This window comes from Bacteroides oleiciplenus YIT 12058 (assembly GCF_000315485.1).
In the GTDB taxonomy this organism is placed as follows: Bacteria; Bacteroidota; Bacteroidia; order Bacteroidales; family Bacteroidaceae; genus Bacteroides; species Bacteroides oleiciplenus.
In genome coordinates, this window is the sequence record NZ_JH992944.1 from 265123 (window position 1) to 322793 (window position 57671).

Consider the following 57671-nt stretch of genomic DNA (forward strand, 5'->3'; position numbering starts at 1 on the left):
TTAGTTCAAGTCCCTGCAAAGGCACACCGCTGAATGAGCTTGCCTTACCTTTCACCTGTACACTGTCCCCTACCTGATAGGATGCCTTTTGAGGATCAAATACAATGTCAAAAGTCGGACGTTTATATTCTTCCACGCGTATATTTGCCCAAGCCTGACTCTCGCCACGGGAAGCTTCTATAGTGTAGTTTCCATTCAGACAGGCTGTCGGAAGCATAAACTCTGTTGTAAATGAACCGAATTCATTAGTACGCAATTCTTTTCGGGAAATCTCTCTGCGGTTTACATCGCGCAGAATTATTTCATAAACAGCATTCGGGATAACGTCAGCCGTATCGTTCTTTTGAGTATAAGCTATACCTTTTACATAAACGGTTTGTCCGGGACGATACAAAGAACGGTCAGTCAGTAACTTCAAGTTATTAACCGATTTTTCAGTACCATCTCCCCAGTTCACAAAAGAACCGGAAGATACACGTTGAAGAGGCATTGACCGATCTGATCCTTTTCTGGCAACCAAAGAACGAATTTTCGAATCTGACTTATATGTCACTTTACCAGATGCATTCGTTGTCTTCCGCTCCACTTCTTTATTATCCTTTCCTATGTAATATGTAGAATAGAAAATGACTTCGGCATCAGCAACAGGATTGCCGGTTTCGGCATCCAGCACCACTACTTCATTATTATTTCCGGGCAGGGCCATCGTCAGCACCTTAAACCGGGTAAGATAAATAAGATTTTCCGAACTCTTCCCCTCTTTAGCATCAGGAACAATCTGCAATACATAGATACCCGGCTCGTCAGGCAACAAAATGCGGCACGTGCCGGTAGTCAACTGATAATCTTTCGAACGAGACAGAGGCAAATGCTCCGTCTTTACTTTATGGGTATATTTTTTATAGAAATCAGAATTAATCTCCGGAATGTCAGATACTGATTCCATAAGAGTAGTACGATACAGATTGACCGTAAAACCATCCAGATTCTTATGAGTAACCCGCAATGACAAGGAATCACCGGGATACATAATTTTATTTGTATTCAAGGTCAACTGAGGTTGCAAGATATTTTCCTTCAAATCACGCAACGCCGAAATGCGCTTGTAATCGGGATACAGGCTGATAGCCTCATCACAAAGCTGCAAAGCTTTCTGATTTTCTTGTTCATTGCGATAGTAATGCGCCTTAGCCAGATAAGCTTCCGCACAAACACCACGCTTGGCATAATCTTTTATAATGCGATCCAGCGCACGCAAGTATTGGTTCGGAGCATCGCTTTCTCCCTTTTTTAATGCACGGGGACGAAACAGTACATCTTCTCTCTGATTGCGCCACTTCATGTAATCCAACATGGTCAGTACGGTTGCGTCTTCCCGATCCGGCATCTTCCGGTAGGTATTAATCATCTGCCCGTAAATGTCCATGATTTTACTTTTCACAAGCGTATCCGCATCAAAGTCCGACACGTTTTGCAAAGCTTCAATGGATCGCGATGCCAGCAAATGATACATATCATGGTGATAATACTCACTTGCATCTCCTAAAATAACAAAAGGAACATAACTGCGTGAGGACGTTTTCAGCAGTTCAACCGAGTCTTTCAGAGTTTCATCGGTATATTTCATAACTTGTTGCATAAACAAGTTGCCGCTCCACTCGCGGATATCCTTTGGCAAGGCATCCCCTTCCAAATCGAGCGAAGTACGTTTTCGTAATTCCCAACGGTTACCAGCCGCATAATCAGCATAGATATTGGCTACCAACGAATGAAGCACAGCACGGCTAACCGTATTCTGTTCTGACTTAGCCCATTGTTCCAATCCTTGCAGATTAACATAGAAACTATCAGGGGTCAACATATCCTGATTAGCTCTCCGGCACATGTAGGCTTTTAACATCTGCGGGGTATTTTTTTCTTTCTCCCCCTTTCGGAATATCTCATCCGTCAGTTTAATTACGGTTTGTGGCAGGCTCTTCTTTTGTGCCTGCTCCACTTGTTTCCACAACTTATCAAACGACTGCGCATGCAGCATGGGCATACAACCCAGGAATGCCGCCAGCAGCACTAAACTACAAATTCTTCGAATTCTTTCCATGGATACTATTCTGTTAGTCTTTGTACTAACAACAAAGGAAAGGAATAAAGTTTAAACAAATGCTGTTTTTTTAATAAAAAACCTTTCAGGAGGGTATAAAAAGAGCGAGGAGTACGTTTCGGGACGTACTCCTCGCTTCATAAAGTTTAGTTAAAATGCTTTCTTACTTTTTCAGGGTATACCCCATCATCAACATCTCGTTCCGACCTACTTCGGCGAGAATGTTTCTCCATGTTTTAAAAATCTTTTTTTTCATAACCTTAAAAATTAAACTAATACCTAAAACTAAAATCTAAATACACACAATAAAAAAGGGTTTAATAAATCGTTGAGTAACCCCATACATGTTTATCAGCCTCGCTGATGTGCTTAAAAATTTTCTTTAACATCTTCATTTTGTTATCCTCCTTTAAAAAACTTGTTATCCTATTGATTATATGTTTTACAACACAAAAATAAGACCTTTGTTCAAGATAACAAGTGATATCAGATGGAAAAACATGTTTTATAACACATTTCTTGATCTACATCAAAAATAAGAAGATCAGACAAGGGGGTAAGAGAAGAAAGAATGGCAGGAAACGGTAAGAATGGCAAGGTAAGAGACAAGGTGGCAGAAAAAGAGTGAGGCTATCCTCCGGGGACAGCCTCACACAACAACATTTTACTTTTCACAATGGTGAAAAAAGGACTATTCTTCACAGAGTAGTTGTTATATTAATAAGAAATGTGCCCCGAAAGGCACATTCCATTTAGATTATCGATCTAATATCCATGTAAACTACAGTCTTTTTACGGACTGTAGTTTAAGGAAATCAAGTTTCAATTAGTTAACCGGGTCAACTGCAATCTTAACATATCCAGTTACTGTACCCCACTTATAGCTTACGGTTACAGGAATCCACATGTAGTAAGTTTCTTGCAAAGTAGACATGTTAGTCTTATAGTTCAATACCCAATCACTATCTGTTGAAGAAGCAGCAGTAGTAGTACCCTTAACAGTCAACTTGGTGTAATCAGGTAATGTAACGTCGTTTGCCTTAGCTTGAGCCAAAGTTGTGATTGTATTATCCGGTGCATATTTATCAGTACCAGCAACCTTCTTCAAGTTAGTGAAGATCTTACTGTTATCCAGCAAACCAGCAGTATTGACAAACATTGCAGGTGAGAAGTATTCAACAGCATAGAATTCTTCCAAACCTGTAGTTTTCTTACCATCAATTACAACGGCCTTATTTCTCCAGTCAGTCAATGCAATGATATCAGTTAACTTCAGATTATCACCCAAATCCTCAGCATCCTTGAAACTCTTAGTAGCAGCTTCAGCCAATGTCAATGGTCTTGAGAAGTTTATATCAAACAGTTTAACTGTTATTTGCTCAGACAAGCCTGTAGCAATCAGCTTGAGATTAGTAATCTTCAATGCACCTGTGCTCAACAGTTCTTTCACCTTAGCATTTTCAACCAATTCAATTGTCTGACCTGTAGTTGTCGGAGCACTAATCTTAGCAATCTCTACTGCACCTATCTTAATAGTCTGCACTTTGTCTGCAGCAGTCTCAATGGTTACAGCAGCACTTGTTCCACTAGCATTCTCAACCTTAGTGTCCTTAGTGAATATGTACTCAGTCTGTACACAGTCATAGTTACCTGCGGTCGGCTTATTCGGGTTGAATGTCAAATCAAGAACTTTGTTTGTAGTCTTGAACAATGAGTTCAATTCAGACTTGAAGATACATTCAGTAGGAGTATAGCCTGTTTCAGGAGCATTTACATTCAATTCAGCTGTTCTATCATCAGACCAATATAAATAGCGTGATGCAGTGATAGTCGGCAATGCAATAACAACCTTAGCAGTTACATAAACATCCTTATAAGCAACAGTTTCGCTATTAGTGGTCATATGCAATTCTATTTCATATGTGCCAGGAAGCAATGTGTTGTCTAATGCGTAATATACATAATTATTCTGAGATGTCGCAGAACCGTCAATCCATAAAGTATTAACACCAATATTTGTTCCAGTATAAGCAGCTCCGTCTTTTGTGAACTTCGGAATATATGCCGCAGTATACGTATTAACAAATTGGCTCTTGCTCATACCCAATTTATTAAATACTGGATCAAAATCAAAAGCAAGTTTATTATCAACTACTTCATTAACCGGAGAATAAGTCTGGTTATTGTATGAATGATAGGTTTGATTTGCTATACCTACTAATGGTTGACAACCTAAAGTCTTAGTACCCAAGTCATATGTCGGATAATTCAATGTACCCTGAACCATATTAATAACTTTCATCTTCAACAACTTAGTCATCACTAAAGTTGAACCTATATACATTTGAACTTTAACAACCGGTTCGCGATTGATAGCTGCAGTTATTTCCTGATCGAATGAAACTACACCATCTTCCAGTTTCAAGTATCTGGTAGTCTGGTCAACTTCTGCTTGTTTGAAGCTTTCTAAAGTAAATTTGAAAGTAGGAGCATCAAAGTTCAAATCCTCCAACAAATACTGACTATTCTTAGATGTGAAGCCAGTAGATGTCATAAATTCACGAGCGATACCCTCTACATATTCATTCAAGTCAGTAGTACCAGCAAAAGGAACATCCAAAAGAACAGGTATATTTGCTAAATAAGATTGTACATTAGCTTCTGCTTTAGTATACATCTGAGACAATTCTTTCAAATTAGGAGTGTCCAATGTTTTTTGACCAGCAGCAGCTCTATCAGCTTCCGGAGTTACGATATATGACTTAGTAACATTCAAAGCAATAGCCGTTTCTTCTTGAGGAACAACCATTCTGGCAACAGCTACGTAGGGAGCATCAACAGAACTACCATTGATGTTAGCTTCATCTTCATTCTTGTTAGAAACACGAAGAGATGCAGTGTTTGCAGCCAGAATATCATCACTATAAGGAGATTCCTCAACTACACCTGCAGGGTTATTGAAGTCATGTTTGCTAGTGCCAGCAGGAACGTTAGCATATACACTTGGATTATTCCATGCAGATTCAACGTTTGTAGAATACAAAGCAAAGTCTTTTGCATTAGCTTTTACTGTCAAAGCACCAGTCTTGCTCGGAGTAATCTTACCCAAGTTCAATGTCGTAGCAGCAGCTCTTGTCATTGCCTTGTACCAAGTACTCTGCATTGTAAATCCTACAACTTCATAGTTGCTCGGATCTACAGAACCCGGATTTACTTGATAATCGAAGTTTGCCCAACCGTCAACCAAAGTCGTTGCGAATTTCGTGTTGGCCAAGTTGTATTCATAAACAGCAGCGCTTTTTGTAGAGTTGTAATCAGTACCGATAACAGGCAAGAATACGATATCTCCCAATTCATCACTCTTAACAGAAGGAATATAAGTTAATGAAGATACAAACAAAGCAGAATATTTATTTAAAGCTAAATCGCCATATTCTTTACCGCTAGCATCTTTCAGTCCTTTAATGATGTATTGGCTATCCGTTTCAGCTACAGTGATTGTGTTTTTAGTTACCCAAGAAGAATTTGTGTTTTCTCTTGTTGTTTTTCCATCAGCAATAGTCACCTTAATCCAGAAACCATCCTCACTGCCAGTTGTACCCGGTTCATAGTAAATAGTAGGTGCATTCGTTCCAGAGGTAGCGTCACCTTTAGATGGTTTTCCAGTATCTTTACCGTCAATCCACCAATTGCCATTCTCACCAATTTCCACAACAGAACCAGCAGTACCATTCTCTCCATTGGTTCCATTCGTCCCATTGGTCAGTTCGAAAGAATTGCCATTACTTAATGTTACAGTGACGCCCTTATCCGTCTTAGTAACGCCAGTAATAACAGAACCGCCGTCAACCAAGGCATTGATTTTGTCAATAGCCGATTTATTGGCATCAATCTGCCCCTGCAAGTTACTAATGTCATCATCGTAGTCCTTGCAAGACGTAAACGTTCCTGTAAAGCCTACCATTAAAGCTCCAAACAGGATTGCACTTAGAAATTTTTTGTTCATAATAAAAAACTTTAAATTTATAAATTTAAAAAATAAAGAATAATAAAAGTTCATATGTTAATCTTCGCCGTTTTTGAACCGTTACTTTATAGGTAATAAAATACTGTTAATTTCGTTGACAATCAAGCTGTAATAGCGGTATGGAGCCTGTTTTGTTGGAGATGAGAAAATGTATCAGTATGGATATGCGAAAAGAGGAACTCGTTCCTAAAAAGAGACATACGAAAAAGAAAAAAGAAGATTTCAGAAAGAATGAGAAGCTTAAGAATAGGTGTAATACTCTGATTTTCGCACTATTAAGAAAGCAGAAGCGTTTTCAGTAAAGACAACACCTTTCCTCTCCTCAAAGCGCACTTTGAAGAATCTGAATATTATGCGACAATACTAAACTGTATTATAAAGATGGACTACATCTCTTATACCAAATATCCGCCACTTTTTACAAAAGAAATTACTATCCGATTGGCTTCATCTATTTTTTTATTACTAAAGGGCTTCAGATAAGTTTCCGTAACTGCAATAGACGAGTGTCCCATTGCTTCTGAGATGATACCGGGGTGAATTTCACAGTAATAAGCCATTGTAGCCCAAGTATGGCGAGCTGCATAAGTGCTGAGAGCTGATTTCATGCCTATAGACTGCTTTAGGGCAGACAAACGTCTATTAAAACTTCTCAAGGCAGATTGGTATTCCCGATATGCAGCCTCTGAACCTTCTTCACTCTGCAGAATAGGGAACAGGTAAGGCGAATCCTGATTTCTGTCGGCCACCATACGTATCAACTGCATAACTTCAGGAGTAAGCATCACTGTCAAAGCTCGTCCTGTCTTGCGACGACGGTAAGACAGCACATTACCCTGCAAATCTCTCTTATGCAAATAAGCCAGATCAACAAATGGAATACCGCGCAACATGAACATAAGGACAAAAAAAATTCTTGTTTTCTGATTTTCAGAAAGATAGTTCGTCTCTCGTATACCTATTTCCGCTTCACGAACCAAGTAGCTGATATCCGATGTCTCCAGTGCTTTCTTTCTATCCGCACGCGTACCTGTGTATACGTGTTCAAACAGTCTTGGTACATACCGGGCATATTTCATATCAACAGCACAGTTGTAGGTGGAACGTATTGCTTTTATATAGGTAGAAACTGTATTCCAACTACAATTCCGCTGTCTCAGATGATTTTCGAACCTTTTTAGCAGTGCTGAATTTAATTTACGTAAAGGTAGTGGCTGATTGTTTACAAATGCAGAAAAAGCATTCGAAGTAGCCTGATAGATATGCGCTGTCCCCCATCGGCTGTTTTCGCGAAGTTCCTCAATAATTATCGAGAACATCTTCTGTAAAGTAATTTCATTTCTATTCATTCCTAAATAATTTATATGATTTCATTGCGCAATATATATAAAATGAACATGAATATGAAATTCCGCACATGTTGTTTTTATGATACAAAGAACCTCTTCCAATTTAATAACAAGCAAGAGGAGGGTTCCTATCATTCTATCCCATTTTATCCTGTAATTCTCTAATTACATCGTTCACGATATATAGGTCACCCATTAGATATAGTCCCGTTTCGGGATCGTGCAACCGTTCACAAGTGTCGGACTCGTAGAAGATACCGAGGGCACGTTCAGAAGAGATATTGAGGTGCTCGCTCAATAACACGATGATACGTCCTATTTTATTCCAGAGGAGAAGGTCGCTTATCATAACTTACCTCCTTTCTGTGAAATACTTAGGGGCAGACATTCTTTGAAGTGCAGACATTCGTCGATGAGACGCTGGTTGAGCAAGCACATCTGGTTATTGGGCTGATGTTGTGCCAGCTGTCCGAGAGCTATTTCGGCGGGCATAGTTCCTGCTATATAGCTTTCCACAGTATCTACTACACGGTCGTTTGCTATGCCTCCTTCCACGAAGTCGTATTCCTGCCAGGGCTTTAATCCTTTGCGGCTGTGTACGATAAAGTCGAGCCAGTCACGATTATAGGTTTCGAAATGCAGGCAACGATAGACTTGGCGGATACGTTCCATATCTATCTCATAGATGTTAAGGTAGGGAGTACCTCGCAACAAGCGCAAATTGACAATTTGTGCCCAGCGTTCGGCCTGGCTGCGGAGGGTGGTAACGTAGAAGCCTTGTCCAAAGTCAAGGTCAGGACGCCCATAGGATGCTAGTGGCTTTCTTACGATATCAGCTGCACCATGATAGACTAGAGTGCTCATAGTTTGTCTCCTTTCATTGTTTTTCCCGCAACTTCCCAGTTGTGCAGGGTTTCGAGAGTGGTATCGGTTATATACTCACGGCTTTGAGTGTGCAGTAAATCATAGTAGGGGAGAATGTACTCCTCTATCATGCCGATGCGTGCCATGCGGCGGTACATCTCAGTGGGGGATATACCTTTGCGACGGGCTGCGGCTTCAATGCACGAGGCGGCGAAGATCATTCGCAGTTGTTCGTCGGTCATTCGTTGCATACTTGTCATACTTCTTGTCTCCTTTCTTAGATTGCAAATATAATGCTTACTAACCAGACTTACCCCAATTCTGCTGAACAAAAAGTAGTTTCCTCCAGCAATCCCCTTAAAATACTCTTAAAAATCATGATCTTAGCAACAGAAAGCCAAGTAGCAAACTAATTGAGAAATATAATCTAATTTACTTAGAGAAGTTTTATAGGCAAGTAAAGCTAAAAAACACGCTCTGTTTCAGATAACTCATATAAAAAGAGTGAGGCTATCCCCCACTGGGGACAGCCTCACACAACAACATTTTACTTTTCACGATGGTGAAAAAAAGGACTATTCTTCACAGAGTAGTTGTGTTATTAAAAAAAGTGTGCCCTACAGGGGCACACTTCATTTAAATCAATTATAAATCAAAGGTTTAATTACCTTCAGTCTTTTGAACATCCATATAAACAGCAGTCTTCACAGTACCCCACTTATAAGTTACGACTACAGGAATCTTAACCTTAAATGCTTGTACGTTGCTACCATTGTTTTTATATGTAATAGTACCATAGTCACCAACTACAGAAGAATTAGCCTGTTTGATATCAATCTGGTTAGTTACCTCAGACAATTTCTTCGTTTCGATATCGTTACCATTCATATTTGTAGTAATATTCGCAATATCAGCTACAATAGACTGAACTTTATAATAGTCATAATAAGCAGAACCATCATAAGCTACACCACTTGCACTTGTTCCCTTAGCAAACTTATAATCTCTCCAGTCAGTCAGGTAAACAAGATCAAGCATCTTCACTGTGTAACCTTCATCTGTAGCATCTACAAAATATTTACCTTCATTGGCAAATACGTTGATCGGACGCAAGAATTCAGCATTAAACTGACCGTCAGTCATCGGCAAGCGCATATTACACTTATTAGTCAATACCATGTCAAGTTTAGCAGTGAACGGAGCAACATCGTGTGCAGAGATGTTCAAGATAGCTTTAGCTTCCGGAGTCTCCTGATATTCAACGTTTGTACCAACAATCTTGGCAACCAAAGCAGTATTACCACGCAATTCTTTACCATTAGCAGTCACAGTTAACGTATATTCCTTGCCATCATTACCCATAACCTTAACATTATTGTTTTCGGCAGAGAAGATGTATTGGTAACTGATATTAGCCAACTTGAAATCATCGCTTACAGTATTATTCAACTTGAATGAAGGTTTGTTTCCTTCAAATACATTGTCAACGTTTACAGAGAATGAGCAATCGTTCGGAGTAACACCAGGAACCACAGTGTTCATTCTGATGTTATTCATATTGTTATACCAGTATTCAGTATTCTTACTGCCAGTATCGAAGCTTGCAGACGGAGACTTAACAGAAGCAGTGAATGTAATAGTTACATCCGCACGAGACTTGTCATTCTTTGGCTGATAAGTAGCTGTAGCAATCATCTGGCCATCCTTAGCAATAGCATTCAACTGATCTACATCAGTTACGGTCCAAGCCAAACAAACTGTTTCAACATTAGGATCAGCATCGTTCAGTTCTACAACTTCACCATATTCACCAGCTTTCAAAGTTGCAACCTTCTGACCAGAAGGATTAGTAGAAGTTGACTTCAATTCATAAATTGCATGGAAGTCTTCTTTGGTCAAACCTAACTTCTGATAGATATGTACATTCATTTCGTCGAATGTCAAATTCCAAGTCTTAGGTGTACACTGCAAGTTGAGGTCACCACAAGCCTTAGGATAGTCAGTACCAGCAACATCACCTCTTGTGATCATAACCTTAATCCAGCCAACATTGACAACTTCACCATTAGAAGCATTCTGCAACTCTACACGAACCAAAGGCATACGACCTACAGCAGCGATAGGATCCTCAGTAATACTACCAACCTTAGCAGTCAGTACGCTACCATTCAAGTTAGCAAAGAAACTACTCTGAAGAGTTTTGTTGTCACCCTTATAGTAGTCAGACAGACTGTAAACCAACTTCAAACCATAATCAGCCAACTTATCATTAGCGATAGTCTTATCACCTGTGCCAATCTGCTTCATTGGATTAGCGTCAGTCCATTCTGTATAGTGAGTCTCTACCCATTTAGACAAGTCGATACCTTCTTTATTATTGTAAGCAACTTCACAAAGAGGATCTTTAGCTATTGCATCTTCTGCTTTACCTACCAAGCCAGCTTTAGTGTTTGTAGCATCAGCACCATACAAGTGAGCTTTGTGTACGCCTGCATCTTGAGCATTAGCTAAAACGAAATCTTTCAAGATTGATTTGTAGATAGCAGCATAGTCAGAAGCGACAGTTTTACTACCACCGTTTACTTCTACAGTTGCTTTCAAGTTCATTACAGTAATCTTAGAAGCATCAATCTTCTGAATAGCTTCACTATTACCATTAAATACAACTTTCAAAATACCGTCAGTAATAGAACATTTTTCCAAATCAATGTTAGCGATATTGAAATCAGTAGCACGAGTACCAACGAATTCCTTATCATCTGCTGACAATACCAATTTAGAAATTTGCTTCATTGTAACACCAATCGGATTTACATGATAATAAGCTACCATATCCGGAGTTATATTGCTATTAGAAGCAGGATTAGCAGGAGCATTCCAAATTTCACCCTTTTCTGTTACAGCTTGAGTATTAACTGTCCATTTGTCATAGGTCAAATTAGTAGCTCTCATAGCTTCAACACCGCTCAAATATGCTTCTGGTACAAACACCAAACTTGTCAAAGGCAGTGCATCTTCAATATAGAAGTTAGAAGGAACGCCATTCTCAGTTACAGTATAACCAATAATCACACCATCTTTCTTAATAGAAGCGATGCTACTAGTTGCCTTCGGAATCTTAACGCCGGTTTTAGCTCCATCATACAATACTTCACCTTCAGCATTGATTGTCAGTTTAGTCGGATCAAAACTGTCTGCAACTTCAGCAGAAGGAAGAGTAGCTGATGAAACATCAGAACCATCTTTCTTCAAAATAACTTTGCCGTCCTTTATCTCAAGAGAGTACTCCGGGAGGTTTTGGGCGATCTTGCAAGAAACACTCTTATCGTTGCTATCAACGATAGTCAATGTTCCGGTTGCTGCATCGTAAGATACGCTCTTAACCCCATTGTTTCCAATAGCGGTTTTCAAGTCTGTAAGGCTTTGGTTGATTTGACCAATTTCGTTGTCAATACGCTTGATATCATCATCGTAATCCTTACAGCTGATGAAAGACGTCGTGGCAGCGAATGTCAATGCTCCAAAAAGCACCACTTTAACAAATCTTTTTCTCATAATTGCTTTTAATTTACATTAATAATATATTATTAAACACTCAGTTCCGACTAAAACATTCCCGTTACTAAAACGTTAACAGAGATAAGATACATTTGCATGTATTCATCTATCTTCCGTTACTTTATAGGTAACAGAATATATCATAACTGAAAAAACTGCCATAATCGCCTTGATAAGTAGCAATTGTTAATTTTATTTCTTAAAATGGTTAAATAGAATCTGGCTCTCGGATACTTTAATAATTTTGACGGTAGTAAAAGAAGAGCGGATATGAAGGAATTTTGTTGTAGATATCAGTATTTATGAATGTAATACATTGACATTGTGCAATGTAAGCAAAAAGAAGTAGGATAAGTAAAGGCAAAAGAATATCTCCCGAGAAATATTTACTTCTCGGTTGAATGAAAAATTCGATCATTTACCGAATAGATTTTTAGAAAATACTTGCGTATCCTTTCACGAATGAGATCACTTCTTGATTAGCATGGTCTATCTTTTGGTTTTGGAAAGGTTTTAAGTACGTTTCTGTAACCTTAATAGACGAGTGTCCCATTGCTTCCGAGATGATGCCCGGATGTATTTCACAATAATACGCCATTGTTGCCCAAGTATGCCTAATAGTGTAGGAGCTTAGGTGAGCATTACTTTTCATATACCTATTTAATAAAGATAGCCGATGATTAAAGAGCCGTAATGCTGATTGATACTCATGATAGGCCGCCTCTGTACCTTCCGGACTAGACAAGAAAGGCAATAGATAGGGAGACTGTACCTCTGTATTAGCCACTATACGTATCAATCTCATGGCTTCAGGAGTCAATCTAACAGTCAATGAACGCCCGGTTTTCCGTCTACGGTATTTTAGAACGTTACCCTGAATATCGGTTTTGCGCAAATATACTAAATCGACAAATGGAATTCCACGTAATAAAAACATGAGTGCAAATATAATTTTCGTCCGCTGCAGTTCCAGAGGTAAAGCGGTGTGGGTAGGCATCTGCTCTGCTTCTTGAAGCAAATTCCCAATGTCAGTGGCTTCAAGGGCTCTTCGTTGGTCGGCACATACACTTGTGTGTACATGCTTGAAAAGGCGTGGGATATATAAAGCATACCCTTCGTCTACTGCACGGTTATAAACAGCCCTTAATACTTTCATATAGGTAGAAACCGTATTCCAACTACATTTTCGTTGACGTAAATATATCTCGAAACATTTCAATAGGGTTGGATCTAATTTATTAAATGGTATATCCCTATTATTATTAAATGTAGAAAAAGAATTGCGGGCACTCCGATATACATGCGCAGTGCCCCATTGCCCATTGGCTCGAAGCTCCTTAATAGTAGTGGATAGCATATCCAATAATAACTTTTGTTTCATAATAGAATCTTTTTTGAGTACATTTACTGTTTTTTTAGTGAATATCAGAAAAAAAACAGCTTTATTTGCACAATTATAGAAAATCAATTATATTTGCACGGTATTTTATGCCGTTACCTATAAAGTAACGGAAGATAGATGAATACATGCAAATGTATCTTATCTCTGTTAACGTTTTAGTAACGGGAATGTTTTAGTCGGAACTGAGTGTTTAATAATATATTATTAATGTAAATTAAAAGCAATTATGAGAAAAAGATTTGTTAAAGTGGTGCTTTTTGGAGCATTGACATTCGCTGCCACGACGTCTTTCATCAGCTGTAAGGATTACGATGATGATATCAAGCGTATTGACAACGAAATTGGTCAAATCAACCAAAGCCTTACAGACTTGAAAACCGCTATTGGAAACAATGGGGTTAAGAGCGTATCTTACGATGCAGCAACCGGAACATTGACTATCGTTGATAGCAACGATAAGAGTGTTTCTTGCAAGATCGCCCAAAACCTCCCGGAGTACTCTCTTGAGATAAAGGACGGCAAAGTTATTTTGAAGAAAGATGGTTCTGATGTTTCATCAGCTACTCTTCCTTCTGCTGAAGTTGCAGACAGTTTTGATCCGACTAAACTGACAATCAATGCTGAAGGTGAAGTATTGTATGATGGAGCTAAAACCGGCGTTAAGATTCCGAAGGCAACTAGTAGCATCGCTTCTATTAAGAAAGATGGTGTGATTATTGGTTATACTGTAACTGAGAATGGCGTTCCTTCTAACTTCTATATTGAAGATGCACTGCCTTTGACAAGTTTGGTGTTTGTACCAGAAGCATATTTGAGCGGTGTTGAAGCTATGAGAGCTACTAATTTGACCTATGACAAATGGACAGTTAATACTCAAGCTGTAACAGAAAAGGGTGAAATTTGGAATGCTCCTGCTAATCCTGCTTCTAATAGCAATATAACTCCGGATATGGTAGCTTATTATCATGTAAATCCGATTGGTGTTACAATGAAGCAAATTTCTAAATTGGTATTGTCAGCAGATGATAAGGAATTCGTTGGTACTCGTGCTACTGATTTCAATATCGCTAACATTGATTTGGAAAAATGTTCTATTACTGACGGTATTTTGAAAGTTGTATTTAATGGTAATAGTGAAGCTATTCAGAAGATTGATGCTTCTAAGATTACTGTAATGAACTTGAAAGCAACTGTAGAAGTAAACGGTGGTAGTAAAACTGTCGCTTCTGACTATGCTGCTATCTACAAATCAATCTTGAAAGATTTCGTTTTAGCTAATGCTCAAGATGCAGGCGTACACAAAGCTCACTTGTATGGTGCTGATGCTACAAACACTAAAGCTGGCTTGGTAGGTAAAGCAGAAGATGCAATAGCTAAAGATCCTCTTTGTGAAGTTGCTTACAATAATAAAGAAGGTATCGACTTGTCTAAATGGGTAGAGACTCACTATACAGAATGGACTGACGCTAATCCAATGAAGCAGATTGGCACAGGTGATAAGACTATCGCTAATGATAAGTTGGCTGATTATGGTTTGAAGTTGGTTTACAGTCTGTCTGACTACTATAAGGGTGACAACAAAACTCTTCAGAGTAGTTTCTTTGCTAACTTGAATGGTAGCGTACTGACTGCTAAGGTTGGTAGTATTACTGAGGATCCTATCGCTGCTGTAGGTCGTATGCCTTTGGTTCGTGTAGAGTTGCAGAATGCTTCTAATGGTGAAGTTGTCAATGTTGGCTGGATTAAGGTTATGATCACAAGAGGTGATGTTGCTGGTACTGACTATCCTAAGGCTTGTGGTGACCTCAACTTGCAGTGTACACCTAAGACTTGGAATTTGACATTCGACGAAATGAATGTACATATCTATCAGAAGTTAGGTTTGACCAAAGAAGACTTCCATGCAATTTATGAATTGAAGTCAACTTCTACTAATCCTTCTGGTCAGAAGGTTGCAACTTTGAAAGCTGGTGAATATGGTGAAGTTGTAGAACTGAACGATGCTGATCCTAATGTTGAAACAGTTTGTTTGGCTTGGACCGTAACTGATGTAGATCAGTTGAATGCTATTGCTAAGGATGGCCAGATGATTGCTACAGCTACTTATCAGCCAAAGAATGACAAGTCTCGTGCGGATGTAACTATTACATTCACTGCTTCTGTTAAGTCTCCGTCTGCAAGCTTCGATACTGGCAGTAAGAATACTGAATACTGGTATAACAATATGAATAACATCAGAATGAACACTGTGGTTCCTGGTGTTACTCCGAACGATTGCTCATTCTCTGTAAACGTTGACAATGTATTTGAAGGAAACAAACCTTCATTCAAGTTGAATAATACTGTAAGCGATGATTTCAAGTTGGCTAATATCAGTTACCAATACATCTTCTCTGCCGAAAACAATAATGTTAAGGTTATGGGTAATGATGGCAAGGAATATACGTTAACTGTGACTGCTAATGGTAAAGAATTGCGTGGTAATACTGCTTTGGTTGCCAAGATTGTTGGTACAAACGTTGAATATCAGGAGACTCCGGAAGCTAAAGCTATCTTGAACATCTCTGCACACGATGTTGCTCCGTTCACTGCTAAACTTGACATGGTATTGACTAATAAGTGTAATATGCGCTTGCCGATGACTGACGGTCAGTTTAATGCTGAATTCTTGCGTCCGATCAACGTATTTGCCAATGAAGGTAAATATTTTGTAGATGCTACAGATGAAGGTTACACAGTGAAGATGCTTGATCTTGTTTACCTGACTGACTGGAGAGATTATAAGTTTGCTAAGGGAACAAGTGCAAGTGGTGTAGCTTATGATGGTTCTGCTTATTATGACTATTATAAAGTTCAGTCTATTGTAGCTGATATTGCGAATATTACTACAAATATGAATGGTAACGATATCGAAACGAAGAAATTGTCTGAGGTAACTAACCAGATTGATATCAAACAGGCTAATTCTTCTGTAGTTGGTGACTATGGTACTATTACATATAAAAACAATGGTAGCAACGTACAAGCATTTAAGGTTAAGATTCCTGTAGTCGTAACTTATAAGTGGGGTACTGTGAAGACTGCTGTTTATATGGATGTTCAAAAGACTGAAGGTAATTAAACCTTTGATTTATAATTGATTTAAATGAAGTGTGCCCCTGTAGGGCACACTTTTTTTAATAACACAACTACTCTGTGAAGAATAGTCCTTTTTTTCACCATCGTGAAAAGTAAAATGTTGTTGTGTGAGGCTGTCCCCAGTGGGGGATAGCCTCACTCTTTTTTGCAAAGCTATCAAAGAAAGCATCCCTCTCAATATAAACCAGGTATGAATACAATAAAAGCGGGGAGAAAGTTTTAACCTTCTCCCCGCTCCTTATTCATTTAAGAAATCACGTATTATTTTTCCGGTGTCTGTTCCAGCGTAGCAACTAAGAAGTCATAAAACTTAGAAACTGTAGGAATCAATGCACGTTCATCTGGTGAGTGCGGAGAGCGCAATGTAGGTCCAAAAGAAATCATATCCAATCCCGGACAATTAGCGCCAATAATACCACACTCCAAACCTGCGTGAATCACCTTCACTGCCGGTTCTACTCCGAATTGTTTCTGGTAGGAAAGCTTCATAGCGTGCAGAATAGGAGAATCCACATTAGGTTGCCAACCGGAATAACCTCCACTCAGTTCCACCTTCATGCCTGCCATAGCAAAACAAGCCGTCAGACTGTCTGCCAGGAACTCTTTCATTGTATCGCAAGAACTGCGAGCCAGAATACGAACTTCCGCCTTGCCCTCACCTATTATAACAATGGCCAAATTAGAAGATGTTTCCACCGTATCGGGCACAGTAGGAATCATACGCATCACGCCATCCTGACAAGCCATCAGTACACTAATCATATTATCCTGAATTTCTACAGGCACAATATACGCCGGCAGGTCAACCGGTTCTATCGTCAGTGTAATGCCACTTTCAATAGGAGCATATTCCGCATTAATCTGCGCTTCATATTCCTTGATATAATCTTCCAGTTCTTCCGTATCCTCAGGATTGAACACCAATACAGCATGCGCTTCACGAGGAATAGCATTACGCATATTTCCACCCTCGAACCCAGCCAACTGAGAATCAAACTCTATCAGCACATCATGCACCACGCGAGCTAGCAACTTATTGGCGTTTCCACGTCCCTGGTTGATTTCCAAACCGGAATGTCCGCCACGCAACCCTTTCAGTGTAATCTTACGGGCTACGAAATCAGCCGGAGCTGTCTCTTCCTGATACTCCAGCGTAGCTGTCAGGTCGATACCACCGGCACAGCCGATATACAGCTCGCCTTCATCTTCCGAGTCAAGATTCAGCAGGATTTCACCTTTCAGCGTTCCCGGCTTCAAGCCGAAAGCACCATACATACCTGTCTCTTCATCCTTCGTAATTAAGGCTTCCAATGGTCCATGCTTCAAGTTATTATCTTCAAGCACTGCCATAATGGCTGCAACACCCAGACCATTATCGGCACCCAGCGTTGTGCCCCGAGCTTTCACCCAGTCGCCATCTACATAAGTTTCAATAGGGTCTTTTGTAAAATCGTGAACAGTATCATTGTTCTTCTGAGGCACCATATCCATGTGAGCCTGAAGAATGACGCCTTTGCGGTTTTCCATACCCGGAGTAGCAGCTTTACGAATGATAACATTGCCTACTTCATCGACAAATGATTCTAAACCTAAGCCTTTTCCAAAGTTAACAAGAAACTCGGTTATCTTCTCCATGTGTCCGGACGGACGGGGGATTTGAGTCAGCGAATAGAAATGCTTCCACACATTTTGTGGAGCTAATTGCAAGATTGTACTCATAACGTTTAAAAAGTTAGTTTTCGCAAATATACATTTTTATTCTCAAACTATGCAAGAAACTATTTTTTTCCTGCGAAAAACTAATATCACGATGCCTACGAACTAACATCGCGGTGCCTACAAACTAATATTTTTCTTGCATAAAATTATTCATACTATAACTGCGTTTCTTTCTTACAATGTCTGTTGTAAGAAAGAAGCATAACTATTGAAAGAAACTTTCACAACTGTTGTATGAAAAGTTTTATGCAAGAAAAATATTAGTTTGTAGGCACTGTGGGATTAGTTTGTAGGGACAACTGGATTAGTTTATTTCAAGCGGTTCACCAACGAGAGATGCATCCAACCATAGACGCCCAGCAGAATGACCAGCAACGTCTGTATGCCATGCACTATCAGAGCAAAGACTCCCGCATCGGTGGCATCGACACCGTACAGCATCATCATAGTGATGACGGCAAAGTGCCAGGAACCTGCCCCATTGGGCGTAGGAACAATAACCGCAAAGGTTCCACCCACAAACATCACCAACCCTGCCAGAAAACTGAGATGCGCAGTAAAGGAGAAGCAATAGAAAGTTATATAGAAATGGTAGAAATAGCACCCCCATATTAATAAGGTGTAGAGAACGAAAAGGGGAATGTTCTTCACGCTCTTCAATGACATCACGCCTTCCCACACATTGAGCACCACCCCCTTCACTTTCTCAAAGAAAGAAAGCATGCGCAGAAGGAAATAAAGCAACACCAGCACACCGATGACACTGAAAAGAGCAACGTAAAACCAGGGAGACGTCACAAGGTGCATCAACGAAGGGATTTTTGTTCCTGTTTCTTCAAAGAAACGAAGGAAAACGGGCATCTGCATCAGAAAAGTAACGCCGGTGATAAGAAGGATGGTAAGCGTATCTATCAAGCGTTCCGTCACCACCGTACCAAGCGATTTGGCAAAAGAAACATCATCGTACTTTGCCAACACACCACAGCGTGAAACCTCGCCTACACGGGGCAAAATAAGATTAGCGGCGTAAGAAACAAAGATGGCATCCACACAATCGTTCGTCTTGGGATAGGCGCCCAGCGGTGCAAGTGTCTGCTTCCAGCGCCAACCACGGAACACGTGGCTCATCACACCGAAAAACAACGAAAGCAACATCCACCCCCAGTTCGTGCCATGCAAGAGTACCTCTTTGGCACGTGTAAAGTCAAAATCCCGATACACCCAATAAAGAATAAAACCGCCCAAAGCGACCGGCAAAAGGATCTTCAGTGTCTTTTTTAATAGTTTATTCATGCAGAATTCGTTATTCTTCGTCGAAAAGGATTACCTTTGCGAGCTGCAAAGATAGTGCAAACCGAGGGCAGTACAAAAGAAGCGTGCTTATTTTTAATGCCGAGGTGCAGCCTATCTTCGCGAAGCAAAGATAGTGCAAACCGAGGGTAGTACAAAAGAAGCGTGCTTATTTTTAATACCGAGATGCGGCCTATCTTCGCGAAGCAAAGATAGTGCAAAGATTGTTCAAAAGTAACGATTCAGTTAACAAATGAGATTAGTAAAGCCTAAAAAGTTTCTCGGCCAACACTTCCTGAAGGATTTGAAAGTGGCGCAGGACATTGCCGATACAATAGACACATGTCCCGGACTTCCCGTATTGGAAGTTGGTCCGGGTATGGGTGTACTGACCCAGTTTCTGGTGAAAAAAGAACGCCCGGTGAAGGTAGTGGAACTGGATTATGAATCCGTAGCCTATCTGCGTGAGGAATATCCGTCGCTGGAAGACAACATCATCGAGGACGACTTCCTGAAGATGAATCTGCAACGTCTGTTCGGCGGTCAGCCATTTGTGCTGACGGGAAACTATCCTTATAATATATCCAGCCAGATCTTTTTCAAAATGCTGGACAACAAGGATCTGATACCTTGTTGCACAGGTATGATACAGAAAGAAGTGGCCGAACGCATTGCTGCCGGACCGGGCAGTAAAACGTACGGCATCCTAAGCATATTGATACAAGCATGGTATCGCGTTGAATATCTTTTCACCGTGCACGAACATGTATTCAATCCGCCGCCAAAGGTGAAAAGCGCCGTCATCCGCATGACGCGAAACGAAACCAAAGACTTGGGTTGCGATGAAAAGCTATTCAAACAAGTGGTGAAAACGACTTTCAACCAACGACGAAAGACACTGCGAAACTCAATAAAACCGATACTTGGCAAGGATTGTCCGCTGACCGAAGATGTTTTATTCAACAGGCGACCAGAGCAACTATCCGTACAGGAGTTTATTGACTTGACCAACCGGGTGGAACAGGCGTTAAAAGAGATTAGAGAAAAAGAATGATGAAATAAAATAAGTGATAGTTCATAGTTTGAACACAGAGGAGGAAGATTATGGAGATGGACGAAGCATACATTGACAACGTCAAAAACCTCATTGAGCAGAAAGACGCCGAGAACGTCAGATCGCTCCTTATAGATTTGCATCCTGCGGACATTGCCGAACTCTGTAACGATTTGAGTCCGGAGGAAGCCCGTTTCGTATATCGCCTGCTGGACAATGAAACCGCAGCAGACGTATTGATGGAGATGGATGAGGACGTCCGTAAGGAGTTCCTCGAGATACTCCCGTCAGAAACCATCGCCAAGCGCTTTGTGGACTACATGGATACGGACGATGCCGTAGACCTGATGCGCGAGCTGGATGAAGAGAAGCAGGGAGAAATCCTCTCACACATTGAAGACATCGAGCAGGCAGGAGACATCGTAGACCTGTTGAAGTATGACGAAGACACCGCCGGCGGTTTGATGGGTACTGAAATGGTAGTGGTAAACGAAAACTGGAGTATGCCGGAGTGCTTGAAAGAAATGCGCCAGCAAGCCGAACAGTTGGATGAGATCTACTACGTCTATGTCATCGACGACGAGAACCGCCTGCAAGGCGTATTCCCATTGAAGAAGATGATTACCTCCCCTTCCGTATCGAAAGTGAAGCACGTGATGCGGAAAGACCCGATTTCGGTGCATGTGGACACTCCTGTTGAAGATGTGGTACAGACTATTGAAAAGTATGACCTTGTATCTGTTCCCGTTGTCGACAGTATCGGACGGCTGGTAGGACAAATCACCGTAGATGACGTCATGGACGAAGTGCGTGAGCAATCAGAACGCGACTACCAGTTGGCATCCGGTTTGTCACAGGACGTAGAAACGGATGACAACGTGATGCGCCAGACCAGTGCACGCCTGCCGTGGCTGATTATCGGCATGCTGGGCGGTATAGGCAACTCCATGATTCTGGGAAACTTCGACGCAACCTTCGCCGCCCATCCCGAAATGGCGCTTTATATCCCGCTAATCGGCGGTACGGGTGGAAATGTAGGAACACAGTCTTCGGCCATCATCGTGCAAGGCCTTGCCAACAATTCGCTGGACGCCAAAGACATTTTCAAGCAAATCACCAAAGAATCCGTGGTAGCCCTCATCAATGCCACCATCATTTCTTTAGTAGTATATATCTATAATTTTGTCCGGTTCGGCGCCACTGCCACCGTCACCTATTCCGTTTCCATCAGCTTGTTTGCTGTAGTGATGTTTGCATCTATCTTCGGCACGCTGGTTCCTATGACGCTGGAAAAGTTAAAGGTAGACCCTGCCATCGCTACCGGGCCGTTTATAGCGATTACCAACGACATTATAGGCATGATGTTATACATGGGAATCACCGTACTTCTATCCTAAATGAAGAAAAATAAAAAAAAACTGATGAAAAAAGTATGAAGTAATTGTTTTATTTCATTAATTTGTGACCTAATGTAACCCGAACGGATAAAACCGTTTCTTAAAATGTATCTACAATGATGGACACTCATGACACTAATCTCCCCGAAAAGGCGGAAGAATTAGAAGAAGACAAGAAAGCAGCAGAGGTTTCCGAACCCGCTCTGACGGAAACTCCGGCTGAAGAAGCTACGCAGGAAGAAAAGCCCGTAGAAACCGCACCCAAACTAAGCAAGGAGGAAATCCTCGCCAAGTTGAAAGAAATCTCCGCAGAAGTGGAAAATGCCGGTAAACAAGCAATAGACGGCTTGAAACAGGCCTTCTATAAACTGCACAATGCCGAACAGGAAGCGGCAAAGAAGCTTTTCATTGAAAACGGGGGAGCAGCTGAGAATTTCGTTCCAATAGCAGATGCTGTGGAAGAGGAGTTCAAGAATATCATGTCCGTCATTAAAGAAAAAAGAGGCGCATTGTCAGCCGAACAGGAACAACAGAAAGAGCTGAACCTGCAAATCAAACTTTCCATAATTGAGGAACTGAAAGAACTGGTAGAGTCGCCCGACGATGCCAACAAATCCTACACTGAATTCAAAAAGCTACAGCAACAATGGAACGAGGTAAAACTCATTCCGCAGGCCAAAGTCAACGAACTTTGGAAGAACTATCAACTCTATGTGGAGAAATTCTACGACCTGTTGAAGCTGAATAATGAATTCCGTGAATATGACTTCAAGAAAAATCTGGAGATAAAGACGCATCTGTGCGAGGCTGCCGAGAAACTGGCTGACGAACAGGACGTAGTGTCGGCTTTCCACCAGCTACAGAAGTTGCATCAGGAGTTCCGTGATACGGGTCCTGTTGCCAAAGAACTGCGCGACGAGGTATGGAACCGCTTCAAAGCAGCCTCCACCGCCGTCAACCGCCGCCATCAACAACATTTCGAATCACTGAAAGAAGTAGAGCAACATAACCTCGACCAGAAAACAGTGATTTGTGAAATCATCGAAGCCATAGACTACAGCGAGTTGACCAACTTTGCAGGCTGGGACAACAAAACACAGGAAATCATCGCCCTGCAAAACAAGTGGAAGACTATCGGCTTTGCACCGCAGAAAATGAACGTGAAGATATTCGAACGTTTCCGCAAGGCATGCGACGAGTTCTTCCGCAAGAAAGGCGAGTTCTTCAAATCTCTGAAAGAGGGAATGAACGTCAATCTGGACAAGAAACGCGCCTTGTGTGAAAAGGCCGAAGCCTTGAAAGACAGCACCGACTGGAAAGCAACCGCTGATGAACTCACCAAACTGCAAAAAGAATGGAAAACCATTGGTCCGGTCGCAAAGAAATACTCCGACGCGATATGGAAACGCTTCATCTCTGCTTGCGACTACTTCTTTGAGCAAAAGGGTAAGGCTACGTCTTCTCAACGCTCTGTTGAAGTTGAAAATCTGAATAAGAAGAAAGATATCATCGAAAAGCTTGCTGCCATCGATGAGAATATGGATACGGACGAAGCTACCCAGTTGGTACGCGAACTGATGAAAGAGTGGAACAACATCGGCCATGTGCCTTTCAAAGAAAAAGACCGCTTGTACAAGCAGTATCACGGACAGGTGGATAAGTTGTTCGCCCACTTCAACATTAGCGCAGCTAGCAAGAAGTTGAATAACTTCAAGTCCAACATCAACAGCATTCAGGAAGGTAGCCCGCAGGCTCTTTATCGTGAACGCGAGAAGTTGGTTCGTGCGGCAGATGCCATGAGAAATGAGTTGCAGACGTATGAAAACAACCTCGGCTTCCTGACCACTTCTTCTAAGAAAGGTAATAGCTTGCTGACAGAACTGAATCGCAAAGTAGAAAAGCTGAAAGCTGACATTGAGTTGGTAAAAGAAAAAATTAAAGTTATCGACGATTCCATTCGCAGCGCCGAATAATTTTTAAGCCTACATATAAGAGGCTGTATCAAATATAGATTAAGGGTATTATTCTGTCATTTTAAGCAAAATGATAGCCTTAATCTATATTTGATACAGCCTCTTTTTTTATTCAATATATTTAGAATACAAGAATATGAAGAAAATTCTAACCTTTAGTTTACTATTGCTGACAGCAAGCGGACTGGTGCAAGCTCAGGAGATGACATTCTCCGAGACGAAAGTTAATCTGGGAACCATCGAGGAAAAGGACGGAAACATCAGCCATGACTTCTGGTTTATGAACACCGGAGACAAACCTTTAGTAATTAGCAACATTATCACCGGCTGCGGATGCACCTCAGCCGAATGGTCTAAAGAGCCCTACAAGCCGGGAGAAAAAGGATGTATTCGGATGATTTATCACCCGGAAGGCAGAAAAGAGTCGGATATCAATCTGGTGGCTGAAATATACACCAATATGCAGAAGAAAGGAACCATCAATCTCGAAATTTCAGGGCACGTGGAACATACGGCTCCCGTATACCCTTCATATTATAATCCGGAAAATGGTAAACGAGCGCAAATAGAAGAAAAAGCTCCGCAAGATGATTACCAACAAATACTGGAACGAATCCGCAATGAAATATATGCGAAGTCTTCTCCTAAAAAAACAGACTTAAAAACCGATACATTACTGCTTTCGCTGACACCGGAAGGTAAGTGGAAAGATTTAGACTATGCTTGTTTCTTCCGAACCAACTGGGAACCGGTGGAACACCTGAAACGCCTGGTTACAATTGCGACTTCGTACACAGATACACGTTCGGTATATTATGGTAACGAAGTGTTGTTCGCCGCTATCCACGCCGCCTTGAAATACTGGACCCAACAAGACCCTCGATGCCACAATTGGTGGTATAACCAAATATCCGTACCACAAACCCAAGCTTCCCTCCTCGCCCTGATGGATGCCGGGCACCAAAAGCTTGCTCCGGATATTTATGAACCGATATTGAAAACGATGAGCGAACGCAGTGATCCCCGCAAATTCACCGGTGCCAACAAGATGGACATTGCCATTCATCACCTGACAAGAGGGTGTCTACTGAAAAACGATAGTATTGTACGCAGCAATGCTTACGAAATCTTCTATCCGGTACAAATAGTGAAAGAGGAAGGTATACAAGAAGATATGTCCTATCATCAGCACGGTCCTCAACTTTACATCGGCGGATATGGCACCGTTTTCGTAGAAAATATCGTGCGCATGGGTAATATCCTGAACGGCACACAATATGCCATGAGTAATGAAAAACTTAAATTATTCTCGGACTTTACACGAAACACATTCCTCAATGTGTTTCGTGGCAGTCATCTGGATTTCAGCGTCACCGGAAGAGGGGTCAGCCGCACCGGATTGCTCAATTATGGCGACTGGGCAGACATGTTCAGAAATCTGCAAATACTCGATCCTGAACATGCCGATGAATACGCTGCCGCTGCCCATCGCTTCCGTACCCAGGAGTCCTCTTATCAACGTTCGGATCGAAATGTCATGTATTACTGTTCGGACTACATGTTGCACAATCGCAAAAATTATGACATCTCCATCCGTACTGCCTCCACCCGCACCAACAAAACAGAAAGTGGAAACGGAGAGAATCTGTATGGAACGTATATGAGCGACGGCGCTACGAATATCCGTGTGAACGGTAACGAATACACTGACATCTTCCCCGTATGGGAATGGGACAAGATTCCCGGAACGACTGTTCCCGCCGGAGAAAAAAGAAATCCGGCGGACTGGGGAACCAAAGGAACCTGTACATTCACGGGTGGTGTTTCTGATGGTAAATGTGGTGTAATGACTTTTGATATGGATGATTACGGAGTGAAAGCACGTAAGTCATGGTTCCTGTTCGACAATGAAATAGTATGTCTGGGAGCAGGTATAGAGTCGAATGTGCCAGAGGAGATTGTTACGACAATCAATCAATGCCATCTGGATGGAAATGTATGGATAAGCAATGGAAAGGCTTCCCGTAAAATAGAGAAAGAGATGGAACTCAACGAAATGCCTACATGGATATGGCACGACAGCATCGCCTATTTCTTTCCACAAAAGTTAAATCTAAAGCTAAAGACTGATATACAGAAAGGCAGTTGGGCACGGATCAATTACAATTATTCTGCCACAGAAATCAATATGCCCGTATTCAATTTGACAATCAATCACGGTCAATCTCCTAAGGATGCAACATACGTTTACATGATTGTTCCTGGAATCAATGCGCCGGAAGAAGTGAAGTCTTATTCTTCCAAAGGAATAAAAATAGAACGGAACGATGCGAATATACAGGCTGTCAGCAATGAGAAAGCAGGGTTATTGCAACTTGTATTCTTCAAACCCGGAACTTTTGATAATGGAAAGACAGAGGTAAAGGCTATAAAGCCTTGCATTGTACAAATCAGAAAAGAAAAAGGTGAAGTGAAAGATGTGCAGATAGCTGATCCAAAGAATCAGGAAACTTTCAAAGTAGGCGTTGAAGTTATGATTGACTGATTTTGCTACCCTTACTTAAAAATGTGTGAGTTCGAATAAGTTATAGTATCTTATTCGAACTCACATTATTTTAATGGTGGAACAGACGAATACCTGTAAATGCCATAGCAATGCCGTATTTATCACAAGTTTCAATAACATTGTCATCGCGTACAGAACCACCAGCCTGTGCAATGTAGTCTACGCCTGTCTTATGCGCCCGCTCGATATTATCTCCAAACGGGAAGAATGCATCTGAACCCAAAGACACACCTTTCAGCGTATCCAGCCATGCACGCTTCTCTTCACGGGTCAGCACTTCCGGTTTTTCTGCAAAGAATTGTTGCCAAACGCCGTCAGCCAATACATCTTCATAATCGTCACTGATATAAATATCAATCGTATTATCACGGTCTGCACGACGGATTTTCTCTATCCAAGGCAAATTCAACACTTTCGGGTGCTGACGGAGGTACCAGATGTCGGCCTTATTTCCAGCCAAACGAGTACAGTGAATACGGCTCTGCTGTCCTGCTCCTATACCTATGGCCTGTCCATCCTTCACATAGCAAACGGAGTTTGACTGTGTATACTTCAAAGTAATCAGTGCTATCATTAAATCACGCTTTGCAGCATCCGGGAAGTTCTTGTTCTGAGTAGGAATGTTAGCAAACAGTTCGTCGCTATTTAACTTGATCTCATTGCGTCCCTGTTCAAAAGTAATTCCGAATACATCTTTGCGTTCAATCGGAGCGGGTTTGTAATCCGGGCTCATCTTAATCACATTATAAGTACCCTTACGCTTGTTTTTCAGAATTTCGAGCGCTTCATCAGTATAACCCGGAGCAATGACACCGTCCGACACTTCACGATTGATGAAACGGGCAGTTGCCTCGTCACACACATCGCTCAAAGCAATGAAGTCTCCATAAGACGACATGCGGTCGGCACCACGGGCGCGTACATACGCATTTGCCAATGGTGAAAGTGGCAGGTCGTCAGCAAAATAAATCTTTTTCATTGTCTCGTCCAGTTCCAGGCCGATAGCCGCCCCTGCCGGACTGACATGTTTGAATGAAGTCGCTGCCGGCATACCGGTAGCCTCTTTCAGTTCTTTCACTAATTGCCATCCGTTCAAGGCATCCATAAAGTTGATGTATCCCGGACGTCCGTTCAGGACTTCGATAGGCAACTCCCCCTCCTGCATAAAGATGCGGGCCGGCTTCTGATTAGGGTTACAGCCGTACTTGAGTTCTAACTCTTTTGCCATAGTTTTAATTATTTGAATAGAATTACTACTAAGGGGTAAAAATACAAAAAGCTGCGAACTTATTACATTCGCAGCTTTTCTTAATTGTTGGGCTACCAAGATTCGAACTTGGAATGACAGGACCAGAATCTGTAGTGTTACCATTACACCATAGCCCAATAACAAGTCATTTCTGTTTTGCGGTTGCAAAGATACAAAGAATTTGATAATCCAAAACAAAATCCGGGATTTTTTTCTATAAATTCTGCTAAGATGCCGTATGCCAAAGAAATATATACCTAAAAAAAATCAAAAATTGAAAGACTTTTCCCCTTTTAGGTGTTTGATACAAGAATTCAGCGTATATTTGTCAACTGTTTAATTTTAATAATAAGTAATGAACGAAACAAAGAAACTCATTCAACAAATAACCGAAGGTATACAAGATAAAAAAGGAAAAAATATTGTAATAGCAGATCTTTCTAAAATTGGCGATACTATCTGCAACTATCTCGTCATTTGTCAGGGAAACTCACCCAGCCAGGTGACTGCCATTGTAGAGTCCGTGAAGGAATTCACCCGCAAAGGTGCCGGCAGCAAACCATTTGCAATAGACGGACTACGCAATGCCGAATGGGTAGCAATGGACTATTCCGATATACTGGTTCACGTGTTTCTACCCGAAACAAGAGATTTCTACAACCTGGAGCATCTCTGGGCTGACGCCAAATTAACCAAAATACCTGATATTGATTAATAAGCCTTATGGACAATAATAACAATAACGCTAACAAAAAGCCCAATAAAGTTAATATGCCCAAGTTCAACCTGAACTGGTTATATATGATCATAGCTATGATGCTTTTGGGACTGTGGTTCACCAACGAGAACAGTGCAGGTACCAAAACTGTATCCTATGATGAATTTCAGCAATATGTGCGCGACGGCTATATGAGTAAAATCATCGGTTACGATGACAACTCGGTAGAAGCATACATCAAGCCGCAACATGTAAAAAACGTATTTCAGGCAGACTCCAGCCGGGTGGGTAAGAATCCTATGATTGCAACTGAGGCTCCATCACGCGAAAGCCTGGGAGATTTCCTTCAAAAAGAAAGGGATGAACAGCACTTCGATGGTTCCATCAGCTATGAGAAAAAACGGAATTACTTCGGTGCCATCTTGTGGCAGATTCTGCCTATTGCTTTCCTCATCGGTTTCTGGATTTTCATGTCACGCCGCTTAAGTGGTGGTGGCGGTGCAGGCGGTGGCGGCATATTCAATGTCGGCAAATCGCGCGCCCAATTGTTTGAGAAGGGAACTCCTGTGAAAGTTACATTCAAGGATGTAGCGGGACTTGCCGAAGCGAAACAGGAAGTAGAAGAAATTGTGGAGTTCCTGAAAGAACCGCAAAAATACACCGATTTGGGTGGTAAAATACCTAAAGGCGCATTACTGGTAGGCCCTCCGGGAACCGGTAAGACCTTGCTTGCTAAAGCTGTGGCAGGTGAAGCAAACGTACCATTCTTCTCGCTGGCTGGTTCCGACTTCGTGGAAATGTTTGTCGGTGTAGGCGCATCACGTGTACGCGACCTGTTCCGTCAGGCAAAGGAGAAAGCGCCATGTATCGTATTTATCGATGAAATTGATGCCGTAGGCCGCGCCCGTGCCAAAGCTGCCGCAATGGGTGGCAATGACGAACGCGAAAATACATTGAACCAGTTATTGACTGAAATGGATGGTTTCGGTTCTAACAGCGGTGTAATTATCCTGGCTGCTACCAACCGTGTAGACGTACTGGATAAGGCCTTGCTACGTGCCGGACGTTTTGACCGCCAGATACATGTAGACCTGCCTGACCTTAACGAACGCAAAGAAGTATTCGGCGTACACTTGCGCCCCATTAAGATAGATAATACTGTGGACGTGGACTTGCTCTCACGTCAGACTCCAGGCTTCTCTGGTGCTGATATAGCCAATGTCTGCAACGAGGCTGCATTGATTGCAGCACGCCACGGCAAGAAGTTTGTAGGCAAACAAGACTTCCTCGATGCCGTAGACCGTATCGTAGGTGGTTTGGAAAAGAAAACAAAGATTACAACCGAAGCTGAGCGCCGTTCCATCGCTATCCATGAAGCTGGACACGCCTCTATCTCCTGGCTATTGGAATACGCCAACCCACTGATTAAAGTAACGATTGTTCCGCGCGGACGTGCATTGGGCGCTGCGTGGTATCTGCCGGAAGAACGCCAGATTACCACTAAAGAACAAATGCTTGATGAGATGTGTGCCACACTGGGTGGACGTGCAGCTGAAGACTTGTTCCTGGGGCGTATATCAACCGGTGCCATGAATGACCTGGAACGCGTAACGAAGCAGGCTTTCGGCATGATTGCCTATCTGGGTATGAGCGAAAAGCTGCCTAACCTCTGCTATTACAACAATGAAGAATACTCCTTCAATCGTCCGTACAGCGAAAAGACTGCTGAACTGATTGATGAAGAAGTGAAGAACATGGTGAATGAGCAGTACGAACGTGCCAAACGAATTTTGTCCGAACATAAGGATGGACATAACCAGTTGGCACAGCTATTGATAGATAAAGAAGTTATCTTTGCTGAGGATGTGGAAGAGATTTTCGGTAAACGTCCCTGGGCTTCACGTTCAGAAGAAATCAGCGCCAACAAGATATCAGAAGACTTGAAAAAAGCCGAAGAAGAAGCTGCCAAAGGAGCTGTGGAAAGCGAAAAAGAAGTAAAAGCAGAAGAAGAAAACAATGTTGAAGGCGGAAAAGAAACCGGCAATACAAAGGTTTCTGTAGAAGGCACTAAAGTTTCTGTAGAACGACCAACAAAAGAATAAAGAATTAAAAACGGAATAACCGTGAAAAGCAATTTCTTACAACGCGCCATTACAGGTGTGTTATTCGTAGTAGTATTGGTGGGCTGTATCCTATACAGCCCCCTTTCATTCGGTATCCTGTTCACCATTATCGGTGCACTGAGTGTACATGAGTTCTCCCACCTGGTCAACCAAAGTGGTGAAGTACAGGTCAATAAAACGATTACAGCCTTGGGAGGCGCCTATCTCTTTTTAGCCGTGATGGGTTTCTGCCAGTCAACCATTGGAGCACAGGTATTCCTACCCTATCTGGCCTTACTGCTTTACCTGATGATTACAGAATTGTATCTGAAAAAGAAGAACCCTATTGGTAACTGGGCTTACTCTATGCTGAGTCAGATGTATGTGGCATTACCATTTGCGCTGCTCAACGTACTTGCTTTCCAGTACAATCCGGCAGAAAGCAGCGTGACCTACAACCCTATCCTGCCGCTTTCCATTTTCGTTTTCATATGGTTAAGTGACACAGGCGCATACTGCGTGGGTTCACTGGTAGGCAAACATCGCTTATTTGAGCGCATATCTCCTAAGAAATCATGGGAAGGAAGCATTGGCGGTGGTATATTCTCTATTGCTTCTTCTTTTGTGTTCGCACATTACTTCCCATTTATATCCGTTCTACAATGGGCTGGATTAGCGTTGGTTGTTGTCATCTTCGGAACTTGGGGAGATTTGACGGAATCATTAATGAAGCGCCAACTAGGTATCAAGGATTCAGGCCATATCCTTCCCGGACATGGTGGAATGCTTGACCGCTTTGACAGTGCCTTGCTGGCAATTCCTGCCGCAGTGGTCTACCTTTATATATTGACACTAATCTAAAAAATAAAAGCCGGGGGAATTCACATTCACCCGGCTTCAAACAAAACACTTTACTCTACTTCAATTGCATCTTCGAAAAATCTAAGTTAGAAGCTTTATCGGTATTATCTGATTGTTTATCAAAAGTTATTTCAACTTCCTTATTCACTTCCGAATTCAGTTTCAACTTGATACCTTTCGTTTCAGAAGTAATATCCAAATCTTTCAGATTGAACGACACCAATCCGGCTACACGAACTCCGCTCAAGTCATCATAATCATTGTAGCGTAGCTCCAGATGGATATACCCATCATCACCGGTTTCTTCATCCAAAGGCACTTCAGCATCTTCGGCACGCTGCACCAGACTGATACGATGTTTCGTATCTGAATTCTTCGGCAAATTCTGCATAAAGATGATATTCATATAACCTCCACTGATAGTGATGTCACCCTTATAAATAAAGACCGGATCATTGCCATACTCTTCTTCATTTTCAGCCGTCAGCGGTTCCACACCTTTTGTCAGAGCATGCCAGATACGCTCAATTTTCACTGCGTGGTCATATTCTCCATAATTATCATAAATAGGATTGAAAACAGTTACCACGCGTTGTCCATCCACAGGCTGATACCAACCCATATCGGTATTGATAGGCCAAAGCGTTCCCCAGGTATCACTATTTAAATAAAAAGCATTCCCCGTTACGCGCACCGTAGCCCAGTTCGGATAAGAAAAATCACCGATTGAATATCCGTCATCAAGATCATCACACGACTGTAAAGCAGGCAATACAGCCAAACACATCATCAAAAATAGCCAATGTAATCTTTTCATAATCAAAGTCCTTTTGTTTGTTTCTTACTCATTATCGGTTTCACACCGCTTTTATGTTCTGTCTATAAAATACAAAAGCCGGGCTTATACTGCACCGGCTTTATACCTTTTAACAATTTTATCATCCTTTTGAAACTAAAAGGCTTTCATTATGTTAGTTCGATGATTGTCTTATGTAGTTCATTCATTTCCGTAGCAGGCGCACCATCTCTTGCGCCGCATGCCTCGGAGCCCCTGCATCGCCCAAACGGGATGCCATGTATTCGTATCCGTCAAGCATCTGCTGCCGATACTCCTTATTATATAAGATACGTTCCAGCTCGGCACGGACCTGTTCAACAGTCATCGTATCGGCAACCAGTTCTTTGACTACTTCACGATTGGCTATAAGATTCACGAGAGAGATGTACTTCACAGCCAATATATGCCGCCGCAAGAAAGAAATCACTTTTCCTATCGGCGTATGATAGCAAACTGCCTGCGGTACACGGAACAGGGCTGTCTCTAAGGTAGCGGTTCCCGAAGTTACCAATGCAGCCTCAGCCTGTTGCAACAAATGATAAGTCTTCCCGAAAAGGATTTTCACTTTTGCATCGCCTATATATTCCCGGTAATAATCGGGAGAAATGCCGGGAGCACCTGCCAACACCAGTTGATATTCCGGAAAAGCAGACGCTGCACGAAGCATATCAGGCAGATTATCTTTTATCTCCTGTTTGCGGCTTCCCGCCAACAAAGCTATAATCGGCTTAGACTCCAGCTTATTCTCAAAGATAAAGTCATCGCGCGTTTCGAAATGTTCTGTACAGAAGGCGGTCACCTCATCCACTGTAGGATTGCCTACATAATGTATCGGATACTGATGCTTGCCCTCAAAAAATTCGACCTCAAAGGGCAGAATGGAGAATAATTCATCAACATCCCGTTTGATATTCTTGATGCGGTATTCTTTCCAGGCCCATATCTTCGGAGAGATATAGTAATAGACGGGAATTTGTGTCCTGGCATGCAGAAACTTGGCTATATTCAGGTTGAAACCCGGATAATCCACCAGTATCACTACATCCGGTTGCCATGCCACAATGTCCTCTTTGCAGCGTTTCATATTAGCAAAGATAGTGCGCAGGTGCAGCAGTACCGGAACAAAACCCATATAGGCCAGTTCCTTATAATGCTTCACTATCGTACCTCCTACTGCCGCCATCAAGTCTCCCCCAAAGAAGCGGAACTCCGCCTGCGGGTCTTCAACCTTCAAAGCAGCCATCAGGTGAGATGCATGCAGGTCACCGGAAGCTTCACCGACAATCAAGTAATACTTCATAAAATTGAGAATTTTATGAAATTAAAAATTGAAAATTAAAAATTAAAAAAGAGCTGCGCTATTAACCTGCATAGCAATCTTCAATTTTTAATTTTTAATTCTTAATTTCCTTCGAACCAAGTCTTCAGTTCGTCAATAAGTTCGTAAGCCGTAACATCGACTTTAGTTGGGGTGACGGCTACATATCCGTTGTCGAGTGCCCAATGGTCGTTCTTCTCATTATCCGGATCTGTATTCTGGAACTCGCCAGTCAACCAATAGTAATGAGTATCACCGCGGTGTGCAAAGTTTTCCCATTCATTCGTCCATTGTCCTTTGGACTGCTCGCAAATTTTCACACCTTTCAGTTCTTTCGTGTCGGGGAAATTCACATTGAGACAAGTCAACGATGGCAATCCTTTTTCCAAAACCTGACGGGCTATTTCGCGGATATAAGGGCCGGACGGTTCAAAGTCCGCATTCGGTTCGTGACTGCAAAGAGAGAAACCGATGGAAGGCACACCTTTGAGGCAACCCTCGATCACCACTCCCATCGTACCGGAATAATGCACATTCACAGCAGAGTTATCTCCGTGATTGATACCGCCGACTACCAAATCGGGTTTACGGTCGAGCACCGTATGAAAGGCAAGTTTTATGCAATCAACCGGGCTACCGGAACATTTATAAACAGTCAGTCCCACATCTTTGCGCACCAGTTGGTAATGAATCGGTTCGGTCACAGTCAGCGCACTTGCGTTACCCGAACGAGGCGCATCCGGCGCCATTACCACAATTTCCCCCAGCGGACGGAGGAACTTTATCAACTCACTAATACCTTTCGCAATGATGCCGTCATCATTGGAAATTAATATCAAAGGTCTCTGATTTTCCATATTCATCTTTATTTTCAGTGCAAAAGTAGGCAAAAAGGAAGAAATTACGTACTTTTATGACCTACAAAAAATTACAATAGAAGGATTTATCATTTATGAGCAGCTATCCATTGGAGCCGCCATTTCCAGTATAACTGGAAGTTAGGAGTATTCCTGATACTATTGTTCGGGATACCACGTTTTATAATCGTACTGGAATCTTACGTGACCAGAAGTTACAGCATCGTCATGCTTGTTTTCCTATGCATGTGGTTCGCTCCGTTCATCCTCCTCACAAAATACGGGCGGAAAGGCATAGGAATTAAACGACCTTCACAGTGGTGGCGACCGATTGTCTCCTTTATAATCGGAGGACTCAGTTGCTTCATCATATTCGGCCTGTTCCTTTTTCTCTTTGATAAATCAATAGAAAACGCATTTGTATATATCGGAGGAAACAACCCCGGCAGTAGCATTACCGGGGATGAGAAATCACTCTATTTTTGGATAGCCGTCATCCCGAGTATGATATTCAGCCCGATAGGTGAAGAATTTTTATACAGGGGTATCATTCACGGCAGTTTTGTTCCCAAGTTCGGAGAGATGAAAGCTTCTGTCTTCGATTCTTTGGCTTTTGCACTCACCCATATCGCCCATTTCGGAATCATTTATACGCTGGGGACATGGCAGTTTCTCCCTATTCCTGCTGCGCTTTGGGTTGCATCGATGTTCTTAGTCAGCCAAGTATTTTTCAGATGCAAGCTATTTTGCAGTTCTATCTGGGGAGCGGTTGCAGCTCACTCGGGATTTAACTTCGTGATGATGTATGGCATCTTCTATTTACTATAAGAAAGCTCTTTTAGTTATTATTCCTCATGGTTCCCGTCTTCTCCGCCCGTCGCACTCAACACGATGTTGCGTGCCACATGGGCTTCGTTTCCGGCAGCATCCGTGCAATACACCATCAGGTGATAGTCTCCCGGAGTAGCATTAGCCGGTATCAGAATATCATGGTGGTGGATATGCGCCGTCTTCTGCTCCGATACATCAAATGCGCGATTAAAGGCAAAGTCTACGGTAGTTTCAGCCGCCCTGGTATCATGCGAATGATGGTCGAAGTTGCTATGAATCTCTATTTTATAAGATTTCAGCATCACATCGTCCGACAAGTCCATCTCAAAATGCACACCATGCTCACTGCCTATCGCCAAAGTCTGTCCTTCGGTTGGTGATTTCAGGTCTATCACAGGTTTAGTCGTATCATTCAGCGGATTATCACTGTCGCTGCAAGCAGTAAACACAGAAGTTGCCATCACTAAAAGGGAAATAATAATCGGGAAATAAAGTCTTGTTTTCATTTGAATAGTTTTTTAAATGGTACTTTAATTAATAATTGGAAGTTTCGTCCCGGCTCGGGAATCTCCACTTTCCGGTAAAAGCTGAGATGATTGTAATAGCGCGTATTAAACAGATTCCGGACAGTCAGAGTTATCTCCACCTCTGTTCCGGCAACGGGCAAATCAAGAGAACCGCCGAGGTGAAACAGATTTGCACCCGGTGTACGGTCTTCATTACGGTCCACCCGGTCCTGTTTGGCTATGCTCTGCCACTCGGCATAGAGCATATACCGCTTCTTTTGCCAGGTCAGCGTATTATGCAATACAGCAGGCGGAGAGAAGCTCAAAGGGATATGTTCGTCACAATTATAAGTATAGACATACTCGCCGGAAACACGATAACTGAGAGCTGGCAGAATACTGAATTCCGCACTCGCCTCCGCCCCTGCAAACAATGCCTCTGTCTGCGTATAACGGTAAATCTGTCCCGTATGCGGCAGCACAGACCAGTCCCCCGTGGGGCGTAGAAAGATGTAATTGCTGAACCAGTTGACAAAAGGAGAAACATATAGGGACAATCGCCCGTACTTCAACTGATAAGAAGCATCCATCTGCCAGCCTTGCTCGGAAGACAGAGAAGCATCTCCCTGTTCGTGCCGGAAGGTGCCATGATGCACACCGTTAGAAGCCAGTTCATTAGCCCCCGGCAGACGAAAACTCCGCCCGACATTCACTTTAAGCAGATGTCGAGCTGAAGGCGTCCAGACCAACCCTAATGACAATGAATAGTCACCAAAGTTCCGGTTCACCCGGCGGCTGTTCCAGCGATAGAGTTCTACATGTTCCGCATCATATCCCTGCTCCTGCAAGTAAGTCGCCAGATAAGGGTCGTCATGGGCAAAGACACGCATACGGCCATAGTCATAACGCACTCCCCCACTGACGGAAAGCCGGTTATCAGGACGATACATCGTAAGCCAAGATACCCCGGTAGTAAAGCGTTCATACTCCGGCAACAGGAAAGAATAACCGGAAATCGTATTCCGCTGAAACTGAGAGTCCCACCCCATCCGGTGCTCCCAGGAAGAAGAACCGACCAGAAGCCCCTTTGCCGAGAAGCTGAAAGTGTTCAGATTGAAACCCAATTCCCTGTCCGGATCTGTTTTCGGCAAAGGCTGACTGCCATAATGAGTATGAAACGCACTCCATTCTTCACGGTGATTGTTCTGATAGCCCATATCACCCGACAGAACGAACGTCTTCCAAGTATATTGTTGATGCGTGGTCACTTTCAGATGATTCACCTGACTATAAGGAAGTTCTATATTCCGGCTGTCCCCGTCATCTTCCAGACGCGACAAGTCGGGCACACCGTGCGTCCCCGGAAAGAAACCTGTCTTTTGAAATACATTGGAGACGACAAAGTTAGACTTATATCCCTCCTTCTGATATTGGGTGAAGAAATTGATATTCCGCTCCCACCCTGCCGTGTTCTTCAACCGCCGACCATAGACAGGCATCTTCTGGGTAAGGTAAACGATGGTATCCGTTGGAATGCGGTAATCCCCGAAATGCTGTTCCGAGTAACGCAGCCTCGTGTACCAGGCATTCTTCTTAATCCCCAGCATCAACGAAGCCCCCACAGTCCCATTGACTGACTTTCCCAGAAGCGTCACGTCACCGAACAGCATATTCTCCACCGGAACCTGCACGGGGGCAATGTCAATCACTCCGCCCATGGCATCGCTGCCGTAAAGCAGTGAAGCGGGGCCTTTTATCACATTCACGGCATCCACATTGAAGGCGTCCAGTTCCAGACCATGGTCTGCACCCCACTGCTGACCTTCCTGTTTGATGCCATTCTCCAATACAGCCACCCGGTTGAAGCCCATACCGCGAATCATTGGTTTGGAGAACCCCGAACCAATATCCATAGCCTGCACTCCGGGAATATTTTCTATCGCCTGCATGAAGTTACCTGTGAAATGTTTCCGCAGAAAGTTCCGGCCAGCCACTTCGAGCGTGAGTGTAGTCTTCTTGTTCTGAAGTTGTTGATAGTTTTCCGCTACCACCACTTCGGGCAATGCTACACTACGGACTGAATCGGAATGCTGCGCCTGGGCGGAAAGAGCTATGCACAATAGCCCTAACACGCCCGGAATAATTCCTATACGCATTGATTACAATCTTTTTAGAATAAAACAATGAGGGGGACAAGCCCTTCAAGAACCTGCCTCCGCATAAACCAAAAAAAACGGTGTAATCAAGCTGTGGGAGGGCCACGCAAATAATGTGAATAAGACAGTACATAAACCGTCTTATCCTGATAAACAACCTGCTCAAAAGATAGGAGCGTTAGTACACAATGGAAGTCGACCGACTGCGCTTCCGTGAAAAGGGAAAGAGAGAACTGGCAAATGGCACAATCATCGGACGAATGGCGCGGATGATCGGCATGGGAGCAGGAAACAGAATGTTCGCCCTCATGGTGATGAAAAGCTTTCACCACGAAGAACGGCATGAGCGACAGAATCAGCACCCACGCCACAACAACTCTCTTCTTCCTACTACTATTCACTTCTCTCACAGATATTTTCTGAATGCGCTGCGAAGATATGCATCGCAAACCAAATACACAAACTACAGCACTTAATATGTGTTACCATTTGTTGTTTTACCCAGATATAGGTATAAGTTTCCGCACCGCTACTTTTATTCCTTTTTCCTGCGACGGCTAAGAAAAATCATAGTAGATACTTATTCTTTCCACCACAGTGGAAAGAATAGACGTCTGCATACAAAAGAACTAATCTCCGGAAGGAAAAACGATAGGAGTGCCTAAGAAAAGGGTTAGCGGTGGGGAGAGGAAATTCGTTTCTGCAGGGTTTTGAATGAAATGATGATTTACTGAGTATCTCAATTAATTAGGCGGACTATCTTAACTCCCCTCCTCCAGTTGGAGGAGGGGTGCCCTTTAGGGCGGGGTGGTAGGTGAGAAAGAATTCCTTAGCCTTGTGATTTATAGGTATTTTATTGTTTCACCTACCACCTCCCCCCGTTGGGGTACTCCTCCTCCCGGGAGGTTGTGTAAAAAGTAAGAATCAAGTGTTCTTTGACATATTGTATAAAAAGGATTTTATATCTTTGCTTTGATAACAATAGGATTAATTTTATGGGCTATATTCAACCTTTTGATCGTAATCAACTGACTCTTCCCGAGTCTTTAGATTCTTATATCTCTTGTGAGAACCCTGTTCGTCTGATTGATGTTTTTGTCGATCAGTTTATCAAATTGCACCCTGATTTTTCATCTTATAAAGGTAACAGTCCTACAGGCCGTTCGGCTTATAGCTTTGGTACTTTACTCAAGCTGTATGTCTACGGCTATTTAAACAGTATCAGTTCTTCCCGTAAACTGGAGCGCGAGACTCTGCGTAATATGGAGTTGATCTGGCTTCTGGGTAATCTCCATCCCGATCATAAGACTATTGCCGATTTCCGTTCCAAACAAACTTCGGGCATTCATGAATGTTGCCTTGATTTCCGCCGCTTTCTGGTCAGTTCCGGTTATATTTCAGGCAAATTGGTAGCTGTTGACGGCAGTAAAATCAAAGCCAATACCAATCGTGACGGTCTTACTTTAGATGGTATTAATCGACAGTTAGCCTTGTTGGATACCCGTTTAGAGAAGTATCTGCACCAGCTTAATGAAAATGATCTGGTGGAAACAGCCCAGGAACAATTATCCGAACTCTCGGACGATCTCGGTGTGGAGAGCTCCCTACTGGAAAAGATAGCCCATTTGAGCCAACAGGTTGAAGAACTTCAGGCGGAAAAACAGCGTATGCTGGATGAAGGTTCCAAAAGAAGCTTTCCCTCTGACCGCGAAGCTCGCCTGATGAAGACCCGCAACGGTTTTCTTCCGGCTTACAATGTCCAATCAGTGGTAGATTCCCAACATCATCTGATAGGTGCCATGCAGGTTACCGACCACCCGAATGACTTTGAAGACCTTCAATCTTCGATTCATGCCATGCAGGAAGACCTTCAGGTAGAAGTAACCCAAGCCGTTGCCGACACCGGTTATGCCAATGAAGAACAGATCCTGGCCCTTGAAGAAGAAGGCAAAGTGATTGCCGTTCCTTTCAATGAAGGAGACCATTCTCCTAAAGAAGATCGGGAGCACGGAATCTTTTTTACCTATGATGCAGACAATGACTATTATATATGCTCCCAAGAAAAGATATTACCTATTAAAGACAGGCAAGTTCGTAAACATGGAAAGCTTTATAGAAAATATCAGGGAAGAGACTGCAAGGGTTGTCCCCTGATAAAGTTCTGCACCACATCGAAAAAAGGTCGGATTATCTACCGAAGGGCAGATGCCGAACCCATAAGACAGTATATGAAGAAGTGTAAGGGGATGAAATACAAAGCGCTTATACATTTACGAAAAACATTGGTAGAACATCCCTTCGGAACTCTTAAATACTGGATGGGGCAAATACCACTCCTACTCAGAGGAAAGGAAAAGGTACAGGCTGAAATAGATTTGTACGCAACATGCTATAACCTAAGAAGGGTGACTAACATTCAAAGCATACAGGTACTATTGCAACAAGTCCACTATTGGGGTATTAAGTATACCTAATAGCGGTCATTTGCCAAAGGACAACAATAGAAATTCCAAAATAAAGAGATAAAGAGCATTTCCTTTTTAATACAAAATGTCAAAGAACACTTGATTCTTACTTTTTACACAACCTCCCGGGAGGAGGAGAATTGAGATAGTGCTGTTTATCATTTGCCTCATTACTAATCATAAACGCTAATCACTTTTGTTCCTTTCTGCACAATTATGAATTAGCCTCCCTCTCCCCACGTTTACAAATCTTAATCTTCTGCAAGCGAGACAAAAAAGATATTTCATTTCAAGATTATTACGTATATTTGCAAGCTAAACAAGAGAACGAAAAGCGCCACAACGGACCGGAGTGAAATAAAACAGCTTCGAGTTATTAACAAAATGGGCGACTTATCAACAGATTTTGCAATCTTTCTCTTTTTTAGTAGGCGCAATACGGAATTATCACTTATTTCGCTGCCAATAAACACTAAGAATATGGGAAAAATTATTGCTTTGGCAAATCAAAAAGGTGGTGTAGGAAAAACAACGACTACGATTAACCTCGCAGCCTCCCTCGCTACCCTGGAAAAGAAAGTGCTCGTTGTGGATGCAGACCCGCAGGCAAACGCCTCTTCCGGTTTGGGTGTCGACATCAAGCAGGCGGAATGTACTATTTACGAGTGCATTATTGACCGTGCCGATGTCCGCGAAGCTATCCATGACACGGAGATTGATACACTAAAAGTAATCTCCTCCCACATAAACTTGGTAGGCGCCGAGATAGAGATGCTCAACTTGAAAAACAGGGAAAAGATATTGAAAGAAGTGCTTGCACCGTTGAAAGAAGAGTTTGATTATATCTTGATAGACTGCTCACCTTCACTGGGACTGATTACCATCAACGCGCTCACCGCAGCCGACTCTGTGATTATCCCCGTACAAGCGGAATATTTTGCATTGGAAGGTATCAGTAAATTACTGAATACGATTAAGATTATCAAGTCGAAACTGAATCCGGCACTCGAAATCGAAGGTTTCCTGCTGACGATGTACGACTCGCGCCTGCGCCAGGCCAACCAGATTTACGACGAAGTGAAACGCCACTTCCAGGAATTGGTGTTCGACACCGTCATACAGCGCAACGTCAAACTGAGCGAAGCTCCCAGCTACGGTCTGCCCACCATCTTGTATGATGCAGACTCCACCGGAGCCAAGAACCATATGTCGCTTGCCAAAGAACTGATTAGCCGTAACAATTAACTAAAAACGAAGAACCATGGCACAAAAAAGAAATGCATTAGGACGCGGGCTGGACGCCCTGCTCTCAATGGACGAAGTGCAGACCGAAGGCTCTTCTTCCATCAACGAAATAGAGTTGTCGAAGATTGTCGTCAACCCCAACCAGCCCCGCCACGAGTTTGACGAGACTGCCCTTCAGGAACTTGCCGACTCAATCTCTGAAATAGGTATCATTCAGCCCATCACCCTGCGCAAGCTGTCGGACGATGAATATCAGATTATTGCCGGAGAACGACGTTTCCGCGCCTCGCAACGGGCCGGTCTGAAAAGCATCCCCGCCTACATCCGCACTGCCGACGACGAAAACGTCATGGAAATGGCGCTCATCGAAAATATACAGCGCGAAGACCTGAACTCGGTGGAAATAGCCCTTGCCTACCAGCACCTGTTGGAGCAGTATGGCCTAACACAGGAACGCCTCAGCGAACGCGTAGGTAAAAAGCGTACCACTATCGCCAACTATCTGCGTCTGTTGAAGTTGCCCGCACCCATCCAGATGGCGATACAAAACAAGCAGATAGACATGGGGCATGCCCGTGCGCTTGTCACCTTGGGTGATCCGAAGCTACAAGTGAAGATATTCGAAGAAATCATCGAGCACGGATATTCCGTACGTAAGGTGGAAGAAATAGTTAAATCCCTGAACGAAGGCGAAACCGTGAAAAGCGGCGGACGCAAAATCGCTCCCAAACGGGCTAAGCTGCCGGAAGAATTCAATATGCTGAAACAACAGCTCTCGGGCTTCTTCAGCACCAAAGTGCAGCTGACTTGTTCGGAGAAAGGAAAAGGTAAAATCAGTATCCCGTTCAATAACGAAGAAGACTTGGAACGTATTATCGGCATACTTGATACTCTAAAAAATAAATGACGAAAGGAACAAGAACATATCAATGGTGTATAGCCCTGCTGCTTTGCCTCGTGCAGACGGCAGGGATTGCTATGTATGGGCAAAACCGTCCGCGTGCCGCTGCCAAACGGCAACAAGTACAACAGGTGGATTCGCTACAAAAGCTACCACAAATAGCACTGGATAGTCTGGATTCACAAGGTACCCCCATACTTCAACGGGCTTCGGCAGCCGTCGATAGCCTTGTCATAGCCGACAGCATTGCTGCCGAAAACAAAAAACGCCTGTTGGAGATGACCACCACTGCCACCCCGCAAGTGCCGCCCACACCAACGGACAGCCTGCACGAAGCAATCAACAAGAAAGTATTCATCCCCAATCCGACCAAGGCGACATGGCTCGCCCTTGTCATTCCCGGTGGCGGACAAATCTATAACCGTAAGTACTGGAAGCTACCTATTATATATGGTGGCTTTGCCGGATGTGCATACGCGCTTACGTGGAATGGTAAAATGTATAAAGACTATATGCAGGCATACAAAGATGCCGCCTTGGGAAACTGGGACGCCAATAGTATTAATGACCTCCTGCCTCCCGGATACATCAACCGTGTTTCTAAAACTCAATTAACAGAAACTCTCCGGAAGCGAAAGGACACATACCGCCGGTATCGTGACCTGAGTATTTTCGCTTTCATAGGCGTCTATCTGATATCGGTAATTGATGCTTATGTAGATGCAGAGTTATCCAATTTCGACATCACCCCCGACCTTAGCATGCGGATAGAGCCGGCTGTAATCAACAACCAATACAGTAGTGGCACTTCCAACAAGTCGGTCGGGCTGCAATGTAGTTTCCGTTTTTAATGAATAAATAAGCTATACCAAAGAATAATCACACATGAAAAATAAATCTGTAAACATGAAGAAGTTTATCGCTACTCCGTTCCTGTTTTGTCTATCACTTTTCACCTTCCACGTGCAAGCGCAGGAAAGCGTGGATGTGCTCATCCGCGACAACGGAACAGAACGAAAGGAAAGTATCGAGCTTCCCCAAAGTATGACTTACCCACTGGACAGTCTGCTCAATGACTGGAAAGCAAAGAATTACATCGACCTTGGCAAAGATTGCAGTACTTCTACAGAGAATCCGCTTTTCAGCGACTCTGTCTACATCGACCGTTTAAGCCGCATCCCAGCTGTAATGGAAATGCCATACAATGAAATTGTACGCAAATTTATTGATATGTACACAGGACGCCTGCGCAACAATGTAGCGTTCATGCTGAGTGCCTGCAACTTCTATATGCCCATCTTTGAAGAAGCGCTCGATACCTACGGCTTGCCGCTCGAACTCAGGTATCTACCCATCATCGAGTCCGCACTCAATCCTTCCGCCAGATCGCGCGTAGGCGCCTCCGGTCTGTGGCAGTTCATGCTGGCCACCGGAAAGATGTACGGATTGGAAAGCAACAGCCTCGTTGACGAACGTTGCGACCCTATAAAAGCCACTTGGGCAGCCGCCCGCTACCTGAAGGACCTGTATGCCATTTATCAGGACTGGAACCTGGTGATTGCCGCTTACAACTGCGGCCCGGGCACCATCAATAAGGCCATACGCCGCGCCGGAGGAAAAACGGACTATTGGGAAATCTACAATTTCCTACCGAAGGAAACCCGCGGATATGTGCCCGCTTTCATTGCAGCCAACTATGTGATGACGTACTACTGCAAGCACAACATCTGTCCCATGGAAACCAATATTCCCAACGCAACAGATACGATTCAGGTAACGAAAAACTTACACTTCGAGCAACTTGCCGATATCTGCGGGGTCAGTCTGGAAGAATTAAAAAGCCTTAATCCTCAGTACAAAAAGAGCATTATTCCCGGTGAAAGCAAAGCTCAGACTCTTCGCCTGCCAATGAGTTACATCAGTACATTCATCGACAGTCAAGATACAATCTATGCCCATCGTTCCAACGAATTATTCAAAAACCGCCGGACGGTAGCCATCTCCGAAACCCGTTCTACAGCACGGCGCGCCACCACCGGCAGCGGAAACCTGACGCATCACAAGATACGAAGCGGAGAAACACTGGGAACCATTGCACGCCGTTACGGTGTCACCGTCAAACAACTTCAAAGTTGGAACGGATTGCGCAACACCAATATTTCTGCCGGAAAGCAACTGAAGATATATAAATAAACGTGCAAACGCTTGTGTGGTGTTGAAATTTGCTTATTTTTGCAGCAATTGAAGAAAGGAGAACAGGTTATGGAAGAGAATGTGAGCCAGAAAGATAAAGAAAAAGTCGAAGAGGAAATGATAGAACAGGCTTTCCAGCAACTGTTGAACGACTATTTGGCAACCAAACACCGCAAGCGCATTGAGATTATTACGAAGGCATTCAACTTTGCCAACCAGGCGCATAAGGGCATCAAACGCCGCTCAGGCGAGCCTTACATCATGCACCCGCTTGCTGTGGCACAGATTGTGTGCACCGAAATAGGTCTGGGTTCTACATCCATTTGTGCCGCCCTGCTGCACGATGTGGTAGAGGATACGGACTATACCGTAGAAGACATAGAGAATATATTCGGGCCGAAAATCGCCCAGATTGTGGACGGGCTGACCAAGATATCCGGCGGTATCTTCGGTGACCGTGCTTCGGCACAAGCAGAAAACTTCAAAAAGTTGTTGCTGACGATGTCCGATGATATACGCGTGATTCTTATCAAAATAGCCGACCGTCTGCACAACATGCGTACGTTAGGCTCTATGCTGCCCAACAAGCAATTCAAGATTGCAGGCGAAACATTGTACATCTATGCTCCCCTTGCCAACCGCTTGGGTCTTTACAAGATAAAGACTGAACTGGAGAACCTGAGTTTCAGATACGAGCATCCCGAAGAATATCACGAAATTGAAGAAAAGCTGGCAGCTACGGCCACCGAGCGCGACAAGGTGTTCAATGAGTTCACAGCTCCGATTCGCGCCCAACTGGACAAGATGGGGTTAAAATACCGTATTCTTGCACGCGTAAAATCCATCTTTTCTATCTGGAATAAAATGCAGACCAAGCATGTGCCATTCGAGGAAATCTATGACCTGCTTGCCGTACGCATCATTTTTGAACCACGCAACACGGATGAGGAACTGAACGATTGTTTCGACATCTACGTCTCCATCTCCAAAATATACAAGCCTCACCCCGACCGCCTGCGCGACTGGGTGAGCCACCCCAAAGCAAATGGTTATCAAGCCCTGCACGTCACCCTCATGGGCAACAACGGACAGTGGATTGAAGTACAAATCCGTAGCGAACGTATGAACGACGTGGCCGAACAAGGCTTCGCGGCACACTGGAAATACAAAGAAGGAGGTGGCGGCGAAGACGAAGGCGAGCTGGATAAATGGCTGCGCACCATCAAGGAAATCCTCGATGACCCGCAACCAGACGCTATTGACTTCCTCGATACCATCAAACTGAACCTGTTTGCATCGGAGATATTCGTGTTCACTCCGAAAGGCGAAATCAAAACCATGCCACAGAACTCTACAGCACTGGATTTTGCATTCTCGCTGCACACAGATATCGGCAGCCACTGCATCGGCGCAAAAGTAAACCATAAACTTGTACCACTGAGCCACAAGTTGCAAAGCGGTGACCAGGTGGAGGTACTGACATCCAAGTCGCAACGGGTACAACCGGAATGGGAGGTATTCGCCACAACCGCCCGTGCCCGTGCCAAAATAGCCGCCATCTTGCGCAAAGAGCAAAGAACAAGCCAGAAAGAAGGCGAAACCCTTCTGAATGAATTCTTCAAAAAAGAAGAACTGCGATTGGATGACATGCTGGTGGACAAACTGGTAAAGGCTCATAACATGAAGAGCCGTGACGAATTACTCATAGCCATCGGCAACAAGAAAATCGTACTCGGAGATCTGGACAAGAATGCTTTAAAAGAGAAACAGGGAACCAACTGGAAGAAATTCCTCACATTCTCATTCGGCAGTAATAAAGACAATAAAGAACCGGTTGAAGAGAAAGTACCGCAGGAGAAGGAGAAAATTAATACGAAGCAAATCCTGAAACTGACGGAAGAGAATATCCAGAAGAACTATATCATGGCAGAATGTTGTCACCCTATTCCTGGTGACGACGTGCTGGGATATATCGACGAGAACGACCGGATCATCATTCATAAGCGCCAATGTCCCGTTGCTGCCCGATTAAAAAGCAGTTACGGAAACCGCATTCTTGCCACAGAATGGGATACGCACAAGGAGCTCTCTTTCCTGGTGAATATATATATAAAAGGTATAGACGCCATGGGATTGCTGAACGAAGTGACGCAAGTCATTTCCCGCCAGTTAAATGTGAATATCCGCAAGCTGGCAATTGAAACAACAGACGGTATCTTCGAAGGCAACCTGCAGTTGTATGTACATGATGTGGATGACGTGAAAACCATTTGTAATAATCTAAAACAGATACAGAACATCAAGCAGGTGACCCGTGTAGAAGCGTAAATATTACAAAGGTCAAATTATAAAAACACACTAATATGTTTAACTCAAAAAAAGGAATAGACGACAAAGTTAGTAACAAATTGACCACCCTTTCCAGCCAAAGTTTAATCAAGGGTGATTGCTCTATCGATGGAGATATGCGTATCGATGGGACAATAGAAGGTAATATCCAGTGCACCGGAAAGGTAGTCATAGGTCCCGAAGGAAGAATAAACGGAAACATTTCCTGTACGCATGCCTGCCTGCATGGCACTATCATTGGTGATGCCTATGTAAAGGAGGAACTCACCCTGAAAGCCAACTGTGTGATGCAAGGTAACATCTATACCACGAAACTGGAAATAGAATCGCAAGCCAAATTCAATGGAAGCTGTAGTACAAATGATATGAATCATGAGGTAAAATTACTGGGAACTATTGCTGAATAACATTATTTACAATAGATTTAAGCTTTCCAAAACCATCTCGCTGAGAAAAGTTTTATTTTGCATAGACATCTATTATTGATATAAAATAGCTATTTTTGCAGACTATATCAATGAAGTATACTATGATAGTCGGCAAATATATAAATTTAGAGATACTCCGAAGGGTACTATTTAATGACGAAGAAATAATAATTTCCGATAAATGTATCCAAGAAGTAGATAAAAGTTTTCACTTCTTAAGAGAGTTCTCAAGCGATAAAATTATTTACGGAATCAATACAGGATTCGGTCCTATGGCGCAATATAGAATCGAAGACAAGTCATTGAGAGAATTGCAATATAATATCATCAGAAGCCACTCCACCGGAGCCGGACAACCATTGCCTTCACTCTATGTAAAAGCGGCTATGATTGCCAGATTATTCACCTTTCTTCAAGGGAAATCAGGTATACACACAGAATTGGTAGAGCTCCTCGTTCAGTTCATTAATCTGGATATTTTTCCATATATACCGGAACATGGCAGCGTGGGTGCCAGTGGCGACTTGGTGCAGCTTGCCCACATGGCTTTAGCACTGATTGGAGAAGGTGAAGTATTTTATGAAGGAAAACTCCAGCCCACCGCCCAGGTACTTGAGAAAAACCATCTCAAGCCTTTCTCCATACATATACGCGAAGGGCTCTCAGTAACTAACGGCACTTCTGTCATGACAGGTATTGGCATTGTAAACCTGCTCTATGCGCGCCAATTGCTCAATTGGTCGGTTTGTGCATCGGTAATGATGAATGAAATTGCTGCATCGTATGACGATTTTATTTCCCAGCCGCTCAATGATGCTAAACTCCACAAAGGCCAGCAGAAAATAGCTGAAGCTATGAGAAAACAAATGGCAGACAGTAAGTGCACACTCAAAAGGGAAATAGAATTGTACGGACAGAAACACGAGGAGAAGATTTTTGAACATAAAGTACAGCCTTATTATTCACTAAGATGTACTCCGCAGATACTGGGACCGGTATATGATACTTTAGCCAATGTAGAAGAAGTGCTCATCAATGAAATCAACTCTGCTTGTGATAACCCGATTGTTGACCCGGAAACACAAAATGTGTACCATGGCGGTAACTTCCATGGAGATTATATATCTTTCGAGATGGATAAACTGAAAATAGCCATCACGAAACTGACTATGCTCAGCGAGCGCCAACTGAACTATCTGTTTCATGATAGAATCAACGGAATACTCCCTCCTTTTGTCAACTTAGGAGTATTGGGACTGAATTATGGACTGCAAGCCTCACAATTCACGGCAACCTCTACAACTGCCGAGTGCCAGACTTTGTCTAATCCGATGTATGTGCATAGCATTCCCAACAACAACGACAACCAGGATATTGTAAGCATGGGAACCAACTCTGCACTAATGGCCAAAACGGTTATTGAGAATTCTTATCAAGTCATGAGTATTCTGTTTATGGGTATCGTGCAGGCAGTGGATTATTTAAAAATACAGGAAAAGTTGAGTACCGAGTCGCGTTGTGTATACAATGAAATCCGGGCATTTTTCCCCGTATTTACCCAGGACACTCCCAAATACAAGGAGATAGAAGCTATGGGTAAGTACTTGAAGAATAAGAAATTTAATTTATAAATGAAATACGCGTTAATAACAGGCGGAAGCCGGGGCATAGGACGTACTGTCAGCATAAAGTTGGCAGAGATGGGATATACTGTGCTGATTAATTATCAAAATAACGATAAGGAAGCAGCGAAGACCCTGCAATTGGTTCGTGAAAAAGGCGGAGACGGAGAATTACTGAAGTTCGACGTCACCAACCCGAATGCAGTGACCGAAGCCTTAAATTCCTGGAGTATCCAACATCCGGAGGATTATATTGAAGTGCTGATAAATAATGCAGGCATACGCAAGGACAACCTTATGCTCTGGATGACCGGAGAAGAATGGAATAGTGTATTGGACACCAGTCTGAACGGATTCTTCCATGTCACCCAGGCATTACTTAAAAATATGTTAGTCAAACGCTTCGGGCGCATAGTCAACATCGTTTCACTATCAGGCATCAAAGGCATGCCCGGACAAACCAATTATTCTGCTGCCAAAGGCGGTGTGATTGCCGCCACCAAAGCATTAGCTCAGGAGGTGGCAAAGAAACATGTGACAGTCAATGCCGTAGCACCCGGATTCATCCGCACGGAAATGACCGAGGATATCAATGAAAATGAGTGGAAAAAACATATTCCTGCCGGCCGCTTCGGTGAACCGGAAGAAGTAGCGGATCTTGTTGGATTTCTAGTATCCCCCAGTGCCTCTTACATTACCGGTGAAGTGATTTCAATCAATGGAGGACTGTATACATGAGAAGAGTTGTCATCACAGGAATGGGAATTTACTCGTGCATCGGTAAAAATTTGGACGAAGTAACGGACTCCTTATACAATGGAAAGTCAGGGATTGGCATTGATCCCGAACGAAAAGAATTGGGATATTTATCTTCACTGACTGGCCTGTTAGAACGCCCCGAACTTAAAAAGCTATTGGACAGGCGGAAGCGTCTTTGTCTGCCCGAGCAGGGAGAATATGCTTATATGGCCACTGTAGAAGCCTTTAAGAATGCAGGAATTGACGATGCATTTTTGGAAGCAAACGAGGTAGGAGTTCTATTTGGGAATGATAGCAGTACCGCACCCATTATCAATGCGGTAGATATTATACGGGAAAAGAAAAATACAGTTCTGGTGGGCTCCGGCTCCATCTTCCAGTCCATGAACTCGACTGTATCCATGAACTTATCAGTAATATTCAAGCTCAGAGGAGTGAACTTCACTATCTCCGGAGCTTGTGCAAGCGGTTCACACGCCATTGGTATGGGATACCTGCTCATCAAATCAGGATTGCAAGATTGTATATTGTGCGGAGGCGCACAAGAGGTGAATCCTTTCTCTGTAGGTAGTTTTGATGGACTAAGCGCCTTCTCTACGCGAGAGGCCGAACCACAAAAAGCATCCAGACCTTTTGATAAAAACAGGGACGGGCTTGTACCCAGTGGTGGTGGCGCCAGTCTGGTTCTGGAAAGTTACGAATCGGCGGTGAAACGCGGAGCTCCCATATTGGCAGAAGTTATCGGTTATGGTTTCTCTTCAAATGGAGAGCATATATCTGTGCCCAATATAGACGGCCCGAGGCGTTCATTAGAAATGGCTATTAAAGATGCGGGAATTACATTGGATGAAATTAAATATATCAATGCACATGCAACATCTACCCCGATAGGGGATTTGAACGAGGCAAAAGCTATATCAGAGGTGTTCGAGGGACATCGTCCATACGTAGCTTCCACGAAATCTATGACCGGTCACGAAATGTGGATGGCAGGTGCCAGTGAAGTTATCTACTCTACTTTAATGATGCAGAATAACTTCATTGCCCCCAACCTGAACTTCGAAGAACCGGATGAAGCATCTGCTCTGTTGAATATCCCTGCTCAACGAGTAAACACGGAATTTGATGCATTCTTGTCGAACTCCTTTGGATTCGGCGGAACAAATTCCACATTAATCATTAAAAAAGTAAAGTAATATAAGTATGACCAACGAAGAAATCATCGAAAAGATAAGAGAGACCTTATCAGAAGAATTTGAAGTAGATATCAATCTTATCCAGTCTGATGCTCCGCTCATGCAAACATTGGAGTTAGACAGTCTGGACCTGGTAGACATGGTAGTATTGATTGAGAAAAATTTCGGTTTCAATGTAACCGGACAAGACTTTGTAGGAATCAAAACATTCCAAGACTTTTATAACCTCGTCATCACCCGCATGGCGGAAACTAAAAACGAATAAGGAAGATGTGGAAAGGTAAAACCCGTGGCGGCGTATCCGGATACCTCTTTTTCATTTATATGATCAGGTATCTTGGTGTTAAGGCCGCTTATGGTTTTCTGACTCTGATTGTTCTTTATTTCATTCCATTTGCTCCGAAAGCAACAAAGAGTACCTGGCAATACTCCCGCCGCATATTAAAACGGAACCGTATGCGTTCGGTGGGATTATTACTGACTAACTATTACCGTCTGGGGCAGATACTTATTGATAAAGTAGCTATCGGAAATGGGATGGTCGGCAAATATCATTTCAAATTTAATCACTATCAGGAGTTTCTGAATGTATTGGATGGTGGCCAAGGGGTAATTATGATTGGTGCCCACGTTGGAAATTGGGAAATAGGAACTCCCTTTTTCAATGATTACAGCAAGAAGATGAACGTGGTGATGTATGATGCCGAACACCAGAAGATTAAAGAAATACTGAAAAAAAACAGTCAACAGCAACCCTACAAGATAATACCGGTCAATGAAGATAACCTGGCCCATATATTCAAAATCACAGAAGCCTTGGATAATAAGGAATATGTCTGTTTCCAGGGAGACCGTTATTTGAATGCGGACAAACTACTGACGTGTACATTCATGGGACAAGAAGCTTCTTTTCCAATCGGGCCTTTCCTGCTGGCAACGCGGATGAAAGTTCCGGTAGTTTTCTATTTTGCCATGAGAGAGGCAAAGCAAACCTACCATTTCCACTTTGTATTGGCAGAAAAAGTATCCGGTTCAAGAGAAAAGAGAGCTGAACAGTTACTACTAGAACAATATGTGAATGCTCTGGAAAAAATAATTAGGCAATATCCCGAACAATGGTTCAACTATTACCCATTTTGGAAATTGCCTGAATAAAATAAAATCAATAGAATGAAACTATTCCCTTCATTACAAAAGAGATATACCAAAGAGCGGTTCACCGCTGTGCAGGCACAACGTCTGGCACAAGAAATTGCCTTTGGCCCCATTGTGTTTCAGGTTTCACGCCTGATGCTGAAATTCGGTATTTTCCGTTTGCTTTCCGATAACCGGGAAGGCATGTCACTGGAACAGATAAGTCGAGCTACCGGGTTATCACCGTATGCAGCACAAGTTTTACTGGAGGCCTCACTCACAATCGGCACCGTGTTGGTGAAAGAAGACCAATATGTGTTGGCAAAAGCAGGCTGGTTCCTGCTGAACGACGAAATGGCACAGGTGAATATGAACTTCAATCAGGATGTGAATTACAAAGGTCTGCTCCATCTGGAGGAAGCGCTGGTTAACGGTCGTCCGGAAGGTTTGAAAGAACTGGGGAATTGGCCTACCATCTATGAAGGGTTATCCGGTTTGCCCGAACAAATACAGAAAAGCTGGTTTGGATTCGACCATTTTTATTCAGATAACTCTTTCGACCAGGCACTCGAAATTGTATTCAGCCACTCTCCCCGAACTCTGCTCGATGTAGGAGGAAACACCGGAAGATGGGCTACCAAATGCGTACAGTATAATAAAGAGGTGGAAGTTACCATCATGGACCTGCCTCAACAGTTGGAAATGATGAGGCAGAAAACGGAGAACACTCCCGGTCATGAACGCATTCATGGACATGGCGCAAACCTCCTCGACAAGAATGTACCTTTCCCGAAAGGATTTGATGCCATCTGGATGAGCCAGTTTTTGGACTGCTTCTCCGAGAAAGAAGTCATTAGTATTCTGTCTCGTGCCGCCCGGTCGATGTCTACAGATGGAAGACTTTATATTATGGAGACTTTCTGGGATAGACAGAAATTTGAAACAGCTGCATATTGCCTGACACAAATCAGCATCTACTTTACTGCCATGGCAAACGGTAACAGCAAGATGTACCATTCGGATGATATGGCACGATGTATCCAAGAAGCTGGCCTGGAAATAGAAGAAATATATGATAACCTGGGATTGGGACATAGTATCGTAAAATGTAAGCTGAAATGAGAAAAGTTCCCATCATACACGGTGAAGGAATCCTGAACCTGATACCGCAACGCCCTCCAATCGTTATGGTAGGCTCATTTTGCGGTATAGAAGGTAATTGTTCCTATTCAGCCCTGACAATCACCGCTGACAATATCTTCTGCCAGGGAGATGAGTTACAAGAAGCCGGCATTATCGAACATATTGCCCAATCGGCGGCGGCCCGAATAGGATATCTCTACTTACAAAAAAATGAGCCGGTACCATTGGGGTTTATCGGCTCAGTAGATAAGCTAATTCTTCACCGTTTACCAAAAGTCGGGCAGGAATTATTCACTGAAATTACGATTATTCAGGAGGTATTCGACATCACCCTGATATCTGCTTGCGTAAGTGCTGCGGAAGAAATGATTGCAGAATGCCGGATGAAAATATTTTTAGATAAAAAATGAGGCAGAAAACAAATCTACATACAGCAGCACTCACTGACCGCACTACTGTAAAGGTACGCTTCAGCGAGGTAGACTCCATGCAAATAGTATGGCATGGTGAATATGTACGCTATTTTGAAGATGGTAGGGAATCTTTTGGGAAACGCTACGGATTGGGATATATGGATATCTACGACGAAGGGTACATGGTACCCATTGTTGATTTAAACTGTCAATTTAAACAACCGTTATCGTTCGGTGAAGAAGTTATCATCGAAACCCGGTATATCACTTGTGAAGCTGCAAAAATCACGTTCGAATATGTGCTATACCGGGCTACAGACAATAATGTTGTTGCTACCGGAAGCACAACTCAGGTTTTCCTGAATAAGGACAGAGAGTTAGAGTTAGTAACCCCAGCTTTTTATCAGGAGTGGAAGAAGAAATGGAACATCCTATAAGTGTATATATCACGGCAGATGCCCTTATCAGTTCTTTGGGTTTAAATACTCAGGAGAATATAGAGGCAATCCGGAAGTACCGGAGCGGAATCACGATGCATGAAGCAGGAGTTATATCTGATAACCCGATATTGGCTGCTACTATTAATACGGATATTTGGAATACTGCAAAGAGTCTGGATGCTTATACACGCTTGGAACAGCTATTCATACTTGCTATTCAGGATACTCTTTCTCATTCCGGCATTAGTCTGGCTGACAAGAATTGTGGCCTCATCCTCTCCACTACAAAAGGTAATATCGATCTATTAAGCAAGCATCCCGATAAACCTGACATTAAAGCCTACCTATGGGAAACGGGAAGAAGAGTAGGTGAGTATTTTCAAGCCAGCGACCGGGTAGAGATTATCTCCAATGCCTGTATATCAGGAGTGTCTGCCTTGATTGTAGCCAAACGATGGATAGAAACCGGAAGATACCAGAAGGTCATAGTAGCAGGTGGAGACATCCTCTCCCACTTTATCACCAGCGGATTTCTCTCTTTCAGATCCATCAGCTCACAGATATGCCGCCCTTACGATACCCGGAGAGATGGACTTAACCTGGGAGAAGCTTGTGGTGCTATCTTATTGAGTTCGGAAGGAAAAGATACGGACATTATACTTTCAGGAGGAGCCATCAGCAATGATGCCAACCACATTTCCGGCCCGTCGCGCACAGGAGATGGATTGTATTTTGCCATCCACCAAGCTATGGAGGAAGCATCGATCACCACCAGCGATGTCAGTTTCATTAATACGCATGGCACCGCTACCGTCTATAATGACGAAATGGAAGCCAAAGCCATTCATTTAGCCGGATTGGAGATGGTACCGATCAATAGTATGAAATCCTACTTCGGGCATACCCTGGGAGCATCGGGAATAATCGAGTCTATCATCTGTATTCACGAATTAAAAGAGAAAGTGTTATTCGGCACGTTAGGTTATGAAGAAGCGGGTGTCAGTATGCCTGTCATTGTTCAAGCTGAGCATCAGGAAATACCCATGAAGCATTGTATTAAAACAGCATCCGGCTTTGGAGGTTGTAATGCAGCGATCGTTTTAACAATTCCCGAATACCAACAGCAATCTCAAAAGAAACAAGCGTCGGTAACCGCCCACACCACTACAACTGTTTCCATTGAAAATGCGAACTTATGTATGAACGGAGAAACCTTTTTTTCATCATCTGCCCCTGACTTTGCGCAATTTATCCGAGAAGCATACAAAAACATAGGCGGAAGTAACATGAAATTCTACAAAATGGACGACCTTTGCAAATTAGGATACACCGCTGCCGAATACTTGCTAAAAGGGAAAAGCTTCCAACCGGAAGAGATAGGAATACTGCTGGCAAATTCCGCATCTTCACTAGATACGGACATTCACCATCAGACTATTATCAATCAGGAAGGCGACCATGCAGCCAGCCCTACAGTATTTGTATATACGTTACCGAACGTTGTAGCTGGCGAGATATGCATTCGCCATAAAATACAAGGAGAAAATACTTTCTTCATAGCAAAAGAGTTCGATGCGGACAAGTTGGAAGAATACGCACGAATCGTAATGAAAAAAGGAAAATTGAAAGCGTGCATCATTGGTTGGTGTAACCTTTTAATGGGAAAATATAAAGCTGATTTTAAATTAATTGAAGTACAATATTGATATGGAAGAATTAATAGAAAAACTAAAAAAAGAATTAATAGAAGAACTGAATCTTGAAGAAATCACTCCGGAGGAGATTAATCCCGATGAGCCTCTGTTTGGTGATGGTGGCTTAGGGCTTGATTCCATTGACGCTCTCGAAATCATTCTTATTTTAGAGCGTAATTACGGAATCAAAATAAAGAATCCTGCAGAAGGGAAACAGATTTTCTATTCGATACGCACATTAGCTAACTATATATCTGAGAATCAAAAGTAATGAAGATATACGTAACCGGTTTAGGCGTTATTTCTGGTATAGGACTGGGCGTTGAAGAGAATATCACTTCACTCAGAAAACACCAGCATGGCATGGGAAAAGTCACTCTTTTTCCCACAGAGTTGGATGTGCCCGTATCGGAAGTGAAATACAGTAACGAAGAATTAAAACGGTTACTCTCTTTAGATACACAGAAAACATTCTCACGAACTGCTTTGCTGGGTATGTTAGCAGCCAGAGAAGCTATAGACGATGCCCAACTGGATATGGTCTCTTTGCGTACCGGACTCATTTCTTCTACCTCGGTAGGAGGCATGGACCTGAGTGAACACTTCTACGCTTCCTTCAAGAAAGACAACAAAAAAGGACGGTTACGGGAAGTCATCTCTCACGACTGCGGTGCAAGCACTGAAATGATAGCAGATTATCTGAATGTGAACGACTTTGTGACGACTATAAGCACAGCTTGTTCGTCAGCCGCCAATGCTATCATGCTGGGAGCCCGTATGATTAAGAATGGCCTGCTGGACGCTGCCATCGTAGGAGGTGCAGATGCTTTGTGCAAGTTCACCCTGAACGGCTTTAACTCACTCATGATTCTGGATAAGGAACATTGCCGCCCTTTTGACGCGTCACGCGCAGGTCTCAATTTAGGAGAAGGAGCCGGATATATTGTCCTTCAATCAGAAAAGTCACTTCGGAAAGAGGCGTATTGCCTGTTAAGCGGATATTCTAATGTGAATGAAGCTTTTCATCAGACCGGCAGTTCTCCCGAAGGAAACGGGCCTTTCTGGTCTATGAAGGAAGCCATAAAGAAAAGCAATATCCTGCAGGAAGAAATTGATTATATCAATGTACATGGCACAGGAACACCCAGTAACGACCTGTCAGAGGGACTTGCCATTCGACGGATTTTTGGTGATAAGACTCCACCATTCAGCTCTGTCAAGGCATTTATTGGTCACACGTTAGGCGCTTCGGAAGGCATTGAAGCTGTTTACTCAGCTCTCTCGGTACGTCATGGTTTTATCTACCCTAACCTGAACTTCAGAAAACCAGTAGAAGAAACCGGACTGATGCCCGAAACCTCTTTCCGTGAAGGTTTACCTATCCGTAACGTATTATCGAATTCATTTGGGTTCGGTGGAAATGATTCATCGTTACTGTTTTCCACATTAAAATAAAAATGATGCAATCTGTTTATATCAACCATATCACCTCTATTCATACGGATGCGGCTTCCGATAAAGATCCTTATTTATCTGCCAACGAACCAGATTATAAGAGTATTATCACAAATGCCGCACTAAGAAGACGCATGAGTCGCATTATTAAGATGGGGGTTGCCTGCGGTCTGAAATGTATCAATGCTCTGCCTTCCGGGAAAGTAGATGCAATCATCACAGCTACCGGACTGGGATGCCTGGCAGATACAGAGAAATTTCTGAATACAATTATTGAAAACGAGGAACAACTGCTAAATCCAACGCCGTTTATCCAGTCGACCTTCAATACCATCGGAGCTCAAATTGCACTGCTTTACCAGA

The 57671-nt window shown here is 43.0% G+C and carries 45 protein-coding genes and 1 tRNA gene (2 of these 46 only partly in view); 28 read left to right on the forward strand and 18 right to left on the reverse strand.

Annotated features, from left to right (window positions below):
* The 8 genes from HMPREF9447_RS20735 to HMPREF9447_RS20770 form a co-directional block, all read right to left on the reverse strand.
* Window positions 1-2098: the beginning of an alpha-2-macroglobulin family protein gene (locus tag HMPREF9447_RS20735; RefSeq protein ID WP_009131748.1), read on the reverse strand. The gene continues 3698 nt to the left of window position 1, outside the view; the window shows 2098 of its 5796 coding nt (coding positions 1-2098); it begins with the start codon at window positions 2096-2098; its stop codon lies off the left edge, out of view.
* Between the two features lie 826 nt (window positions 2099-2924).
* Window positions 2925-6062 (reverse strand): PL29 family lyase N-terminal domain-containing protein, encoded by a 3138-nt coding sequence (locus HMPREF9447_RS28580; protein WP_044138502.1) that lies wholly within the window; start codon window positions 6060-6062, stop codon window positions 2925-2927.
* 458 nt (window positions 6063-6520) lie between these two features.
* Entirely contained in the window at window positions 6521-7474 is a 954-nt protein-coding gene (locus HMPREF9447_RS20745) for a tyrosine-type recombinase/integrase (protein WP_009131751.1), read from the reverse strand.
* 136 nt (window positions 7475-7610) lie between these two features.
* Window positions 7611-7823: a DUF3791 domain-containing protein gene (locus tag HMPREF9447_RS20750; RefSeq protein WP_009131753.1), complete on the reverse strand. Its 213-nt coding sequence runs from the start codon at window positions 7821-7823 to the stop codon at window positions 7611-7613.
* On the reverse strand, window positions 7820-8338 hold the full coding sequence (locus HMPREF9447_RS20755; protein WP_009131754.1) for a DUF3990 domain-containing protein: 519 nt from the start codon (window positions 8336-8338) through the stop codon (window positions 7820-7822). The genes HMPREF9447_RS20750 and HMPREF9447_RS20755 overlap by 4 nt, the downstream gene beginning before the upstream one ends.
* Window positions 8335-8598, reverse strand: coding sequence for a DUF3791 domain-containing protein (locus HMPREF9447_RS20760; protein WP_044138503.1), 264 nt, complete (start codon window positions 8596-8598; stop codon window positions 8335-8337). Before HMPREF9447_RS20760 ends, HMPREF9447_RS20755 begins: the two co-directional genes overlap by 4 nt.
* A 400-nt stretch (window positions 8599-8998) precedes the next feature.
* Window positions 8999-11893, reverse strand: coding sequence for a hypothetical protein (locus HMPREF9447_RS20765; RefSeq protein ID WP_009131756.1), 2895 nt, complete (start codon window positions 11891-11893; stop codon window positions 8999-9001).
* Window positions 11894-12329: 436 nt separating this feature from the next.
* Window positions 12330-13277, reverse strand: coding sequence for a tyrosine-type recombinase/integrase (locus HMPREF9447_RS20770; RefSeq protein ID WP_009131758.1), 948 nt, complete (start codon window positions 13275-13277; stop codon window positions 12330-12332).
* Window positions 13278-13524: 247 nt separating this feature from the next.
* On the opposite strand from HMPREF9447_RS20770, the gene HMPREF9447_RS20775 reads away from it, so the two are divergent.
* A complete protein-coding gene (locus tag HMPREF9447_RS20775) occupies window positions 13525-16419 on the forward strand; it encodes a hypothetical protein (RefSeq protein WP_009131756.1) in 2895 nt (964 codons plus the stop codon).
* Between the two features lie 278 nt (window positions 16420-16697).
* On the opposite strand, the gene HMPREF9447_RS20780 is transcribed toward HMPREF9447_RS20775, so the two are convergent.
* Together HMPREF9447_RS20780 and HMPREF9447_RS20785 are read right to left on the reverse strand one after the other, a co-directional pair.
* Entirely contained in the window at window positions 16698-18155 is a 1458-nt protein-coding gene (locus HMPREF9447_RS20780) for an aminoacyl-histidine dipeptidase (protein ID WP_009131759.1), read from the reverse strand.
* Window positions 18156-18464: 309 nt separating this feature from the next.
* Entirely contained in the window at window positions 18465-19448 is a 984-nt protein-coding gene (locus HMPREF9447_RS20785) for a lysylphosphatidylglycerol synthase transmembrane domain-containing protein (RefSeq protein WP_009131760.1), read from the reverse strand.
* Window positions 19449-19698: 250 nt separating this feature from the next.
* Here HMPREF9447_RS20785 and rsmA point away from each other — a divergent pair, with 250 nt between their 5' ends.
* The 4 genes from rsmA to HMPREF9447_RS20805 all read left to right on the forward strand — a co-directional run bounded on the left by rsmA (window position 19699) and on the right by HMPREF9447_RS20805 (window position 26414).
* Window positions 19699-20499: a 16S rRNA (adenine(1518)-N(6)/adenine(1519)-N(6))-dimethyltransferase RsmA gene (gene rsmA, locus HMPREF9447_RS20790; RefSeq protein WP_009131761.1), complete on the forward strand. Its 801-nt coding sequence runs from the start codon at window positions 19699-19701 to the stop codon at window positions 20497-20499.
* A gap of 56 nt (window positions 20500-20555) precedes the next feature.
* Complete coding sequence (gene mgtE, locus HMPREF9447_RS20795) at window positions 20556-21896, forward strand: magnesium transporter (protein ID WP_085938360.1); 1341 nt, start codon at window positions 20556-20558, stop codon at window positions 21894-21896.
* Between the two features lie 116 nt (window positions 21897-22012).
* Window positions 22013-23869 (forward strand): DUF349 domain-containing protein, encoded by a 1857-nt coding sequence (locus HMPREF9447_RS20800; protein WP_009131763.1) that lies wholly within the window; start codon window positions 22013-22015, stop codon window positions 23867-23869.
* 136 nt (window positions 23870-24005) lie between these two features.
* Window positions 24006-26414, forward strand: a complete 2409-nt coding sequence (locus HMPREF9447_RS20805; RefSeq protein ID WP_009131764.1) for a polysaccharide lyase family 8 super-sandwich domain-containing protein — start codon at window positions 24006-24008, stop codon at window positions 26412-26414.
* Window positions 26415-26484: 70 nt separating this feature from the next.
* On the opposite strand, the gene HMPREF9447_RS20810 is transcribed toward HMPREF9447_RS20805, so the two are convergent.
* Together HMPREF9447_RS20810 and HMPREF9447_RS20815 are read right to left on the reverse strand one after the other, a co-directional pair.
* Window positions 26485-27672, reverse strand: a complete 1188-nt coding sequence (locus HMPREF9447_RS20810) for a phosphoribosylaminoimidazolecarboxamide formyltransferase (RefSeq protein WP_259301086.1) — start codon at window positions 27670-27672, stop codon at window positions 26485-26487.
* Window positions 27673-27750: 78 nt separating this feature from the next.
* Window positions 27751-27821 (reverse strand) — tRNA-Gln (locus HMPREF9447_RS20815).
* A 218-nt stretch (window positions 27822-28039) separates the two neighbouring features.
* On the opposite strand from HMPREF9447_RS20815, the gene rsfS reads away from it, so the two are divergent.
* Genes rsfS through HMPREF9447_RS20830 form a run of 3 tightly spaced genes read left to right on the forward strand, consistent with a single transcriptional unit; the run spans window position 28040 to window position 31365 of the window.
* Window positions 28040-28399, forward strand: a complete 360-nt coding sequence (gene rsfS / locus HMPREF9447_RS20820) for a ribosome silencing factor (RefSeq protein ID WP_009131765.1) — start codon at window positions 28040-28042, stop codon at window positions 28397-28399.
* A gap of 8 nt (window positions 28400-28407) precedes the next feature.
* Window positions 28408-30504 (forward strand): ATP-dependent zinc metalloprotease FtsH, encoded by a 2097-nt coding sequence (gene ftsH, locus HMPREF9447_RS20825; protein WP_009131766.1) that lies wholly within the window; start codon window positions 28408-28410, stop codon window positions 30502-30504.
* A 21-nt stretch (window positions 30505-30525) separates the two neighbouring features.
* Complete coding sequence (locus HMPREF9447_RS20830; RefSeq protein ID WP_009131767.1) at window positions 30526-31365, forward strand: phosphatidate cytidylyltransferase; 840 nt, start codon at window positions 30526-30528, stop codon at window positions 31363-31365.
* 55 nt (window positions 31366-31420) lie between these two features.
* On the opposite strand, the gene HMPREF9447_RS20835 is transcribed toward HMPREF9447_RS20830, so the two are convergent.
* The 3 genes from HMPREF9447_RS20835 to surE form a co-directional block, all read right to left on the reverse strand.
* The gene (locus HMPREF9447_RS20835) at window positions 31421-32182 is read right to left on the reverse strand and encodes a NigD1/NigD2 family lipoprotein (RefSeq protein ID WP_009131768.1); all 762 of its coding nucleotides are present in this window, start codon (window positions 32180-32182) and stop codon (window positions 31421-31423) included.
* A 184-nt stretch (window positions 32183-32366) separates the two neighbouring features.
* Window positions 32367-33503, reverse strand: coding sequence for a lipid-A-disaccharide synthase (gene lpxB, locus HMPREF9447_RS20840; RefSeq protein WP_009131769.1), 1137 nt, complete (start codon window positions 33501-33503; stop codon window positions 32367-32369).
* A 101-nt stretch (window positions 33504-33604) separates the two neighbouring features.
* Window positions 33605-34378 carry a 5'/3'-nucleotidase SurE gene (gene surE / locus HMPREF9447_RS20845; protein ID WP_044138559.1) on the reverse strand — a complete coding sequence of 258 codons (774 nt, stop codon included), beginning with the start codon at window positions 34376-34378 and terminating at the stop codon, window positions 33605-33607.
* Window positions 34379-34582: 204 nt separating this feature from the next.
* Here surE and HMPREF9447_RS20850 point away from each other — a divergent pair, with 204 nt between their 5' ends.
* Window positions 34583-35206: a CPBP family intramembrane glutamic endopeptidase gene (locus HMPREF9447_RS20850; RefSeq protein WP_244267652.1), complete on the forward strand. Its 624-nt coding sequence runs from the start codon at window positions 34583-34585 to the stop codon at window positions 35204-35206.
* A gap of 17 nt (window positions 35207-35223) precedes the next feature.
* Here the strand turns inward: HMPREF9447_RS20850 and HMPREF9447_RS20855 are convergent, their stop codons facing one another.
* The 3 genes from HMPREF9447_RS20855 to HMPREF9447_RS27915 all read right to left on the reverse strand — a co-directional run bounded on the left by HMPREF9447_RS20855 (window position 35224) and on the right by HMPREF9447_RS27915 (window position 38272).
* Window positions 35224-35715 (reverse strand): DUF4625 domain-containing protein, encoded by a 492-nt coding sequence (locus tag HMPREF9447_RS20855; RefSeq protein ID WP_009131772.1) that lies wholly within the window; start codon window positions 35713-35715, stop codon window positions 35224-35226.
* Entirely contained in the window at window positions 35712-37871 is a 2160-nt protein-coding gene (locus HMPREF9447_RS20860) for a TonB-dependent receptor (protein WP_009131773.1), read from the reverse strand. The genes HMPREF9447_RS20855 and HMPREF9447_RS20860 overlap by 4 nt, the downstream gene beginning before the upstream one ends.
* Window positions 37872-37957: 86 nt before the next feature.
* Complete coding sequence (locus tag HMPREF9447_RS27915) at window positions 37958-38272, reverse strand: hypothetical protein (protein WP_167549132.1); 315 nt, start codon at window positions 38270-38272, stop codon at window positions 37958-37960.
* 594 nt (window positions 38273-38866) lie between these two features.
* Between HMPREF9447_RS27915 and HMPREF9447_RS20870 the strand changes: the two genes are divergently transcribed.
* The 19 genes from HMPREF9447_RS20870 to HMPREF9447_RS20960 all read left to right on the forward strand — a co-directional run.
* The gene (locus HMPREF9447_RS20870) at window positions 38867-40345 is read left to right on the forward strand and encodes an IS1182 family transposase (protein WP_009131774.1); all 1479 of its coding nucleotides are present in this window, start codon (window positions 38867-38869) and stop codon (window positions 40343-40345) included.
* 471 nt (window positions 40346-40816) lie between these two features.
* Window positions 40817-41581, forward strand: a complete 765-nt coding sequence (locus HMPREF9447_RS20875) for a ParA family protein (RefSeq protein WP_009131775.1) — start codon at window positions 40817-40819, stop codon at window positions 41579-41581.
* 16 nt (window positions 41582-41597) lie between these two features.
* On the forward strand, window positions 41598-42488 hold the full coding sequence (locus tag HMPREF9447_RS20880) for a ParB/RepB/Spo0J family partition protein (RefSeq protein ID WP_009131776.1): 891 nt from the start codon (window positions 41598-41600) through the stop codon (window positions 42486-42488).
* Window positions 42485-43333, forward strand: a complete 849-nt coding sequence (locus HMPREF9447_RS20885) for a DUF5683 domain-containing protein (protein WP_009131777.1) — start codon at window positions 42485-42487, stop codon at window positions 43331-43333. The genes HMPREF9447_RS20880 and HMPREF9447_RS20885 overlap by 4 nt, the downstream gene beginning before the upstream one ends.
* Before the next feature lie 34 nt (window positions 43334-43367).
* Window positions 43368-44675 (forward strand): lytic transglycosylase domain-containing protein, encoded by a 1308-nt coding sequence (locus tag HMPREF9447_RS20890; protein WP_009131778.1) that lies wholly within the window; start codon window positions 43368-43370, stop codon window positions 44673-44675.
* Window positions 44676-44744: 69 nt separating this feature from the next.
* Window positions 44745-47003, forward strand: a complete 2259-nt coding sequence (locus HMPREF9447_RS20895) for a RelA/SpoT family protein (protein WP_044138562.1) — start codon at window positions 44745-44747, stop codon at window positions 47001-47003.
* 35 nt (window positions 47004-47038) lie between these two features.
* Window positions 47039-47431, forward strand: a complete 393-nt coding sequence (locus HMPREF9447_RS20900; RefSeq protein ID WP_009131780.1) for a bactofilin family protein — start codon at window positions 47039-47041, stop codon at window positions 47429-47431.
* A 122-nt stretch (window positions 47432-47553) separates the two neighbouring features.
* The gene (locus HMPREF9447_RS20905; RefSeq protein WP_181983389.1) at window positions 47554-49083 is read left to right on the forward strand and encodes an HAL/PAL/TAL family ammonia-lyase; all 1530 of its coding nucleotides are present in this window, start codon (window positions 47554-47556) and stop codon (window positions 49081-49083) included.
* A complete protein-coding gene (fabG, locus tag HMPREF9447_RS20910; protein WP_009131782.1) occupies window positions 49084-49812 on the forward strand; it encodes a 3-oxoacyl-ACP reductase FabG in 729 nt (242 codons plus the stop codon).
* The gene (locus HMPREF9447_RS20915; RefSeq protein ID WP_009131783.1) at window positions 49809-51029 is read left to right on the forward strand and encodes a beta-ketoacyl-[acyl-carrier-protein] synthase family protein; all 1221 of its coding nucleotides are present in this window, start codon (window positions 49809-49811) and stop codon (window positions 51027-51029) included. Before fabG ends, HMPREF9447_RS20915 begins: the two co-directional genes overlap by 4 nt.
* 7 nt (window positions 51030-51036) lie before the next feature.
* Window positions 51037-51294, forward strand: coding sequence for an acyl carrier protein (locus tag HMPREF9447_RS20920; RefSeq protein ID WP_009131784.1), 258 nt, complete (start codon window positions 51037-51039; stop codon window positions 51292-51294).
* A gap of 5 nt (window positions 51295-51299) precedes the next feature.
* Window positions 51300-52184, forward strand: coding sequence for an LpxL/LpxP family acyltransferase (locus tag HMPREF9447_RS20925; RefSeq protein ID WP_009131785.1), 885 nt, complete (start codon window positions 51300-51302; stop codon window positions 52182-52184).
* A gap of 15 nt (window positions 52185-52199) precedes the next feature.
* On the forward strand, window positions 52200-53285 hold the full coding sequence (locus HMPREF9447_RS20930) for a methyltransferase (protein WP_009131786.1): 1086 nt from the start codon (window positions 52200-52202) through the stop codon (window positions 53283-53285).
* Window positions 53282-53716: a hypothetical protein gene (locus HMPREF9447_RS20935; protein ID WP_009131787.1), complete on the forward strand. Its 435-nt coding sequence runs from the start codon at window positions 53282-53284 to the stop codon at window positions 53714-53716. Before HMPREF9447_RS20930 ends, HMPREF9447_RS20935 begins: the two co-directional genes overlap by 4 nt.
* Window positions 53713-54156, forward strand: coding sequence for an acyl-CoA thioesterase (locus tag HMPREF9447_RS20940; protein ID WP_009131788.1), 444 nt, complete (start codon window positions 53713-53715; stop codon window positions 54154-54156). Before HMPREF9447_RS20935 ends, HMPREF9447_RS20940 begins: the two co-directional genes overlap by 4 nt.
* Complete coding sequence (locus HMPREF9447_RS20945) at window positions 54141-55865, forward strand: beta-ketoacyl synthase N-terminal-like domain-containing protein (RefSeq protein WP_009131789.1); 1725 nt, start codon at window positions 54141-54143, stop codon at window positions 55863-55865. The genes HMPREF9447_RS20940 and HMPREF9447_RS20945 overlap by 16 nt, the downstream gene beginning before the upstream one ends.
* 1 nt (window position 55866) lies before the next feature.
* The gene (locus HMPREF9447_RS20950; RefSeq protein ID WP_009131790.1) at window positions 55867-56124 is read left to right on the forward strand and encodes a phosphopantetheine-binding protein; all 258 of its coding nucleotides are present in this window, start codon (window positions 55867-55869) and stop codon (window positions 56122-56124) included.
* Complete coding sequence (locus tag HMPREF9447_RS20955) at window positions 56124-57308, forward strand: beta-ketoacyl-[acyl-carrier-protein] synthase family protein (RefSeq protein WP_009131791.1); 1185 nt, start codon at window positions 56124-56126, stop codon at window positions 57306-57308. The genes HMPREF9447_RS20950 and HMPREF9447_RS20955 overlap by 1 nt, the downstream gene beginning before the upstream one ends.
* A 5-nt stretch (window positions 57309-57313) precedes the next feature.
* A protein-coding gene (locus HMPREF9447_RS20960) for a beta-ketoacyl synthase chain length factor (protein WP_009131792.1) crosses the window boundary here: on the forward strand, window positions 57314-57671 show its start. The gene runs 599 nt beyond the window's last position; only the first 358 of its 957 coding nucleotides appear in the window; its start codon is at window positions 57314-57316; the stop codon falls past the right edge of the window.

Bases quoted from the DNA above. Each gene is read 5' to 3' on its own strand.
- HMPREF9447_RS20780 (WP_009131759.1), bottom strand. From the start codon at position 18,155: ATGAGTACAATCTTGCAATTAGCTCCACAAAATGTGTGGAAGCATTTC.
- HMPREF9447_RS20925 (WP_009131785.1), top strand. From the start codon at position 51,300: ATGTGGAAAGGTAAAACCCGTGGCGGCGTATCCGGATACCTCTTTTTC.
- HMPREF9447_RS20950 (WP_009131790.1), top strand. From the start codon at position 55,867: ATGGAAGAATTAATAGAAAAACTAAAAAAAGAATTAATAGAAGAACTG.
- HMPREF9447_RS20955 (WP_009131791.1), top strand. From the start codon at position 56,124: ATGAAGATATACGTAACCGGTTTAGGCGTTATTTCTGGTATAGGACTG.
- HMPREF9447_RS20755 (WP_009131754.1), bottom strand. From the start codon at position 8,338: ATGAGCACTCTAGTCTATCATGGTGCAGCTGATATCGTAAGAAAGCCA.
- ftsH (WP_009131766.1), top strand. From the start codon at position 28,408: ATGGACAATAATAACAATAACGCTAACAAAAAGCCCAATAAAGTTAAT.
- HMPREF9447_RS20770 (WP_009131758.1), bottom strand. From the start codon at position 13,277: ATGAAACAAAAGTTATTATTGGATATGCTATCCACTACTATTAAGGAG.
- HMPREF9447_RS20935 (WP_009131787.1), top strand. From the start codon at position 53,282: ATGAGAAAAGTTCCCATCATACACGGTGAAGGAATCCTGAACCTGATA.
- HMPREF9447_RS20940 (WP_009131788.1), top strand. From the start codon at position 53,713: ATGAGGCAGAAAACAAATCTACATACAGCAGCACTCACTGACCGCACT.
- HMPREF9447_RS20855 (WP_009131772.1), bottom strand. From the start codon at position 35,715: ATGAAAACAAGACTTTATTTCCCGATTATTATTTCCCTTTTAGTGATG.
- HMPREF9447_RS20915 (WP_009131783.1), top strand. From the start codon at position 49,809: ATGAGAAGAGTTGTCATCACAGGAATGGGAATTTACTCGTGCATCGGT.
- rsfS (WP_009131765.1), top strand. From the start codon at position 28,040: ATGAACGAAACAAAGAAACTCATTCAACAAATAACCGAAGGTATACAA.
- HMPREF9447_RS20760 (WP_044138503.1), bottom strand. From the start codon at position 8,598: ATGACAAGTATGCAACGAATGACCGACGAACAACTGCGAATGATCTTC.
- HMPREF9447_RS20875 (WP_009131775.1), top strand. From the start codon at position 40,817: ATGGGAAAAATTATTGCTTTGGCAAATCAAAAAGGTGGTGTAGGAAAA.
- HMPREF9447_RS20775 (WP_009131756.1), top strand. From the start codon at position 13,525: ATGAGAAAAAGATTTGTTAAAGTGGTGCTTTTTGGAGCATTGACATTC.
- HMPREF9447_RS20900 (WP_009131780.1), top strand. From the start codon at position 47,039: ATGTTTAACTCAAAAAAAGGAATAGACGACAAAGTTAGTAACAAATTG.
- surE (WP_044138559.1), bottom strand. From the start codon at position 34,378: ATGGAAAATCAGAGACCTTTGATATTAATTTCCAATGATGACGGCATC.
- HMPREF9447_RS20805 (WP_009131764.1), top strand. From the start codon at position 24,006: ATGAAGAAAATTCTAACCTTTAGTTTACTATTGCTGACAGCAAGCGGA.
- HMPREF9447_RS20885 (WP_009131777.1), top strand. From the start codon at position 42,485: ATGACGAAAGGAACAAGAACATATCAATGGTGTATAGCCCTGCTGCTT.
- rsmA (WP_009131761.1), top strand. From the start codon at position 19,699: ATGAGATTAGTAAAGCCTAAAAAGTTTCTCGGCCAACACTTCCTGAAG.
- HMPREF9447_RS20835 (WP_009131768.1), bottom strand. From the start codon at position 32,182: ATGAAAAGATTACATTGGCTATTTTTGATGATGTGTTTGGCTGTATTG.
- HMPREF9447_RS20750 (WP_009131753.1), bottom strand. From the start codon at position 7,823: ATGATAAGCGACCTTCTCCTCTGGAATAAAATAGGACGTATCATCGTG.
- HMPREF9447_RS20860 (WP_009131773.1), bottom strand. From the start codon at position 37,871: ATGCGTATAGGAATTATTCCGGGCGTGTTAGGGCTATTGTGCATAGCT.
- HMPREF9447_RS20880 (WP_009131776.1), top strand. From the start codon at position 41,598: ATGGCACAAAAAAGAAATGCATTAGGACGCGGGCTGGACGCCCTGCTC.
- HMPREF9447_RS20800 (WP_009131763.1), top strand. From the start codon at position 22,013: ATGATGGACACTCATGACACTAATCTCCCCGAAAAGGCGGAAGAATTA.
- lpxB (WP_009131769.1), bottom strand. From the start codon at position 33,503: ATGAAGTATTACTTGATTGTCGGTGAAGCTTCCGGTGACCTGCATGCA.
- HMPREF9447_RS20945 (WP_009131789.1), top strand. From the start codon at position 54,141: ATGGAACATCCTATAAGTGTATATATCACGGCAGATGCCCTTATCAGT.
- mgtE (WP_085938360.1), top strand. From the start codon at position 20,556: ATGGACGAAGCATACATTGACAACGTCAAAAACCTCATTGAGCAGAAA.
- HMPREF9447_RS20890 (WP_009131778.1), top strand. From the start codon at position 43,368: ATGAAAAATAAATCTGTAAACATGAAGAAGTTTATCGCTACTCCGTTC.
- HMPREF9447_RS20745 (WP_009131751.1), bottom strand. From the start codon at position 7,474: ATGAATAGAAATGAAATTACTTTACAGAAGATGTTCTCGATAATTATT.
- HMPREF9447_RS20870 (WP_009131774.1), top strand. From the start codon at position 38,867: ATGGGCTATATTCAACCTTTTGATCGTAATCAACTGACTCTTCCCGAG.
- HMPREF9447_RS20765 (WP_009131756.1), bottom strand. From the start codon at position 11,893: ATGAGAAAAAGATTTGTTAAAGTGGTGCTTTTTGGAGCATTGACATTC.
- HMPREF9447_RS20920 (WP_009131784.1), top strand. From the start codon at position 51,037: ATGACCAACGAAGAAATCATCGAAAAGATAAGAGAGACCTTATCAGAA.
- HMPREF9447_RS28580 (WP_044138502.1), bottom strand. From the start codon at position 6,062: ATGGTAGGCTTTACAGGAACGTTTACGTCTTGCAAGGACTACGATGAT.
- HMPREF9447_RS20905 (WP_181983389.1), top strand. From the start codon at position 47,554: ATGATAGTCGGCAAATATATAAATTTAGAGATACTCCGAAGGGTACTA.
- fabG (WP_009131782.1), top strand. From the start codon at position 49,084: ATGAAATACGCGTTAATAACAGGCGGAAGCCGGGGCATAGGACGTACT.
- HMPREF9447_RS20930 (WP_009131786.1), top strand. From the start codon at position 52,200: ATGAAACTATTCCCTTCATTACAAAAGAGATATACCAAAGAGCGGTTC.
- HMPREF9447_RS20895 (WP_044138562.1), top strand. From the start codon at position 44,745: ATGGAAGAGAATGTGAGCCAGAAAGATAAAGAAAAAGTCGAAGAGGAA.
- HMPREF9447_RS20785 (WP_009131760.1), bottom strand. From the start codon at position 19,448: ATGAATAAACTATTAAAAAAGACACTGAAGATCCTTTTGCCGGTCGCT.